Consider the following 57,671-nt stretch of genomic DNA (forward strand, 5'->3'; position numbering starts at 1 on the left):
TCTTTAGGTATCAGCTATCAGCATTTTAGCTTTTAGCTAAATCGATTAATTCTAAACGATCGACGCTGGAATGTCACATTTTACACTTCATCCTTCATACTTGTTGCTATTCGCCGATTGCCGATTGTTTAGCACTGATATCTTGAGACTGAATTCGCTCCAGTACCTGGTTATCAACAGCTTCTTTCGCGATGCGAATCGCGTTGAAAATTGACGGAGCCTGGGAGCTACCGTGGCTAATAATGCAAATGCCTCCTACCCCTAACAACAAGCAACCGCCATGTTCCGCGTGGTCTACCCGCTGCTTTATTCGCCGCAAGTTTGGTTTCAACAGAGCCGTGCCGACTTGCCCGCGCAGTCCTTGAGGTAACTCTTCCTGGAGGATTTGCAATACTGCCTCGCCAACGGCTTCAGCAAATTTCAACAGAACATTCCCGGCAAAACCATCGCAAACGACCACATCAAAATTACCCGTCAGGACATCTCGCCCTTCGGCATTGCCAGTAAAGCAAATTTGCGAATTTTCTTGCAGCCTTTGGTAAGTGCGAACCGCTAGATCGTTCCCCTTACATTCTTCTTCACCAATGTTGAGCAACCCGACTTTAGGAACGTCTACACCCAGCACATACTGGCTGTAAATCGATCCCATCAGTGCGAACTGCTCCAAAAATTTAGGACGACAATCGACATTTGCGCCGACATCGAGAATTAGCACTGATTTACTAGCTACCATCGTTGGCAAAACTGCTCCGATGGCGGGGCGGTCGATCCCCCGAAGGCGTCCCAGTCGCAGCAGAGCAGATGCCATAGCGGCTCCTGAATGACCCGCTGACACTACTGCTTGGGCTTGTTTTTGTTTTACCAAATCCATTGCTACGTTGATCGAAGCCTTGGGCTTGCGTTTTAAACCACTTAGAGGCTCCTCGTGCATTTCAATTGTGCCCTCAGAAGGCACAATTTGAGGAAGATGAGAACTGGTGTGTTGCCCTAGGGAAGCTTCAATCTGATGAGGATCGCCCACCAGCAAAACCTCTACGTCTAATTCTTCCTGTGCCCTAAGCGCTCCAGCAACGATTTCGGCGGGGGCGTGGTCGCCACCCATAGCGTCAATTGCGATCCGTGCGCGAGTCGATCCCATTGATCAAAGTGATATAAACCTTAAAAATTCTACCAGTACCCGATGACTCGTGGAGAAACCGGGGCCAATCCGGGAGGATGAAACAGGACGCAGGAAGGATAAATAAAAGAATGCTGAAAAAAATGGTACTCCTAAATAGGTAAAGATAGAGAACTAGTTGTCCCACGGGAGAGTTTATCCATTTTCGCTTGCTCACCGATTACTCATTCCTTGTCCCTGCTTGTGCTTTACCTATACGCGAACTCCCGAAAAAATATCTTCATTCTGGCGGAAGCAATTTCCGCCTTGGGCTTTTTTTGTAGCTTGCACATCCGGCAGGCTCTTTGTTTAGTGAATAAAGGAAAGTGAGGAATGTTGCAATTATTTGGCTCTGGATTGGTAGCGCTGTGGATGAATATGGCTGGGGTAAAAACAACAGAGATAGATACTACCCAACTGGCTGCGTGGCGGGGAGTTCCTTTGTTTTCCCTCTCGATGGCGACCGATCCGGTAGCTGAAAACACCATGCGGCAATATTTGAAGGGCTGGAGCGCTAAAGGCATGGGGGAGGCGGCCCAAGGGGTGTGGATTCAGTCGGGTTCTATGCCCTTGGCAACTCATCAGGGAAATATTCCCTTACCGGCAGCTTCTTTGACCAAGATTGCGACTTCTGCTGCTGCGTTGGAGACTTGGGGTCCAGGCCATCAGTTTGAAACCTCAATTGGCACGACCGGACCTGTGAGAAATGGAGTTTTGCAGGGAGATTTGGTGATTAATGGCAGTGGCGATCCCTTTTTTGTGTGGGAAGAAGCGATCGCTCTGGGGAATGCTTTAAATAAACGGGGCATCCGCCGCATCAACGGCAATTTGGTGATTGTGGGCGATTTTTACATGAATTACCAATCCCACCCTTATATGGCGGGTCAGATGCTCAAACAAGCATTTAACCCCACCTCGTGGCCCAGAGATGCCCAATATCTATACAACTTAATGCCCCCAGGAACGCCAAAACCACAAATTGCGATCGCGGGTTCGGTCAAAGTTTCATCAATTGCAATTCCCAAGCAAATTTTGTTGTTGCGTCATCGCTCAATGTCCTTGGCACAAATCCTCAAGGAAATGAACATTTACAGCAACAACGACATGGCGGAGATGCTGGCAAAAGCCCTTGGGGGGGCATCCGCTGTCGCTCAGTTGGGGGCTACGTCTGCCGGTGTCCCCCAACAGGAAGTTCAGCTGGTAAATGGCTCTGGTTTGGGGGTGGAAAATCGCATCTCGCCCCGCGCTGTTTGCGGAATGCTGACGGCGATTGAAAGTTATTTACAACCCCATCAGCTAACGGTAGCCGACCTCTTCCCGGTAGCAGGACACGATCGCCGGGGAACGATGGTATCTCGCCACATCCCCACAGGCACGATTATCAAAACTGGCACCCTGCGCGATGTCAGCGCCCTTGCTGGGGTAATGCCGACACGCGATCGCGGTCTAGTTTGCTTTGCGATCATCAACCGGGGTGGTGATGTCGATGGTTTTAGAAAACAGCAAGACCAAATACTTCAAAAACTGGTGCAACGATGGGGCATTCCCCCCACTCTACCAGCAGCGATTCTTCCTAGCACTGGGCGAGCTGATATTGCTGGATTTCTCGGTGACGCCAGTCGCAATGAAATTCTCTCAGATTTTCAAGCGCGACGATAATATCGCCCAGCACTCCCCATGATTCGTGAAGGCAAGATCCCCGACTTTCCAAGAAGGCGGGGATCTCAACCACTGGCATCTCACAACTCAAATAGGATTGCTATACCATTTTGGTTTTTATGACCATCGCTTCTCGATTCAAGGAATAATTTCCGTCACCACTCTGCTACTACCACCGTTAGCACCACCGCCACCTGTGACAACAACCGTTTGACCTTGAAACTTACCGACTGCTCTGGAACCCGTCAAGTGCAGCGGCGGGTCAACTTGTTGATGATAAATTACATTGCCTTGAGCATCAAATTCTTCAGTCGGAATATTCCAAGTCACCTGATTGGCGTAAAGTTGGGATTTATTCCGACTGCCAACGCCTTGGACGCCACCAACCAGACGAGCCACTTTTCCCTTCAGATCTACCTGACCCCGGTTCCCCGTCAGCGTCACTTGCTGCTGCTGATGCACCACTTTCACGGGTTGGTCTGACGTAACCATTTGTGTGTCTAAGTTCCAGGTGACAGAATTTCCAGCGATTTGCACCGGCGGCTCTAAAGAAGTCATCTGAACATTCTTTGTCAGCGTTGCCATCTTCGTTTTCAGGTTTACCTGACCAGAATCTCCTGCTGCTTGCTCTGTCACGCGATTGCCTGTGTAGCGGTCAATCTGGATGCGGCGATCGCCAACTACCATCTGCTGGGGAATTTGCCACACTAAATGCTCGGTTCTCATTTGTACCGCTGGGTCTTTCGATGTTGCGACAATTTGACCCAATAATTCCATATGCTGCGACCGACTAAAATATCGTCCTTCCTTCGCTGTTGCCACCATCTTTTGATGGGTGCCGACGAGATTTTGACGCACGATCACAACGTCTTCCTTTGGTCGCCACTCTAATTCATTCCCTTTTAAAACTGCCCCATTCCGAGGGTCTGTGGCAACAATCTGACCCTTCAGAAAGATTTTTTTACCATCCTCTTGAACTTCGCCACTATCTGCGGTGATTTGCATAATCATTTTTCCATCTTGGAACAAATCCCCGCTAGGATTTTGGATGCGAGCAGCTTTCTTATCTTTGGTATAAACTGCCTGCTTTGCCTTCACTTTCCACAAAGGTTGTCCCTTCTCATCTGCCTGATCCAGAGTCACATTTTGGAATACTAAACTCCCCTCAAAATCTGTCACGGAAGCAGTATCTTTCTGCAATTTTTTTTCCGTGCGTTTTTCAGTATTACAAGCACTAACTAAAAAAGTGAATAATAAAAAATAAATAGGCAAAAGAAATAATTTTTTGCGAGGAGCTACTTTTTTCATTTCTATTGCCTATTTATGTCTTTATTTCTTAGGTTGCGTTATCTATCTTCTTGGTCATCCATAAAGCCAATGCCCGACAGTGGACGGTAAGTATAATTTTGTCTGGGCGTCTTTTGGATATCTTCTTTGATGCTATCCAGGTCAATGTATCGATCTGATACATTGATTAAACTATCGCTGGTCATGGAGCGCAAACTGACCACTTCCACGCGGACACCCCGATAGCTAACGGCATCGACAGCGTAAGCTAAATCCCCATCCCCACTGACGAGAACAGCGGTATCGTAAGACCCCACTAAAGCCATCATATCGACAGCAATTTCCACATCCAAGTTGGCTTTTTTCGAGCCATCCGGCAGCTGTACCAAGTCTTTGGCAATGACTCGGTATCCATTGCGCCGCATCCACAACAGGAAACCCTGTTGTTTTTCATTCGTGCGATCGACGCCGGTGTAAAAGAAAGAGCGTAACAAGCGAGACCCAGCGGTTAAGCGACATAGCAACTTGGTGTAGTCAATTTCTATACCGAGCTGTAGTGCTGCATAAAATAGATTTGATCCATCGATAAAAATGGCTACACGACCGCGATTTTCTAAAACCTGTTCTGGCGTGAATACAGAGTCGTTACTGCTGAAATTATTCAACATGATTGTTATGCCTCGATTTTTTTATGAAAAAAGCAATTAGCGATTTTGATGAACTTTTAGCTTTTGAGAGAGCGGTCTGTACCAGAGTTTTTACTTTTGTATGTATCAGCACCCGATGGTCAATCCGCCAACAGCCAACAGCTATTAGCTACTAAGACGAAACTCTTCAGGGGAGTTCCAGCCTTGGAAAAACAGGTCTGGCTTCACCTAAAGCTTGTCTTGCAGTTAGTGTTCCCCAAGTGGCATGAGCGGAAAACGCAGCCGAAACATCTATTAACGTTTTGTTATTAAAGTCAATTGAAAAACCTAGCTGTTGGTAAATGTCACTACTGATGGTAGGAATAATCGGTGATAGCAGATAAGCTGCTAGTCTAACAGATTCTAGAACCGCATACAGGACTTGTTCGACGGCTTGTTGTTGCCCTTGCTTATATAAAGTCCAAGGAGCTTGATCGTCTATAAATTTGTTGCTGGCTCGAATTAGAGTGAAAATATCTGCGATCGCATCACTAAACGCCAGAGATTCATAAGCTTGAGCAACGCGATCGCCTAAACTAAGGCCAATTGCTTTAATTGTGTTATCTGCGGGGATGTTTTCAGCTAAGCAGTCAGGCACGATGCCATTGCAATATTTCTTTGCCATGTTCATCGTCCGATTGAGTAAATTGCCCAGATCGTTTGCTAAGTCAGCATTGAGGATATTGATAAACCGAGTTTCGTTGAAATCTCCGTCTTGCCCAAATTCAATCTCCTTGAGAAAATAGTAACGAATAGCCTCAGCTCCGTAACGTTCGACTAAAGCGATGGGATCGATCGTATTACCAACCGTTTTACTGATCTTTCGCCCGTCTTTTGTCAGGAAGCCATGTCCAAATATTCGAGCGGGTAGCGGCAGATCCGCTGACATTAACATGGCAGGCCAATAGACCGCGTGAAACCGCAGAATGTCTTTACCAATCAGGTGCATATTAATCGGCCACCACTTGGATAAAGCATTCTCTAGCGTCGGTTCGCTATCTGGTTCGAGCAACGCCGTGACATAGCCCAGCAAGGCATCAAACCAGACATAGATGGTGTGGCTGGGATCGACGGGTATAGGGAAGCCCCAGTCTAAATTCACTCGCGAAATGGAGAAATCTTGAAGCCCCTGACTGACAAAGCTCAAAACTTCATTGCGGCGAATTTCTGGCTGGATAAAATCTGGTTGCTGGCGATATAAGTCTTCCAGCTGGCTTTGGTACTTAGAGAGGCGAAAAAAGTAGTTTTGTTCATCCCGCCACTCGACTTCTTTGTTGGGGTGGAGGGGGCAGTGGTGTCCTTCTAGAAGGTCGCGTTCCTCTTTGAATTCCTCGCAGGAGACGCAATACCAGCCCTTTTGTTGCCCCAAATAAATGTCGTTTTTTTCCCAGACGCGCAGGAAAAACTCTTTAACAATAGCTTGATGGCGAGAGTTCGTCGTGCGGATAAACCGATCGTACTGGATATTGAGTTTTTGCCAAAGGACATCGAATCCAGCCGCAATTTCATCCGAGTGAGCTTGCGGTGAAAGCCCTTTGGTTTCTGCTGTGCGCTGAATTTTCTGCCCATGCTCATCCGTGCCGGTAATCAACAGCACAGACTTTCCCCGGAGCCGTTCAAACCGAGCCACCACATCCGCCGCCATTGTTGTATAAGCGCTGCCAATGTGGGGTACGTCGTTCACATAATACAGTGGTGTAGTAATTGCAAATGAATTTTTACTTGTATGATTAGCACTCATAAATATAAAAAACAACCCCTTTCTTGCTTTTGATCATATACTTCGGGCTGCAATTTTGTATCTTTTCGTTATCTTGTCTTGAGAGTTTCACTTAGCTCCGGGAAATATAAGTATAAAATGTTACTTTTTCTTGACAAAATTAAAATCGTAAAAAATCTTTACCAGCGATTTCTACCCTGAGAGATTCGTATAGGTGAGGAAGTTACGTTAATAATTGTATTAAGAAAAGTTAAGTTATGGGGCGATTGATCGCATCTGCTCAACGAATAAAGTCCAGGCTTGGTAAAAAGTGGAGAATGAACTCAAGAGTCAAGATTCAGTCTACCTCTAGACTCTAGCCATTTATAATCAAGCCGATTGCCTGTTGACTGTAGCGATCGCGCTTCCAGAAAGAAAGCCTATAGAAAGCATGTCTTCAGATAACCCATTACAGATTTCTCGCTTGCTGATGAAGGCATTGGGAACGCAGATGTATATATACCATCAGGATCGCGTTCCTCAAGAAGGTGGCGTTTTAGTGGTGAGCAATCATCGCAGCGTCATGGATGCGCCAATCCTGATGGCAGCTTTAAATCGTCCGATTCGCTTTGCCTGTCATCACTACATGGGACAAGTGCCCGTGATGCGGGAGATTGTCAATCAGCTGGGTTGTTTCCCTTTGGAGACGCCAGAACACCGCCAGCAAGATTTCTTTAACAAGGCAATCAGCCTGTTGCAGTCCCAGCAGGTGGTTGGGATATTTCCCGAAGGTGCCCAACCAATGGTAAGCCTAACCCAGCCGAATGAAATGAAAACCTTTCATCGGGGATTTGCTCATTTAGCTTTGCGAGCGCCGGTGCAAAATTTGGCAATTTTACCCGTGGCGATCGCGTCCCAGGAAGAAACCAATAACTCGGCAATCCCTCTGCGACTATTAAGTTTATTTGACCCTTCTGAACCCCTATTTAAACAGGCAGGCTGGCATCCGATGGTCATTTACCGTCGATCTAGCATCCTAATTGGGCGTCCCTGTTGGATTACGTCTCAAGTGCGGGAACAATATCAAGGAAAACAAGCCAAAACTGCTGTTGCCAGTCTTATCAATTACTGTCAGGAAGAAATTGCTGGTTTACTTCGTCAAGTTTGGTATTAGTTCGCAAGGATGGGAGTCTGCCATAGAATAAGAATTAATACCTACGTCTACAGGTAGATGGCTTAAGGGTAGGCAAATGGGCAAAGTCCGCTCTCAGTAACCGTCGCCTTCAAGAATTTAGACTTGCCTAGTTTTTCACCGAAGTGTCTTGAGTCCTCGAATCGTTCGCATCCGCCCCAAAGAAAGCAATAAATTTTTGACCTGTTGTTTTTAAATGGACATTACGAAATGCCAGACGTAAAAAGCCATCCTTGTTTTCTCACCCCCAGGCTGTTTAATCCAGACTGCCCGCTGTTCGTGTTCCTCCCAGGCATGGATGGCACGGGTCAATTGTTGCGAGCGCAGACCGAGGGGTTAGAAGCAGCCTTTGATATCCGTTGTTTGGTCATCCCAGCCGATGACTTGACCAGCTGGGACGATCTAACCGATCAAGTGGTAGCGCTGATTGAAGCAGAAGTAGAAAAACAACCTAATCGGTCAGTTTATCTGTGCGGCGAGTCATTTGGGGGCTGTTTGGCGATGAAAGTAGCGTTGCGATCGCCCGAACTATTTGACCGAATTATTTTGATCAACCCCGCTTCTTCCTTTAATCAGCGACCTCTGCTAGCTTGGGGATCGCTGGTGAGCGGTTGGATACCGGAAGTCCTCTACCGAGTGGGATCGGTGTGGTTATTGCCGTTTTTAGCTCATTTAGAACGGGTTGCACCGCGCGATCGCCGCGCCCTTCTAGACGCTATCCACTCCGTACCCCCAAAAACTGTCCTTTGGCGACTGTCCCTCATCAGAGATTTTGATGTTGATGCTTCTCAATTACGTCGCATCACCCAACCTACCCTGGTGATTGCCGGAGGTACAGACCGACTACTGCCCTCTGTAAGTGAAGCTCAGCGCTTAGCTTCTTGCCTACCCGACGCGGAAATGGTCATACTGCCGAAGAGCGGTCATGCTTGTCTTTTAGAAGCTGATGTCAACCTCTACGCAATTATGAAAGCTGAAAATTTTTTAGAAAGTCGGGATAAAGTTTCCCTATTGGCGGTTTCTTAGCGAGCCGTCATTCAGCAGGAGATATGAATTGAATAAAAGCTTGTCATTTTGTACGCTGGGAACCGACCTCGTGTCTATTTGTTCTGCACATTAAGAGCCTGCTGTTTGAAGTCCAAAACTGAATACTCAAGCGGGTGTGATGGGTAGAGCGGCAGGAAAACTTATCCTAAAAACAATTCAGTTTCTCTACTTTGTGATGAGTCGTTTGCTTTTACCAAGGATTGCCAATCATTGTAAAAGCAGACCAGTAATAAGGATGGGAGAGGACTTGATTTCCGATTCCTAGCAATTGGGGTGGCAAAGAGATATCCCCATTGCGAGTCCGTAACTTTCCTCCCTCCAGTCTCACCTGCCCCTTGAGCATCGCCAACTGAGCTTGACGTAGCGCCTCTGCCTTAATCGGAGCTGTTTTTAGTTCCTCGTAGAATTCTGCCATTAGTCCTAGAGTTCCCTCATCGCTGACGTACCACAAACTTGCCAACGCCGATTTCACCCCTGCTTGCACCGCTAATCCCGCAAACCCCAACTCTGCCTGCTCGTTCCCCACTGCTGTGCGACAGGCACTCAGCACTAATAGCTCTACTGGTGGGTTGTCCCAACCCAGTTCCCGCCACTGATCGAGTCGCAACTTGGTGTCCCATAACTGAATGTAGGAGTTGCTAGGAGAACCTGAATTAAACTCTCCGTGAGTTGCTAGGTGTACAATCTCAAACGGCTGTTGTTGACGCTGCGCCTTCAGATTCTTTAGCGTAAAATCCTCATTGAGAAAGGACTTGCCTTTCCACAGATAGGGGACGATTGCTGATAATTCCCTTGGTACTGCTGGTAAAGGATTTTTATCCGTAAATTTTGAGATGCCCATTGCCAAAACTTGAGCATTTTTCAAACTCTGGTAGTAAGTATCGGTGAGGCTAAGGCTGGGCATCAAACCAACGCTGTAGCGCTCAAGGATAAACCCTTTACCATCGTGGAGGGCAGCGATGGGGATCGTGCGTAGACCCTCGTCCATGAGGAAGACAAGATTTTGAATATCGAGTCTTTGCAGATCTTTCTCTAGCGGTGCTAGCAGCCATTGATACATCTGCTGAGAGGATGCTAGGTAGCCACGAGCGCTTTTAAGGTTGGTCACTTGCGTCTGGAATTGGTTAGCAAGTTTGAGAACTTTTTGGCGGGTTGCGCCTGTGACTCTTTTCCGAATCGGTTGTCTATCTGCCGTCACTAGTACGAGTTCCAGCTGATCTTGATAATTTTCCGTTTTTTGCGGTTCTAGGCTGTCAGGATTAATGGAATGATCAATTGAGGAAGATGGGCTTTTTGCCTCATTTGCTACCGCAGTTGTGGGAGTAAAAACAGCGTAAATGAGTGCCGCTTTGATACCGCTAGATGCTTCAATGCTTTGCAGGGTACTACGGGCATCGGAAAGGCTCCTTGTGGGGGTATCGCTTACGCCTAGATATTGTTCATATTCCTGGGTGAAGGGTTCGTCAATTTGAGCCAACGCAGAATCAACTTCAACCAAGGACTGACTGGTATTGGCCGGAGGGGAAAGCGAAGTAGTCTCCTGCGGTTGTGATGCTTCTTGCTGTGGGATTTCGACGGGCAGTGAGGGGGTTTGAGCAGGGATAAAATCGGGAGTAGGGCTGAAGGTGATGATTTTAATGTTGCCCTGGATGTAAGTGTCCGGCGGTACGGGTACTGAAAAGATTGTGGCAATCGTATTAGTTGCCCCACTGGTTATCGATCCAGCTGTCCCGTTGATGGTGGCATTCCCAACGACGAAGGGAGTGGTCGTGCTGCCACTGTGACGGATGGTGATGTCACCGCCGTTGGTTCCACCAGCGGTCGAAATACTGGAATTTAGGCTATTGCGGTCTGTAAACGTGCCTGTAGCCCGAAAGAATTTACCAGCAGTGATATTAACAGTTCCGCCAGTGCCACTTCCCAGACTTTGGGCATTGATGGTACGGGTAGTAATGTTGCCGTTGTTAGCAGTTAAGGCGATCGCTCCCCCATTCCCAGTCTGCGAGTAAGAAGACAACTTTTCGGTATCGATCGATCCCGTAGTGCTGTTGAGCGCGATCGCTCCCCCATTCCCACTCTGCGAGTAAGATTCTAGATTGCCGGTGGTGATGTCCCCGGTGGCAGAAAAGGTTATGGCACCCCCCGTAAAGGTTGTCGAGGCGTTAATGACCGATCCAGTGCTGATGCCTCCCGTTCCTGATATCAGCGTGATGTCGCCGCCTTTGCCAAAACCACTATAAGATCTTGCATTCAAATTGCTGGTGGTAATGTCGCCCTTGGCAGAAAAGTTGAGCGCCCCTGCATCGCCATACTGAGAGTCAGAATACACCTCTAAAAGTGAAATTTTTCCAGTATTACTCGTGAGGGTGATGCCACCCCCCGTGCCGAAACCATAAGTGCCAGAATCTAAAGTGCCAGTCGTGATGTCACCGCTGGTAGAAACAGCGATCGCTCCTCCATCGTTATCAACTGACGAAGATTCCACGTTACCTGTCGTAATATTGCCATTAGCTTCTAGGGTGACAAATCCCCCGTAGCCTTCAGAGGAGGTTGTATCTAACAACCCGGTATTAATGGCTCCCTGGGCACTGTAGATAGAGATATCACCGCCATCACCCTTCACTGACCAAGATTCCACCTTACTGGTGGTAATGTTGCCTTTTGCATCAAACGCGATCGCGCCCCCAAAACCTTCCAAGGAAGTTGCATCTAATGCCCCAGTTTGGATAGTTCCCTGGTCACTGTAAAGATAAATATCACCAGCATCCCCACTGTTTGAGAAAGCGTTCAAGTCAGCGGTAGTAATGTTGCCTTTTGCATCAAATGCGATCGCGCCCCCATCACCACCCTTTGAATTTGATCGTACTTGTTGGGTGTCGATCGTTCCTGTATAGCTTGTCAGAGAAATTTTTCCCCCATTGCCATACCCATTTGAAAAAGCATGAATGTAGCTGGTGTTAATGTTGCTACCAGCGGTAAGGGTGATGTTTCCCGTAATGCCTGCACTCAGACCATAAGAGCCTGTGTTGAGGATACCAGTGGTAATGTTGCCCTGAGGGGCAAATAAGTTAATCGAACCCGCATCATTAGTCTGGGAGTGGGAGAATAAGTCTCCACTTGTGATGCTTCCCCCACTGCTAATAACGGTGATGTCACCCCCAATCCCAGAATCATAGGAGCGAGAATCTAGACTGCCCGTGGTAATGTTTCCATTGGCAAACAGGGCAATCTCTCCAGAAAAACCATAATCTGACCAAGATTGCAAGGTTTTTGTTGTAATTTCTCCAAAAGCCGTCAGCGCGATCGCACCGCCATTGCCGTCAAAAGTGGTTGCGTCTAAGATGCCAGTGTTAATGCTTCCTGCCTTACTAGAGAGGAAAATATCCCCGCCATCGCCTTCAACCGACCAAGATTTCAAGTCACCAGTGGTAATATTGCCGAAAGCATTCAAGGCGATCGCGCCGCCGTTATTGCTATAAGCGCTAGTATCAAGCTTGCCTGCACTGGTATTGATACTGCCGAGGAAGCTGGTTAGCGTAATCTGACGACCGGAATTGATAATATTGCCAGTTGCGATATTTTGGTTGGCTAACAGGGTAAGCGTCGCGTTATCATCTCCGGCGAGAGTATAACCTGTCGTGGTTATAGAACCAGAACCTACGGGCGATCGCACGGTGACTGGATCGAAGAAGGTGGTGTTGCCAGCCAAAGTGATTGCACCGCTGCTATCTGCCCGTCCGATGATGATTTGAGAAAACCCATTTTCTAAAAAATTGAGTTCGCTGGTGTTGAGATTTAAGCGGTTGTCGTTGACTGTCCCGCCAATGGTAATACCCAAACTGGAAGTCAGAGGCTGCAATTGAAGCGTACCGCTGCCCTTAATTTGCGGGGTGCCAGGATTCGTGGAGTCAATAAAATTAATTTCATTAGCGGTAAGAGTGATATTACCGCTACCCCCAATTCCAGTCGGATTAATGCTGCTGTCTTGTAAGAGAATGCCTGCTGCATCAATCGCACCAGTGCCATTGAGGGTAATCGCCCCTGTCCCAACAGATTCCACGACGCTTTCAGAGACAATAATAATCTCGTAGCTGTCGCTGCCCGTTCCCTTGACAGTGCCAGACAGATTAATATTTCCAGCTTGCGATCGCACTCTGCCGCCTGCATAAACAGCGATTCCATCCTGACTCCCCACCCCAGTACCGCTGGTGCCATTTAGGGTAAGATTCCCGCTGTTGGATTGGACAATGGTGCCAGTAGTGCCAATCGAAATACCGTCATTGTTGAAACCCGTTCCGTTACTGGTACCGATTAGGGTAACGTTCCCCGTCCCAGTGGATGCTACATTGCTACCTGTAGATACCTGAATTCCATGATTGGCAGCACCAGTTCCGTTACCAGTACCCTGAATATTAATATTTCCATTCACCGAACTCACTTTAGAGTTTTGGATGATTTCTACGCCGTCATTTGCATTTGTCCCACCTCCCGCCGAACCAGTTAGGGTAATCGTTCCGGTTCCGGTTGATTGCACTGCACTGTTGTTTTGAAGCGAAATTCCGTTGCTGGTAGTACCAGCACCACTAAGAAATCCTGTGCCCGTCAGGTTAATATTGCCGCCTTGGACATTAATAATGCTGTTGTTGAGCAGAATGCGATTCGTGTAGGTGGCATTTCCTCGACCAACTCCTGTAAGATTGCCGCCGTTTGTACTAATCGTGGCATTGGTGAGGGCGATCGCGCCGCTTCCGTTGGTGTCATTATCAGCAAAAAGATTGACATTCAACTTGCCGCTACTGGAAGCGATCGCTCCATTCAGAATAATGTTGTTGTTAGCTTGTAGAGTAAGCGCGGCATCTCCCCCAGATGTCTTGCTAATAAAAGCATTGCTATTTTGAGTAATATTCCCGGCACCTGGAGAACCAGCAGCAGTTGCCGTGTCGAGGATGACGCTAGTGCCAGTATTCAAGGCAGCATTAATATTGGCAACATCCACCGTATTCGTGCCAATCGCACCACCGCCACTATTCACAATCGTGATATCGGTCGGGTCAATCAGCCAAGTACCACCGAGTCCCTGAGGCGCACTTGCATCTGGCGTACTGGTGAGATTCAGAAACTGTTTGCTAGAAGTTTCAATCAACCCACCATTTCCAGAAAAAACGCCTCCCCGTGCCGTCAGTGTCCCGTAAATGCTGGCTGTATCATCTGCAAAAACAATAACTTTTCCACCATTGCCATATTGCAGTGCGTCGGCAGAAATCACTGAGTCGCTGCTAACCAATGTTTGTAAGGCATTTGGAACTTTGCCTTGACCTTGATAATCACCGCCAATCAGTACCGCACCGCCGCCATTGGTGCCAGCAGCGTTGATATTGGCACTAATGACACTCGCTTGGTTGCCCAAGACATAGACGATGCCGCCGGTTTGACCCGATACATTCAAGGTACCAGAAGCAATGGCAGTACCCGGTTGTGTGCCAACCTCAGCACCAGAAGCGGTCAATCGTACCGTGCCATCGCTATTGACAGTTAATCCCGTGGCATTCGCGAGATTTCCGCCTGTTAGCAGCGAAGGGAGGGATAAAGGAGTAAAGGGTAGCGTGGCTGTATTTGAGGTAGGTAGCGGTTGAACTTCTAAACTTAGCGGACTGCCAGGTAGACTCAGCCGCACTAATTTCTCACCCGGTACACCGACTACAGCAATTTGCCCCCCAGTCGCCCTCATCTGCCCCGTAGTAACTGCCGTGCCACCTAACAGGGTTAAATTCTCCGATACTGCCAAATTCCCCGCATTGATAATGCTTCCAGGTTGAGGAGTGTTAAAAATAAACTGGTTGGGCGTTCCGACCAATGTAGCGTAGTCATTCGCCCCCATTGCATTAAACCAATTGCTGCCAAAACCAATACCTGTGGCAGTGGTGGCGGTAAATGAAGCAGGAACGTTTAGGCTGGCATGAGAACCAAAAATAATGCCTGATGGATTCATCAAGAACAGGTTGGAGTTTCCCCCTGTGACTTGGATTAATCCATTGATATAAGAAGCATTCCCACCTGTAACGCGCCCTAAGATATTTTGAATATTAGGGTTAGAAAGAAAGTTTGCAATTTCCCCAGAATTTAACTCTAGCTGCTCAAAGCTATGAAAAAGATTTGCTTTATCCTTTGAAAGCGTGCCGCCGCTAATGTTAAAACGGTTCCCCTCTGGAGTAACAATTGTGCCGGTGCCGTCAGCCGCTGGGGTAATCGGCTGTGCTTGTACTGGTTGAAGCGAGTTAGCGATCGCTGTTAGTGAAAACACTACCAGTAACAGCCTTATATTTCTAACGGCTGACATAGTTATGCACTTACCCTGGTGTCAATATCCCTAAAGTAACATTGACAGATTCAACGTGTTAGGAATGCTTTTATTTGTTTTAGCCCATAAGAGCGATCGCCATCTATAAATAAATAAAATTGTCTGGCTTCCAGACGGCGCAATATTGGGAAGCCAAACAATTTTGTATCTTCTCTATTCTATTGATTGTGCTGATTATGCGATCGCGGGTTTGAGTCCCCGCTCGCCTATCAACAATTTTTAACGGAAGTTGCCTGGATTCAGTCGAGGATTGGCTCGATTCGAGCGCATAGGCACTCCGCCTTTCAACTGGGTGCCGGTGCCACCATCAGCTCGATCTAAGAAAGGTCGCAGGTTAACGCTTTGTGACTTACGGCTGGAGCGATTCGTGGTCCCGCCAAGGGAAGATAAGCCCAAGTTTAAGAGATCGTTGAGCATCTGAGCATCCCGACCCCCAACAAAGGTATTGACGCCCTCTGTCACCTGTCCGCTGTCAGCAGTGCTGATATTTTGGAAAACGCGATCGCGGATTAACTGCGGATTTTCACCGGGAGGTACAGTCAGGACAATCCGACAGTCTGGATTTTTCTGAGTCGTGATGCAAACAACGTTGTAGTTATTTTCCACCGATGCCCGCATTTCCTGAAGACCATCGGGTCGATAAGATTCTAATCTGCGACTAATTTCGTTACAGCGTCTCTCCGCAGTCCAACCACCGCCTAAAGGACTGGGAGTTGCCCAAGCATAAGCTTGAGCGGGTTGACTTTTCGGGTGATACATCACCATATACTGACTGTTCGTTAGCTGGCAGGTAAACCGTGGCTTGTTAGCAGTTGTACTATTCTCTGATTCCGTTCCTGAGCTAGTGGTGCTATCTGGACTCCCATCGGTGTCTACCACAACATCCCCGTCCGAGGTCTGAGTATTCTCATCTTCTACACCCGGCAGTTGCGCTTGCTGAACAGAACCGGCAAAGGCAATACCGCTATTCAGTAGCATTGCTACACCAGCAGATAAAGCCACACTTTTGACAACTAAGGACTTTGTCTCAGACGCGAACCTAGACAGATATGGTGACATATCAACAATCCTCCTGTATATTTTTTGGCTATCGTTAGCATCATTTGAATTAAATGAGCTAATTTCATAAATCTTTATAAATCGGTCTTCGTAGCGTATACTACGAAAGCACGACTAGAATCCCCCGCTTCCGTGGTAGGAATAAGGGTAAGAAGTCAGGAAAATAGAGCGTGTTTTTTGAAAATTGTCAATCAGTGGGTACTGTTTATCGTGTATCCAATGTTGCACAACATACCCCCCTAGATGCCATAGTGACGGGAAAACCGAAGCAAAGTTCCCGCAGAACCCTTAAATCATTCAAAAGGAGAAAACAATGTTGTTGGAGGCACAAAAGCCGCTGACAGTTCCCAGACATTTCCTGGAACCGCCTGCGTCCCTAAGCCCAACGCTACTCATGTTTCTAGCCGCCGTAGCGATGGTTGTGCTATCAAACTTTGGTTACTGGCTCTGGGAGTGGCCTCACTGGTGTTGCTTTATCACAAACACGATCGCCTTGCACATTTGTGGAACGGTGATTCATGATGCTTGTCATAATTCTGCCCATCGTAACCGAGTCATCAATGCCATCCTGGGACATGGCAGTGCGCTGATGTTAGTCTTTGCCTTCCCAGTATTTACTAGGGTTCATTTGCAGCATCATGCCCATGTCAATGACCCGGAAAACGATCCAGATCATTACGTTTCTACTGGCGGACCCCTGTGGTTAATTCCGGTGCGGTTTTTATACCACGAAGTATTTTTCTTTAAACGGCAGCTGTGGCGAAAATATGAACTTTTAGAATGGTTCTTAAGCCGCTTGTTTGTCGGGACGATTTTCTATATTTCAATTCAGTACCACTTCTTAGGCTACATTCTCAATTTTTGGTTTATCCCTTCTGCCCTGGTAGGATTGGCGCTGGGATTGTTTTTTGATTATTTGCCGCATCGCCCTCATCAAGAACGCGATCGCTGGAAAAATGCCAGAGTTTACCCCAACCCCATCCTCAATTTGCTGATCATGGGGCAAAATTACCACCTCATTCATCATTTGTGGCCTTCCATCCCCTGGTATCACTACCAGAATGCTTATTACGCCACCAAGCCCCTCTTAGATGAAAAAGGCTGTTATCAAACTCTGGGAATCTGGCAAGGAAAAAATTTCTGGAGCTTTTTATATGACGTTTTTTTAGGCATCCATTTTCACAACAAATCACCTAAAAACCTAGAAAATAGCTAATAAATGTCATTAGTGATTCGTCAATGACGAGGGACGAATCACTAATGACAAAAAACCTCAGCGATGAAACGACTGAATCGTTGACTGCGAGGATAAGCTAACCTGAGACAAACTCCAATCCGGTCTTAGGCTTTTAGCTCCCCGCAGATAAGGATGGTAAATCGGTGGATGGGAAGCTGGCAAATTGACGTGAATTAAGAAGCGGATGCAACGCTCCAGCCCTCCCTCCACGTGCATTTGCTGGACATCTAGCAGAGGAACATTGTCCCAGTGGGGACGAGAGCGAGCGATCGCAGCGGGAAAGATCGCATCCAGATCCCGCGTTACCGAGAACGTGGCACTAATAATTAGATCGGGATGTAGTTGATTGTGTACTTCTAATTCATCGAGTAGTTCCGCTACCACTTCTCGAATTGCCTCAGCCGTGTTTTGTGAGGCAGTTGTTGCCCCGCGAATCGCTCGAACTCGCCACTCCACGCAAGCATCCTCCATTTTATAATTGAGATTTTGAATTTTAGATTTTGGATTTCAGAATCATCTAAATCATCTATAATCTAAAATCTAAACTTCATACTAGGGTCGGTAAAGCCACAACGGCTGACCACTGGTAGAAAGTTCAAATTCTAACCAGTCTATCCCAGCTGATAGACTAGATGCCCCTTGAACTCTGCTCGATACCACACGATTCCAGAAAGGTTTGCGTTCTTCCAGGGTGTAACACTTCGTTTTTTCGGGATCGAGACCGACCAGTTCCGCAGCCCAACGGCGGGCATCTTCCTCAGTGCCAAGCCGGTCAACAATTCCCAGTTCTAACGCTTGTTGACCTGTGAAAATGCGACCATCGGCAAAACTTTTAACGGTTTCGGTTGTCAGCTTCCGAGCCTCAGCAACCGTTTGCACAAATTGCTGATAACTGACGTCAATCAGGTCTTGGAGAATATTCTTTTCCGGCTCGGTGAGTTCCCGGTCAAAAGCCAGAATATCTTTATAAGGACCCGATTTGATCACCTTGAAAGAAACGCCAATCTTTTCTAGCAAGCGCTCCAGGTTGTTTCCCCGGAGAATTACACCGATACTGCCGGTAATTGTGCCTGGGTTGGAAACAATGTGTTCGGCTCCCATCCCGATATAGACTCCTCCAGATGCGGAGATATTGCCAAAGCTGGCAACAATTTTCACCTTTTTTTGCAGGCGAGTCAGGGCTTCATAGATTTCTTGCGAATCCCCGACCGTACCACCAGGACTATCAATGCGTAGCAGTAATGCTGGAAACTTTCGTTCTTCAACCGTTTTCAGGCTTTCTAGAACTTGTTTTCGGGTAGTACTGCCAATCGCACCAGTCACTTCAATCCGAGCAATTTGTTTACGAAACTTAGGCTGAAAAGGCCAGATCATGAGCAGGCAAGCGATGAATCGTGAATGAATGAGCGAATTAGAGAAGGAAGCAAATCCTGCAAAACAGTAAATGTTTCCCTAGTAATGCTGGCTCTTTCTCTAGTTTGCACGATCTGCATCGGTTTCGTTGGCTTGCGGGTGAAGCCTGAAAGCTTATCAGAAAAAAGGTTTTCCCTAGCTCCCCGAATTTAACGGGTACTTACAGGTAAAAACTTCCCCTTTTGTCGGCATCCCAACAATTTGCTAAAGCGCCTTAACAGAACTACATATTAAGTACAATTAAGTAAATAAACGCGCAACCAGCCAGAAAAAGAGCAAGAAACTGGAAAAATTTTTAATAAATTCAGTTGCGACTTCTGGAAGGGCAGCTCGTGATGACCTGCTTCAAGAGTGCTGATTTGGCTCTGTTATGTACGCCCACAAAGAACTTTTATGCAGCTAAAACTCACAGAATCCAAAATTCCGTTGGCACCCTTGCTGCTGATTGCCCCCTTTTTCTTGTGGGGAACGGCGATGGTGGCAATGAAGGGTGTTATCCCAAACACGACGCCCCTGTTTATGGCTGGTGTCCGGTTGGTGCCTGCCGGGGTATTGGTATTAGTTGCTGCCTTTTTGATGGGGAAACCTCAACCGAAAGGCGTTCGGGCGTGGCTGTGGATTAGTTTGTTTGCTTTGGTTGATGGCGCTTTGTTTCAAGGCTTTTTAGCCTTTGGATTAGTGCGAACGGGTGCCGGGTTAGGTTCGGTGATGATTGACTCTCAACCCCTGGCAGTGGCTTTGCTGTCCTGTTGGTTGTTTGGAGAAACCATCGGGCTGTGGGGCTGGCTGGGGTTGGCATTGGGAGTGCTGGGGATTAGTTTGATTGGCTTGCCGGATGATTGGATTATCAATCTTTTCCACGGCAACGCGATCGCTGGCTCGTTTAGCTTCACGCACTTGTTTGAGAGCGGGGAATGGCTGATGCTGCTGGCGGCGCTGTCGATGGCTGTCGGAACAGTGCTGATTCGTTTCGTTTGCCAGTATGCCGATCCGGTGGTGGCGACTGGCTGGCACATGATTTTGGGCGGATTGCCTTTGTTTGCACTCTCCCAAGTGTGGGAATCTGACCAGTGGGTGCATCTAAATACGTCTGGCTGGATAGCATTGAGCTACGCAGCCGTATTTGGGAGCGCGATCGCCTATGGTTTATTCTTCTACTTTGCCTCTAGCGGCAATCTCACCAGTCTTAGTTCCCTCACCTTTTTGACACCCGTGTTTGCCCTCTTTTTTGGCAATCTACTTTTGGCTGAAGTTCTCAGCCCTCTTCAATGGCTGGGAGTGAGTCTAACCCTTGCCAGTATCTATCTAATTAATCAGCGCGAGAAGATAGCCGAACAAGTGCGTTTGCAAAGCCTGCGCTTCGGGCAACCCTCTACATCTGTTGAAACCAGGGTGACACAAGAAGAAAGCAAAACCGAGCAAATTTCTCTCTTAGAGCCATCCGAGCCATTACCCTATCAATCACTGCCAATACAAGCGAAAGAATCCGAAACCGAGATTTGGCAAAATCGGTAGAAATGAATAGGATGACAGACAAGTTAGCCGCTAAGATTTGAGAGCGAGTTGAAACTTTCTGTTATGATCAGCCCAATATTCACACTTGCTCCCAGAGCCGCTCGCCCAAAACATAGGGATGAATTGCTCGCTAACTATTTAGAACGAATAACTTCATGCTGGTACTAGAAGCTAAGCAGAAAATTATCAGCAAAGGATCTTGTCTGGTTGTATTCACTTAGACAGGTTTCCCAAAACTATGTTCTACCGCTCCACATGGCTTCTAGTTACCTGGATTATCTGTCTGGGCTTTATCCCCAGTTCGGGTGAGAATTCCACAGGATTGCCGTCAGCGATCGCCACTTCCCCCCCCAGTTTACCCGTCTCCCTAGAACTGGCTCAGGCGAGTTCCCCAAACCCTAAAAACGATTTGCCTATCCTCCAAGTAGGCTCTCAAGGCTTTGAAGTCGCAGAACTGCAAAAGTCACTAAAGCGTTTGGGACACTACAACGGGCCAGTAGATGGCGTTTATGGGCGAACGACAGCAGTTGCTATTTCTAAATTTCAAACATCTGTCAGGTTAACGCCTGACGGAGTTGCTGGTTCCACGACTCAAGAGCGCCTTCAGGCAGCGGAAGCCGCAAAATCTTCACCGGCTCCCACCCCAAAACCCAAGGCGGCTAAACCGAGTTCTGGAGGGAATCGCCTCTGGTGGTTATTAGGTTTAGCGGCAGCATCTGCTGGGGTCGGGTTAGGAGTTTACTTCTTGCTGAAATGGTTAGGCAACCTCAATAGAGAGGAAGAGCCGGAGTCTGGAGCTGACGAATCAGATGAAAGCCGCTACGAAGACCCTAAAGATGCCAATCATCCCGCAGATATCCATTCTCACCCGATAGAAAATGACAATGGTAATAACGGCTATCATGCGTCTGCTTTGACCCTTTCAGAAACAAGCAATTTAGAAAAAAGCAATTTAGACAGGAGAACAACCGCACAAAAGCCAACAGAAGCAGTTAGCGAAACGAAGCCGTTAGCACGGCTGCGAAGCAACGAGGCAAAAGCGATAGGAGAAACCACTCGCCTCCCCAAAATTGATATTGTTAATGAATTAATTAAAGATTTACAGGGAGCCGATCCGACAAAACGACGCAAGGCGATCTGGGAACTGGCACAATGCGGCGACTCCAGAGCAATTCAGCCCTTGGTGGATTTGATGATCGACTCAGATTCTCAGCAGCGCGGCTTAATCTTAGAGGCGCTGTCGCAAATTGGCACCCGCACCCTCAAACCGATGAACCGGGCACTCGCGATCTCGTTGCAAGATGAAAACCCTGATGTTCGCAAAAATGCAATTCGGGATTTGACGAGAATTTATGACACGATCGGTCAAGTCAGCAATTTATTGCGTCACGCTGCTGAAGATCGGGATTCTGAGGTTCAGGAAACAGCGCGGTGGGCGATGGGGCAGTTAAATCGGCTTCGCTTGAATCCTGGCACGGATAATAATTTGCCAGCTTTGCCAAATTCCCAAAATTCTTCTAATCATCCGCCAGAGGAATCAGAAAACCGCTAAATTGGCGTCTTGACAAGAGTTTAAATTTATTGTTTATCGTTTAGAGTCCAAAAGTTGTCCATCTTGCATCGTCCATTGAACCTGTTGTTGCTCTCAACCTCGGTGGGCGCTCTCGGTACGGGGTTGGGGGGTGGCGTAGAACTAACCCTGCTCAACGTTGCCCAAGAGCTGCTCCGGCGGGGACATACCCTAAAAATTGTGGCTCCCCAAGGCTCTGTGCTGGGAGATATTCCAATTGTCGAAATTGCTGGAGAACTCCAGACAACTGCTCAGACCCAAGGACGGAGTGCCCCGATTGTCATCCCGGAGAATTCTGTGTTGGGCAATATGTGGGATTATGCGCGGCAAGTCCAAGCTGAGTACGATCTGATTTTCAACATTGCCTATGATTGGCTACCGTTCTATCTAACGCCATTTTTTAATCGAGCGATCGCCCATTTCGTGAGTATGGGTTCTCTCTCGACCGCGATGGATCGCATCGTGGAACAGATTGCCGGTCAGTTTCCCGGTACGGTTGGCGTCTACACATTGACACAGGCAGAAACGTTTCCCAGTCCGTCGCACTATCGGATTCTCGGAAGTGGTCTAGATTTATCGCTTTATCAATTTTGCTCAGAACCTTCCTCCGCCTTGGCTTGGGTGGGTCGGATTGCTCCAGAAAAAGGTCTAGAGGATGCCGTTGCCGCTGCCAAAATTACCGGCATTCCCCTAAAAATTCTTGGCAAAATGCAAGACGATGCATATTGGAAGCAGATTTGTCAAGATTATCCCGATGCTCCTGTAGAATATGCAGGATTTTTCTCCACATCCGAACTGCAACAGCATTTAGGCAACTGTCGGGCGTTGTTGATGACACCTCGCTGGGTGGAAGCGTTTGGCAATGTGGTGATTGAGGCGCTTGCGTGTGGAGTGCCGGTGATTTCTTATTCCAGAGGTGGCCCGACTGAAATTATTCAGGATGGGAAGACGGGCTTTTTGGTGGAGCCGGATAGCGTGGCGGGGTTGGTCGAGGCCATCGGACGCATCGATCAACTTGACCGCTATACTTGCCGCCAACAAGCCGAAGCGGAATATTCCCTGGAAGCACTGGGCGATCGCATGGAAGAATGGTTTCGGGATATCTTGCAAAATTAAAACTTAAACCAGAAGAATTTTGGATTTTTCCGCGTACCAACTACCCCCGCCTCTACAAACTGGCGACTTGCTGCGAGTCATTGCTCCCAGCGGTGCCTTGCGAGAACAGGAAGCGTTCCACAAAGGTGTGGAAATATGGCGATCGCGCGGCTACCGAGTCGAAATTAGCAGCGGCGTAGAGGAACGGTGGGGCTACCTTGCTGGTCGCGATGACAGCCGCCGCCAACACCTCGCAGACGCTTGGAAAAACCCTGAATGTAAAGGCATTCTCTGTGCCAGAGGCGGTTATGGTAGCGCCCGCTTACTAGAAGATTGGTCTTGGCAGGGTGCGGAACAAAAAATAGTAGATTTTTTACACCGGACTCCCAAATGGCTAATCGGCTTTTCTGATGCCACTGGCTTGCTGTGGAGCCTCGGTAAAGTTGGCATTGCAGGGGTTCATGGCCCGTTGCTAACTACCCTTGCGGCAGAGCCAGAGTGGTCGATTCAGCGGCTGTTCGATTGCGTAGAAGGTCGCCCCCTAGAACCCTTAAAAGGAGTCGGCTGGGGCGGCGGTAAGGTCAGCGGCATCTTAATACCGGGTAATCTGACTGTAGCCACGCATTTTCTGAACACGCCCGTACAGCCCCAGCTAGCGGGCGTGATTCTCGCCTTGGAAGATGTGACTGAGGCTCCCTACCGCATTGACCGAATGTTAACGCAGTGGCGGATGACAGGGGCTTTTCGGAAAGTCAAAGGGATTGCCTTGGGGCGCTTTAGCCGCTGCGAAGCTCCGCCGAACATTTCTAGCTTGACGGTGGAAGAAGTATTGCGCGATCGCTTGGGAAATCTTGGCATTCCCATTGTCTCCGATCTCCCCTTTGGTCACGATGGCCCTAATGCAGCTTTACCCTTGGGAATCCCCGCTCAGTTAGATGCAGATCGCGGCAGTTTGAGTTTTTCCTCTACCGAGCAATAATACTTAGGTGCTTCTAGATTGCATCAGTTGAGCAGGCATTTCAAACCGGCTTTACAAGTTTGAGGTGCCTGGACTCTGGGAACTATGGATGGATATCATCTGTCCAAACAGAAGGAAGCAGTTCTTGTTTATAGGAAAACGGGTCTACCATGATGGGTCGTAAGTTTATTAATAGGGTTGCGGCAAGTGTCGCGATCGCCGGGATGATGTTTACGGGGATCTCCGATATCGCTGGAGCAGCAACCGCACTAAAAAATGGTGAAAACGTTAACGGGTTCATCCGTACTAACTCTCCCACCTTTACCTTTAAAAACCAATCTCTAAGGGGTACTCCTGTCCAGAAAGCCTATGGTGAGGAATTCCTGATTAATGCTAAGCAAGGTGATGCAATCGTTGCCGCTGTTGATGTAGAAGACGGTAGTACTCTTTTGCCTATTCTAGTTCTAGTTTCCTCACAGAGTGGGGCGCAGGTTGCCTACGATGACCGATCGGGTTTGGTGAGGTATCGAGTGCCAACGACTGGAGAATATAAACTTCGCGTGTTGGGTAAGAACAACACTAGGGGGAGATACACGCTTTCAATTTCTGGGATTAGCCAGACAACAACTTCCCAAAATCCACCGGCTCAAACTCCCGCGGGTCAAAAAGATGCGCGACAAAAATTTCTAGAAGATGAATATGGATTGAGAGTCCTAGAAAATTGTCCGGCGGTAAGGAGTAATGTTGTTGTTGTCACCTTCCCCGAATACGGTCAAAACTATACCTACTGCGCTAATCCTAACCGCAATATCAAGGCAGGCGAATATCGTTACGACGTTAGCAGCAATGATATCAAGCCAGGGGGTGCTGTTACCCAAAATCCACCGGCTCAAACCCCAGCTCAAAATGACCCCCGGAAACAAGCTCTGCTCAATGAGTATGGGTTGAGGGTTCTGGATACCTGTCCGGAAGTAAAAACTTCTTTGGTTGTTGTCACGTTTACCGAATACGGTCAAACGTACAATTACTGCGCCAATCCTAACCGCCTTGTCAAAGCAGGAGCGTACACCTTTGACATTAGCAGTGGTGACTTAAAGCCGAAAACAACGACTTCCCAAAATCCGACTCAACCTACAGCTAACGATCAAAGAAGCCAACTGCTGCGAAATGAGTATGGCTTGACGGTTTTGGATAGTTGTCCTCCGGCAAAGAATTCTTTGGTGGTCGTGAACTTTACCGAAGCGGGTCAAACCTACACTTACTGCGCCAATCCCAACCGCGTTTTCAAGGCGGGGGAATACACCTATAACCCCACCACCCGCAACTTAGATACGGCTAAGAAACCGACGCGATGCACCGTTGAAATTAGTGGCATCTGCATTGTCAAATAACGTCAATAGGTAGTTAAAAAAGCACGCAACAGAAAAACCCGGTTGATTCAAGAAGCCGGGTTTTTCGCGTGTCGGAGAGTCACTCAGGCTCGCTGACTACTACTAGGGAAATGCACATTCCATGTCTCTAGGAGTTGATACCCTATCTAGAAGGGTTTAGCGTGGATTGCCTCTCTCATGGCGGGCAAACTCAAGAGAAGCGATCGCAAAACTAAACTTGGGGAATCCGACAATGATAAGCTAAACAAATGCCTTTAAATAAGTCTTTAGGTGAAGTGTAAATGACCGTTGCAACCCAAGTTCCGTATCTGCTGAGGGCAGCCCGTGGTGAAGTTTTAGACCGTCCGCCAGTGTGGATGATGCGGCAAGCGGGTAGATATATGAAAGCTTATCGAGATTTAAGAGATAAGTATCCTGCGTTTCGCGATCGCTCGGAAAAAGTAGAACTGGCAATCGAAATCTCCTTACAGCCGTTTCGCGCCTTTGAGCCAGATGGGGTAATTTTATTTTCTGATATTTTAACTCCGTTGCCGGGACTTGGCATTCCCTTTGATATCATCGAAAGCCGAGGACCAGTCATCGATCCGCCCATCCGCAGCCAAGAGCAAATTGATAAACTGCATCCTCTAGAACCTGGGGAATCGCTGCCTTTTATCGGGGAAATTTTGCAAACATTACGCCAAGAAGTCGGCAACAAAGCAACTGTCTTGGGTTTTGTGGGTGCCCCTTGGACGCTGGCAGCGTATGCGATTGAGGGCAAAAGCTCGAAAGACTACGCAATTATTAAAAGTATGGCTTTTTCAGAGCCAACGATGCTGCATCAATTTTTGGGTAAATTGGCAGATGCGATCGCAACTTACGTCCGCTACCAAATTGATAGCGGTGCCCAAGTCATTCAAATGTTCGATTCTTGGGCAGGACAACTGAGTCCGCAAGATTACGAGACATTTGCTCTACCGTATCAGCAGCGAGTTTTCAACCAGGTAAAACAGACGCATCCGGATACTCCCCTGATTCTCTACATCAATGGTAGTGCAGGCATTCTGGAGAGGATGGCACAATCCGGCGCGGATATCGTCAGCGTAGATTGGACGGTAGACATGGCAGAGGCAAGGACAAGACTTGGCTCAAACATCGGTGTACAGGGAAATATGGACCCCTGTGCCTTATTTGGCTCAAAAGAGTTCATCCGCGATCGCATTTATGACACGATCCGCAAAGCCGGAAACAAAGGTCATATCATGAATCTCGGTCATGGTGTTTTACCCAGTACCCCCGAAGAAAACGTAGCTTTCTTCTTTGAAACTGCCAAATCAGTCAAAAATCATTAGTCATTAGTCATTGAACTAAAGACGAATCATTCTTGACTAAGGACGAATGACCAACCCTTATGAACCCCAAGCGGATTTTGGTAACTGGTGCGAGTGGCTGCATTGGTCACTACATTAGCGAAAGCCTGATTCAAGAAACCGAACACGAGCTGTATCTGTTAGTCAGAAATCCAGACAAACTGCAAATTGACTACCAATCTCGACCGGGAATCACCGTTGTAAAAGCTGATTTGCGAGACATTGAACGAGTGGGAAATCTACTCAAGACAATCGATGTCGCGATCTTAGCTGCAACCGCTTGGGGCGGCTCCCAAGCGGTATTTGACGTGAATGTGATTAAAACCATCCGGTTGCTAAACTTGCTCGACCCCGCAGTTTGCGAACAAGTCATTTACTTTTCTACTGCTAGCATCCTCGGACGCGACAACGAATTATTGAAAGAAGCGGGAGAACTAGGGACAGACTACATCCGTTCTAAGTATGACTGTTTGCAGCGCTTATCGAAATTAGCGATCGCACCCCGCATCACTACCCTCTTTCCGACCTTGGTTCTCGGAGGAGATGCCAACAAACCCTACTCCCATCTTTCTTCAGGATTGCCAGGGGTGGCAAAGTTGATTGACCTGATTCGCTTTTTTAAAGCCGACGGCAGTTTCCACTATATGCACGGGCGAGATATTGCCCAAGTGGTACGATTCCTGATCGAACATCCTCCTCGCCCCTCGGAACCTCGACAGCTGGTTTTGGGTCAAGCACCCATAACGGTCAACGAAGCCGTAGAAGAAGTTTGTGCTTATTTAGACAAGAAAATTTATTTTCGCGTGCCCCTGTCTCCCTGGCTAGCTGATTTCTTCATCCTCTTGTTCCGAATTCAGATGGCACCTTGGGATCGGTTCTGCTTGCGCTACCGTCATTTTACCTACCAAGATCCCGTCAACCCGGCTACCCTGGGTCTGCCGAATTACTGTGCCACATTCAGCGATGTGCTGAAAATAAGCGGAGTTCAAAAAAAGCAGCTGACAGCTAAGAACGAGTAGAAATTAGATTTAAAAGGTTGTTTTAACGCAAAGGTACGCAGAGGTTAGTGCAAAGGTACGCCAAGGAGGTTAGAGGCTGTCTTCAGAAGAGTTTCTTAGACATATCAAGACCTCTTACTGATTTTCTACGTACCTTTACGTCACCCTTGGCGTACCTTTGCGTTAAAAAAGCTATCAGACTTAACCTAAGCTTGCCAGATTCAGCTAGGCTCGTGTGCTATGTATTAGCTAATAGCTGAAATTTAAAAAGGTGTGAGGTTTTAAATTCAATGAAAGTTTTATTAGTTTATCCCCTGTTTCCTAAAACTTTTTGGTCTTACGAAAAAATTCTGGAATTAGTCAATCGCAAGGTTTTATTGCCGCCGCTGGGTTTAGTCACCGTGGCGGCAATTTTGCCTCAAGAGTGGGAATTCAAGCTGGTCGATCGAAATATCCGCACCGTTACAGAACAAGAGTGGGAATGGGCAGATGTTGTCATTCTCTCGGCAATGATTGTTCAGAAAGAGGATTTACTTGATCAAATCAAGGAAGCCAAGCGGCGCGGCAAACTGGTAGCGTGTGGTGGCCCTTACCCAACTTCTGTCCCGGAGGAAGCTCAAAAAGCGGGTGTAGATTATCTGATTTTAGATGAAGGGGAAATCACCCTGCCGATGTTTGTTGAGGCAGTTCAGCGGGGCGAAAAACAGGGGATTTTCCGTTCTAATGGGGAAAAACCCGATGTGACGACAACCCCGGTTCCTCGTTTTGATTTGCTGGAGTTTGATGCTTACGATTCAATGTCGGTGCAGTTTTCGCGGGGCTGTCCCTTCCAGTGCGAATTTTGCGACATTATTGTTTTGTATGGTCGCAAACCCCGGACGAAGGCACCGGAACAGCTATTAGCAGAGTTGGAGTATCTCTACCAATTGGGGTGGCGTCGTAGCGTTTTCATGGTGGATGATAACTTCATCGGCAATAAGCGCAACGTTAAGTTATTTCTCAAAGAGTTAAAAACCTGGCAAGCAGAACACCAGTATCCCTTCCGGTTTAATACAGAAGCTTCGATTGATTTGGCGCAAGACCAAGAACTGATGGATTTAATGGTGGAGTGCTATTTTGATGCGGTGTTTCTGGGAATTGAAACGCCAGATGAAGAGAGTTTGTCACTAACGAAAAAGTTCCAAAATACGCGCAGTTCTCTGGGTGAAGCGGTGGAGGCAATTACGCGAACCGGATTGCGCCCAATGGCTGGGTTTATTATTGGCTTTGATGGGGAGAAAGCTGGCGCAGGCGATCGCATTGTCCGCTTTGCCGAACAAACTGCCATTCCCACCACTACCTTCGCCATGCTGCAAGCCTTACCCAATACAGCGCTGTGGCATCGATTAGACAAGGAGGGTCGCCTACGGGGGAAAGATGGCAACATCAATCAAACTACCTTGATGAATTTTGTCCCTACAAGGCCCCTGCAAGAGATTGCTAGAGAATACGTCGAGGCTTTCTGGACACTATACGATGCCGAAAAGTTTTTGGATCGGACTTATCGCTGTTTCTTGATGCTGGGTGCGCCCAAATGCAAGGCTCCTGCTAAATTACCAAATTTAGTGGATCTGCGAGCGCTGTTGATTGTGATGTGGCGTCAGGGTGTCAAACGCACCACTCGCTGGAAGTTCTGGCACCACTTATTGAGCATCCTCAAGCGCAATCCTGGTGTTTTTGAGCATTACATCGCAGTCTGCGCTCATAATGAGCATTTTCTGGAATACCGCCAGATTGTGCGGGACGAAATAGACGCCCAGTTAGCTGAGTTTCAGGCAGAAGAAGCAAAACTGCAACAGATGGAAGATATTTCATCGGCATCTGTAAAAGAAAAAAATCCTGTCAGTGTATAAGACAAAGTTCTTTCGCGATTGCTAACAGACGCGGGGGAAGAGAGCGATCGCTCTGAAATGAAAAGGCTCGTTAACCGGCAGGAATCAAAATTACTGGTAGTGTCTGGGAGTAGGGAGGCAGAAAGTCCAGAGTCAGTAGGTGGATATCAGGTTCCCACTCCCCCCTAACCAACGGTTAACTACATTCGGCTACTGAGTTAGTTAGCATGGAATATCCATTCATCATTAGCGAAAACCTAGCGGCATATTGTATTCAGTCAATTTAATGACTCCTTCATGAGCGATCGCACGTCGAAAGTGATAGAACAATTTGCCCCTGCTACGAATCACTAAAATTAGTCCGAGGTTGCCAATTCAATGCGAGTTTTACTGCTTTATCCTTTATTTCCTAAAACTTTTTGGTCTTTTGAGAAAGTCCTAGAATTAGTGAATCGCAAGGTTTTATTGCCGCCGCTGGGTTTAGTGACGGTTGCCGCAATTTTGCCTCAAGAATGGGAATTCAAGCTGGTCGATCGAAACGTTCGCAACGTCACAGAAGACGAGTGGGAGTGGGCGGATTTGGTCATTCTCTCGGCAATGATTGTCCAGAAAGAGGATTTACTCGCTCAAATTCGAGAAGCCAAACGGCGCGGTAAAGCGGTTGCGGTAGGTGGCCCTTATCCGACTTCTGTGCCTGATGAAGCCACTAATGCGGGTGCAGATTATCTAATTTTGGATGAAGGGGAAATCACCCTGCCGATGTTTATGGAAGCGATCGCGCGAGGTGACAAAGGTGGAATTTTCCGATCCGACGGAGAAAAACCGGATGTGACGACAACGCCTGTGCCTCGTTTCGATTTGCTGGAGTTTGATGCTTACGATACGATGTCGGTGCAGTTTTCGCGGGGTTGTCCTTTCCAGTGCGAATTTTGCGACATTATTGTTTTGTATGGTCGCAAACCCCGGACGAAGGCACCAGAACAGCTATTAGCGGAGTTAGAGTATCTCTACCAATTAGGGTGGCGTCGTAGCGTTTTCATGGTGGATGATAACTTCATCGGTAATAAGCGCAACGTCAAGTTATTTCTCAAAGAGTTAAAAACCTGGCAAGCGGAACACCAGTATCCCTTTAGCTTTAATACTGAAGCATCAGTTGACTTGGCGCAAGACCAAGAACTGATGGATTTAATGGTGGAGTGCAATTTCAATGCGGTGTTCCTGGGAATTGAAACGCCGGATGAAGCCAGTTTGCAGATGACGAAGAAGTTTCAAAATAACCGAACTTCGCTTGCTGACTCGGTAGAAACCATCACGCGGGCGGGGTTGCGGGTGATGGCTGGTTTTATCATTGGCTTTGATGGAGAAAAATCAGGCGCAGGCGATCGCATTGTCCGCTTTGCCGAACAAACGGCGATTCCGACGACTATTTTCGGAATGCTACAAGCTTTACCCCACACTGCCCTCTGGTTCCGCCTAGAAAAAGAGGGGCGATTGCTGGATAGCGCATCGGGCAACCAGTTCAATGTGATGAATTTTATCCCGACCCGACCCGTAGAAGAGATTACCAGGGAATACATCAACGCCTTCTGGGATTTATACGATGCTGAAAAGTTTTTAGATCGGGCTTATCGCCATTTTCTGATGCTGGGCGCACCCAAAGTAAAAGTTCCTTTTAAAATGCCGGGTCTGATGGAGTTAAGGGCTCTGGCAATTGTGGCGTGGAGACAAGGCATTAAGCGTCACACTCGCTGGAAGTTCTGGCACCATCTGTTTAGTATCATCAAACACAACCCTGGTGTTTGGGATCATTACCTCACCGTCTGTGCCCACAACGAGCATTTTCTCGAATATCGCCAGATTGTTAAAGACCAAATTGAGGTGCAGTTAGCTGAGTATCTAGCACAACAATCGAAACAGGAAGCTAAAGTTTCTTCTGTGAAAAACAGTGTCGGTGCGAGTGCGTGATATCAAGTGAAAAATGGGGAATTGGAAATTTTTTACCCATTTTTCATTCCTTCTCATCAATGACCAATTAAGCGTGAGGATTGTCAATTAATGCGAGTTTTACTTTTATATCCACTATTTCCGAAAAGTTTTTGGTCTTTTGAAAAAACTTTAGCTTTACTAAATCGTAAGGCAATGTTGCCGCCTTTAGGTTTAGTGACCGTTGCTGCAATTTTGCCCCAAGAATGGGAGTTTAAGTTAGTAGATCGAAATGTTACCCAAATAACTGAAGCTGAATGGGCATGGGCAGATTTAGTAATTCTGTCGGCAATGATTGTCCAAAAAGAAGATTTGCTAGATCAAATCAAAGAAGCAAAGCAAAGGGGTAAGTTAGTCGCAGTCGGCGGCCCTTATCCCACTGCTTTACCTCAAGAAGTAGAATCAGTAGGCGCAGATTATTTGATTTTGGATGAAGGGGAAATCACCCTGCCGATGTTTGTGGAGGCAGTGCAACGTGGCGAAACTTCAGGAACTTTTCGGGCGGGAGGAGAGAAGCCGGATGTCAGTTCCACACCCGTTCCCCGCTTTGATTTACTAGATTTTGACGCTTATTCAGAAATGTCTGTGCAGTTTTCGCGGGGATGCCCATTTCAATGCGAATTCTGCGACATTATTGTCCTTTACGGACGCAAACCCCGCACGAAAACGCCAGCCCAATTACTGGCAGAATTAGAACGCCTTTATGAGTTGGGTTGGCGACGCAGCATCTTTATGGTGGATGACAATTTTATCGGGAATAAGCGGAATGTCAAGTTATTCCTGAAAGAGTTGCAACCGTGGATGGTGGAACACCAATATCCTTTCTCTTTTGCGACGGAAGCCTCCGTAGATTTGGCAAAAGATCAAGAATTGATGGATATGATGGTTCAGTGCAATTTTGGGGCAGTGTTTTTAGGAATTGAAACACCCGATGAGGAGAGTTTAGCACTAACTCAGAAGTTCCAAAATACGCGAGATTCATTAAGTGATTCCGTTCAAGCGATCGCGCGATCGGGATTGCGGGTGATGGCTGGGTTTATCGTAGGCTTTGATGGAGAAAAACCCGGTGCAGGCGATCGCATTGTCAACTTTGTCGAGAAAACGGCAATTCCCACCGCTTTATTTAGTATGTTGCAAGCTTTACCCGATACCGCCCTTTGGCATCGGTTAAAGAAAGAAGGGCGGCTGCGAGGCGAATCTGCCAACATAAATCAAACGACATTGATGAACTTTGTGCCCACACGTCCTCTAGAAGACATTGCCCGCGAATACATCGATGCATTTTGGACATTGTACGATCCGGAGCGTTTTCTAGACCGCACTTATCGTCACTTTCGCATATTAGGAGAAGCGACGTATCCGAATAAGGGCAAACGTGCGAAGAAGAAAATAGATTGGGTTGTAATTCGAGCCTTATTAATCATTTGTTGGCGACAAGGCGTACTTCGTAAAACTCGTTGGCAGTTCTGGCGCAACTTGTTTAGTATGTATCGACACAATCGAGGTGGAATCAGCAGTTATTTAGCAGTTTGCGCTCAAATTGAGCATTTCGTAGAGTATCGCCAGATTGTCAAAGAGCAAATTGAGGCGCAGTTGGCAGAGTTTATGGCAGAAGACGCGGTTCAACAGCCGCAAGAGGTGAAAACCCCAGTGAATGCGTAGGGTAGACGACACCTCAGATCCTCCAAACCCCTATTATTTAAGAGACTGACTTAATAATGGGGTTTGGAGAATCGCAGAATAGCGCCCATAAAGTGACTGAGGATGAGCAATTCCTTTATTTAAAACTGCTATATAGCAATCCTGTTTTAGTTGCGAGATGCCAGTGGTTTAAATCCCCAACTTATCCAAGAAGTCGGGAATCTTGCTTTCAGAAATCATTTAGGACTGGTATAGGTAGACAAACGTTTTTGCCGTCTGCGTCTTGTCCAAAAGTTGTTGGCAAAGTTGAGTATGTTTGTGTCGCGATGATCTCCTGAACCTGCAACAGTCCGCCTGTTGCCAAGCCAGCGATCGATGGAGTAAATATTGAAGCTGCTACCAGCTAGCAATATAAATAGCACAATCCCGTAGATAAGCATCGTTTGTGCTGCACCCCAGTTTTGTATGGATGTGACACCCATCATCAAGACGATCATCAGGATAAATGTTGCGATTAGGGCGCTGCGCGTTGCTAATCCAATGGAGATCAATACTCCCACGATTAATTCAACCGGGGGTACTAAGTAAGAATTGATCCTCACCAAAAATTCCGGGAAATAAGAATTTGCAAGTTGGTTGACAGTATTTTCAGCAAAACCGGGAATATTGCCGATGCGAGTAAAGCCGTGATTAAAGTAATTCACGCCGATCAGAATTCGCAGCAACAAATAGGCGATCGCAATATCCCTAGTTTTTAGACCAATATAGGGTCTATTTTCAGTCATTGCTATAACTCCAACTGTGTTACATCAACTTTAATTGATTTTAACTGTAGAGATTTGAATTAATTAAAGTTTAATGAGAAATGAATTAGCCAAGCTAAACCTACCAACCCAAATAAGTCTGTTTTTTCCCTTTTTGAATAGCAGTCAACAAGCGCTATTCTCCGAGTGTTGAAGTTATAAGGTAAAATCCTGAGTTTTGTTATTTGTCAAGAGTAAGAATCGGCTTTATTCAATACAAGGCTCATCTATAATCGGGGCGGGTAGTGGAAATTCTTCTCCTCGTAGGTAGGCATCAAATTGTTCGTCAAAACGGCTCCAACTGGTAGCAATCGAACGCTGAATTCTACAGGTTGGAGCTTCGCGGAATAAAGGCAGCCGATGTTCGATTTGTTCTTTAATGGCTACAGGGATATCTTCAAATACATCAGTTTTATTGCCAGTGTAATTTAAGACTAAAAAGCCGGGTTTTCCCTTCATTTTCATCCACGGTTCCCACGGCCCCATGCGGTAATAAGAAAGTGTAACAGCGCGATTGTCGCTAGCACTGATGGGTTCGTCAGATAGTATTTTTGTCGGAAAAATAAATTTGTAGGAATCCGACGATTGGACATACTTCTCTGGCGAATAATCTGCAAACTTGGGGTTCGTTGATAACGGGTTGGGCAGTTTCATATTGAAATCTAATGAAACTGAGGATATTTCTGAAGTTATGTGAGCATCTATCTGTTGTGGAATCTGGAACTCCTGGTAGTCATAAGAACGGTGCATAATATTCAGTGTTTCACCTGACCAGGGGTTTTTCCAACTTTTTAGAATTTCTCCAGTTTTGGGATCGAGATAAAGTGTAATTTTACGACTTACAAGCGTCCAGCGGGATGTTGAATTATCTTGAATACAGCGCGAGATATCAACGCCTAAGAAATCAAACAGATGAACAGGTTGATCGTTATCTATCGGATGGGCATACATAGCACCTGTAGCCGGGAAATAGTGAGTTTTACTGTCACTGCTACAGCGTAGTTTGACAAACTGCTCATCGGTAATTGTTGATTTCGTTAAGGTCATAGTTTGCGCTTCCCCAAAGTATAGATTGAGCTAAGGATGAATACTTAACTAGTAATTTCTCGCCCTCCTACTGATATCTTGATTCGGTCTTGCTGACGCTGCTGAATCTGTTCTAGACTGCCGGTAGGAATAGCGGCAATTAATTGGCGCGTGTATTCTTGCTTCGGTTCGCGGTAGAGATTTTCGGCGGAGCCAATTTCTTCGATTTTGCCCCGATTCATGACCATAATGCGATCGCTCATAAATTTCACCACGCTCAAGTCATGAGAAATAAAGATGTAAGTTAAGCCAAATTCACTTTGGACTTCTTTGAGCAAATTCAGCACTTGCGCTTGTACGGAAACATCTAGCGCCGAGACGGATTCGTCGCAGATGATGAATTTGGGATTGAGTGCCAAAGCACGAGCAATACAAACCCGCTGGCGCTGTCCGCCAGAAAACTCGTGGGGATAGCGATTCATCCAGCCAGGATTTAAACCTACACGCTCTAAGAGATAGGCTGCGCGATCGCGTCTTTCCTTAGAATTCTTCCCATAGTGATGGATTTGTAGCGGTTCCATCACCGCATCTCCAATTTTTAGACGCGGATCGAGAGAACTAAAGGGATTTTGGAAGACAATTTGCATCTCGCGTCGCAATTGCCGCAGCCGCCGATTACTGACTTTTGTAATATCTTCCCCTTCAAACTCGATCTGCCCGCTTGTTGGTTCGATCAAGCGCAGGATGGTACGCGCTAAGGTACTTTTGCCACAGCCGGATTCTCCCACCAATCCCAGCGTTTCACCGGGATAAACATCAAATGAGATGCCATTCACTGCCATCAAATAGCGTTTGGTTTGACCAAACATCCCCTGGATTGGAAAGCCAACTTGGAGGTCTCGGACAGAGAGTAGAGCTTTTTCAGTGGTAGAGATGCGATCTATCGCTTCTGGGTTTTGAGTGGAACCCAGAATTTCTTCTGACTCCTGACTCTTAACGCCTATTTTTTCTCGAATCTCGATTTCGCCGCTAGGTGTCTTCACCACTTCCATAAAGTCAGCGACGGTCGGCAGGTATTTCAACCGGCGGTTAAGGCTGGGGCGACAGGCTAACAAACCTTTGGTATAAGGATGTTGAGGGTTAGAAAAGATTTGCTCAACTGAGCCGTATTCAACTATTTTGCCTTGATACATCACGGCGACAACGTCGGCAATTTCAGCAATTACCCCCAAGTCGTGACCGATAAACATCATCGACATCCCACGGGCGTCGCGTAACTCCCGCAATAGATCCAGAATCGTCGCTTGAACCGTTACATCCAAGGCGGTTGTCGGTTCGTCAGCAATCAATACCGCTGGATTGCAGGAAATAGCCATTGCAATCATCATCCGCTGCAATTGCCCGCCGGAGAGTTCGTGGGGGTAGCGATCCAGCATTGCCAATTTTTGCTGATTGACCTGCTGATTAATTTCCGCTTCGCTTTCTCTTCTGGCTTCTGGTCTTTCTTCTAGATAGCGTTGCCGCATCTCTTCATCGCTAGCGAGGAGTTTGACTTCTTGGAGACGCGCGATCGCTTGCCGCCTCGCCTCGGCAGGCGTTACATTTTGATGCTGACGGATTGCCTCGACTAACTGAAACCCACACGTAAAAACTGGGTTTAAGGAACTCATCGGTTCCTGGAAAATCATCGAAATCTGACCACCCCGATACTTCCGCAACTCCTCTGCACTCAGATCCCGCAGATTCACTACAGATCCGCCTCGTTCCTGGGAGTTTTGAAACCAAATTTCACCGCCGCTAATCTTCCCCGGAGTTGGCACCAGACCCATGACGGCGAGGGAAGTCACCGATTTACCCGATCCCGACTCTCCCACAATGCCCAAAGTCTGCCCGCGACTCAGTTTGAAGGAAATACCATCAACTGCCAGAATTTGCTTTTCATCAGTTAAAAATTGAACTTGCAGATTGCGGATGTCTAAAACGGTGTCACTCATGGCAGTCAAGGCGAAAAATTTAACTGGATTTTAACAATCTATGCGATCGCGAGAGAATCAATCGGGTTGTTGATAGCGACGGCAGCCGATTACTGTAACAGACGCGAACCCGATGGACATTGAACTGCTGATGAGCCACTCTGCGGCGGTTTCGGCATCGCTGGAGCCGAGGTTGAGGGGCGCTGGGTTTCGCAAACCGCTACGAGGGTGGTGGCTTCACCGTTCTTTTTGGTGGCAAATACCGCACCTGTGTAGCTATGAATTTCAGCATTCTTGGCTTGGGCGGCGATCATCACGCTTTGGGCGTCCTTTCCGGGTGATACCAACCGATAGTTGTAATACACGCTGGCTGGCTCGCCGCCTAAACCTAAATCTTCAGTGTTTGTGGCAAATTTGCCTTTTTGCTGATAATAAGCCTGTTGCGCTTTGTTTACCATCGCGATATACAGTTTGGCTTCCGTTTGCGGTTTTGGAAGCTGCGAATCTTCGGGCACTTGACTCTGTGCATTTTCCAGCTCAATTACTTTGGCGTCTTTGGGTAATATCGCGCTATCGGAAATTTTCTCAAATATCGTTGCCTTGGCAGTAAAAGCATTGGGTCTGGGTTGTCCAGCTTGCCGTCCCTCTAATTCCAGACGTAGTTTACCGCGATCGATAAATTCAAAAATGCTCAGGATGCTCTCTTTTTTGCTAAAAACCAGGTCAAGTTGTCCCGGTTTAGCCTGGGAATTAACCTTGTACTTAATTCCGACGGCAACCGGAGGTCCATCAGACGTTGGAAATACAATGAATAATTTTCCCTCTGGCGCAAATATAAATGTGACCAACTCCCCGGTTTGCGGATCTTCGGCTTGCCATTGCCCTACAAATTGCTGGGTGGCGGTCGTTGCTGGTGTGGTTTTGGTTGGAGTCGCTGCGGGTGCGGGTTTGGCTGGGGTATTTGCCGATGTCCCTAGGATACCTGTCACCAGGATGCCGTTGATTGCGATTAATAAGCTGGATACAATCAACTTGTTGTTAACTGGGAGTTTCACTAGTTTGGCAAAGTTGATGATAAAGTGATTCATTATTTTTTGGTGTTTGCTTGATATTTTTTATCCAAATTTTGATGATTTTCCCGTGAAATGTCGGAGATTAAATTAGTAAGACATGAAATTGCAAATATAGTTTCCTTCAAGTTATAACATAGCCAAGCTATAGCAATTCTAATTGAGTGATGAGCTGGTTCTTCATATCCCGATTTTTAGAGAAGTCGGGGTTCTGTTCTTCATGAATCATTTAGAGCCGCTATATAGCCTTTTACAGGCTTCGATGTCACAGAAAAAATAGCGATCGCGTTCTTTTGGTGCAGTGTTGATGGGAAATCTAGCGCAGGGGCTTTAAAAGACAAAAGTATGGTTAAGTTCTTAATTAACCATACTTTTGTAACAAGGCAACCTTATGTACTAATCATTTTTACATTAGTTGCCCAATTTTGGGGTATTCAATCATTTCAACCGGAGAATCTAAATATCTAGATCGTTGAGATTGAGACGAGGGCCATAGGTTTCGATAAATTCGCGGCGGGGTGCAACGCGATCGCCCATTAGAACGGTAAAGATGCGATCGGCTTCCGCCGCATCTTCAATTTCCACCCGTTTGAGAGTGCGAGTTTCCGGGTTCATGGTAGTATCCCACAACTGTTGCGGCATCATTTCACCCAAACCTTTGAATCGCTGGATGGTGTAGTTGGCATTAGCGGGAAACTCATGCTGAATCAGGTTTGCCATTTCGCGATCGCTATAGCAATAGTAATGATTGCGTCCGCGTTCTACCTTATAGAGTGGAGGACAAGCGATATAGATGTAACCCTGCTCGATTAGCGCCCGTTGATAGCGATAGAAGAACGTTAATAACAGCGTCCGAATGTGCGCCCCATCTACATCGGCGTCAGTCATAATCACGATGCAGTGATAGCGCAGCTGAGAAGCATCGAACTCCTCACCCTTAACACCCAATCCCAGTGCGGTGATTAGCGCCTGGATCTCCGTGTTTTTATAGATTTTGGCATCGTCGGTTTTCTCAATGTTGAGAATTTTACCGCGCAATGGGAGGATGGCTTGGTTGCGTCTGTCGCGTCCTTGTTTGGCACTTCCTCCGGCTGAGTCGCCTTCCACGATATAAATCTCAGATTCCGAGGGATCTCGCGTACTGCAATCGGCTAATTTACCCGGTAAAGGAGAAGATTCCAAAACCGATTTGCGGCGCACTAACTCTCGTGCGTGACGCGCTGCCTCGGCGGCTTTGAAAGCTTGAATTGCTTTCTCCAGAATCGAATCGGCAACGTTTGGGCGGAACTCTAAATATTCTGTGAGAACTTCGCCAACTAGGGAATCAACAATTCCTCGGACTTCGGTGTTACCGAGTTTGGTTTTAGTTTGTCCTTCAAATTCCGGATCGGGTACTTTGACGGAGATAACCCCCGTTAAACCTTCGCGGACATTCTCTCCGCCGAGGTTCGGTTCATTTTCTTTGATTTTATTGCGCTTGCGAGCGATCGTATTCAGCGTCCGCGTCAGCACCGCCTTCAACCCTTCCAGGTGAGTACCGCCGTCAACTGTACGAATATTATTTGCGAACCCCAGCAGAGTATCTGTATAGGCATCGACGCACCACTGCAACGCCACCTCTACTTGTACATTGTTGCGTTCGCCGGATACATAGATAATTTCTTCGTGGAGAGCCTGTTTATCGCTATTCATATAGGCGATATACTCTTTAATACCTCCTTCATAACAATAGGTTTCTACTCTTGGCTCTCCACCCTTAATTAATTCCAGGCGGTTGTCAGTAAACGTAATTTTGACACCCGCATTTAAGTAAGCCAGTTCCCGCAAACGACTTGCCAAGGTGGTGTAATCAAACTCAATGCCAGTCGTCACAAAAATCTGTAAATCTGGCTTGAAACTAATCGAGGTGCCTGTCCTCGCTTCTTTAATTGGCGTTGCCTTGAGTTCGGTGACAGGAATACCCCGCTCAAAGCGCATGATATGCTCCCGCTTCTCCCGCCAAACGGTTACTTCTACCCACTCAGACAAGGCATTGACTACGGAGATCCCGACACCGTGCAAACCACCAGAAACCTTGTAACCGCCGCCGCCAAACTTCCCTCCGGCGTGCAGCACCGTCATTACCGTTTCCAAAGCTGATTTGCCTGTAGTGGGATGAGTATCTGTGGGAATCCCTCGCCCATCGTCTGTCACCGTCACCGAACCATCGGCGTTTATGTCTATCTCCACATGGGTGCAATAGCCAGCCAGAGCCTCATCAATAGAGTTGTCCACCACCTCGTAAACTAGATGGTGGAGTCCCCTAGGGCCAGTCGAACCGATGTACATCCCCGGTCTTTTCCGGACTGGTTCAAGACCTTCTAGAACTTGAATCTGATCGGCACTGTAACTGCTCGTCATGAATAAGGATTCTCCAATAATGGCTTGGAAGCCCACCGGGACTTCAAAAATGTAAAAACACTCCAAAATTATAACACAAAAGGTTTCGGGGCGACCGTAGGGCAATTTCAAGAGATATTTGTTTAGGGGCTGTACCCAGTGAAAGGTAACAAAGTAGGAAAGCACGGTGGCACAAGGGAACGGGAGGCGAGAGAAACAGACATAGGGAGTAGCGGAAAATTACCTGTTCGCTCAGCCCTCTTCACTCAGTCCTCAGTCCTCAGCCCTCAGTCCTCAGCCCTCAGTCCTCAGCCCTCAGTCCTCAGTCCTCAGCCCTCAGCGCTGATTGTTATTTGTGGTGCTACCGCGACGGGAAAATCAGGGCTGGCATTAGCATTAGCACAGCGCTTGGGTTCTGTAATTCTTAGCGCTGATTCGCGTCAAGTGTACCGCGAATTTGATATCGGCACAGCTAAGCCAACAGATGCTGAGCGCAAGTTGGTACCGCACTACTTAATTGATATCTGCGATCCCACAGAAACTTTGACGGTGGCAGATTACCAGCAGCAGACGCAAGCTTTAATTGCTGCTTTGGGCAAGGAAACTCCGCCTTTACTGGTGGGAGGAACGGGTTTATACATCCGTTCTATTGTGCAGGGGTTAAAAATTCCTAGAGTAGCGCCCCAAGAAGAATTGCGATCGCAACTGCAATCTCTCGGTCAAATCCAACTTTACGCTTTTCTACAACAAGTCGATCCCGTTGCCGCTCAGAAAATTCATCCTAACGATCCCGTGCGGACATTGCGAGCTTTAGAAGTCTTTTATGTGACGGGTCGCCCTATTTCAGAGCAGCAAGGAGAGAATCCACCCGATTATCCTATTCTCCAAATTGGCTTAGATTGCCCGGACTCTAGCCACCTTACGCAACGCATTGAACAGCGAACCGAACAGATGTTAGCAGCAGGGTGGGAAGCGGAGGTAAAAACTCTCTGTGAGAAATACGGTTGCGATCTGCCGCTGTTGGATACGCTAGGTTATAGGGAAATGAAGCAATATTTAGCTGGAGAGATTTCTCTATCGGACGCCAAAGAGTTAACCGTTTTGCACACTCGTCAATTTGCCAAGCGACAACGCACTTGGTTTCGTGCTTATCCCCAAATTGAGTGGTTTGAGGCAAATCAACCCGATTTATTGGAGCGCGTGTGGCAACGAGTGCTAGAGTTCATTGCCGCAAGTTGTCAGGATGTGCCTCCTCAAGCTAGATGCTAACTTCCTGTCCAATTTTATACTCTTGTAACTAAACTTAACTTCGTACATTTTCGAGTTGTATGGAAGTGATTTCTTTGCTTTCTGCTACAAGGAGTTGAAGGATTCGTGTATAGCAGATTACCCAGGAAATGCAATGATAAACTTTTCTGCTATATTAAACCGCCATCAACCTTTAGAGAGATTTTATAGAATTTATATATGAATAGGAAAACCATTTAATAGACTATGAAAACAGCAAAACCGCCTTTTTTAATTCCTACGGGTACAAATAACCCTTAGCAGTTGCGATCGCATTTCCGGCACTGCGGTAAAAGGCTGGAGACCTTTAGTTTGAGCGAAAATGTGTAGAATTTAGCGATTTTCATGTAGATTTTCCTGGAAGTGTTAGTCCATTGAAGTGCCAGGGAACAATCTAGCTAGGGTTATCGGACGGAAAAGTTGATCGCTGAGACTTTCTCCTGCTTTTTCAGCATTGAGACATTTAGCGCGACAAGGCAGAACAAGCATTTTCAGATGATGGCTACCGAAATCCGGTCCAAGTAGGAATAAGTACTGATGAAAATTTTAGAGTCTAGTAAGGAAGCGGCGAGGCTAGAAGCTCTGCGCCGATATCGGATTCTTGATACAGAACCCGAAGAGGCATTCGACGATCTTGCCCATTTAGCGGCGCACGTTTGTGGAACCCCGATTGCGTTAATAAATTTTTTGGATAAAAACCGTCAGTGGTTTAAGTCAAAGGTGGGTTTAGAAGTATCAGAATTCCCCCGTGATAGCGGGTTCTGCCCCCTACTTGAGCAACACGAAATTTTAATGATTCCTGATACATTGGCTGATAAGAAGTTTGCCACTAATCCGGTCGTCATTGCTTGCCCCAGCGTCCGATTTTATGCGGGCGCACCGCTGATAACGCCTGAGGGACAGATAATCGGGACGATCTGTGTTGTTGATTATGTACCGCGAAACCTCAGTCCAGAACAAGTAGAGGCACTTAAAGCTTTAAGCCGCCAGGTAATTAGCCAACTAGAGCTACGGCGCAATTTAGCTGAAAAGGAACGCAGCATCGCTGCACGCGAACGAGCCGAGGAGGCGCTACAGCGAGCTGCTACCGAGAACCGGCACCTGGCACGGGCGATTACTTCAGCTTCTGAGGGAGTGATTATTACCGATCCGAACCAGCCAGACAACCCGATCGTTTACGCAAACCCAGCTTTTTCGCGGATCTCTGGGTATAAGCCAGAAGAAATTATGGGTCGCAACTGCCGTTTTCTGAAAGGTTCTGGCACAGATCCGCAAGCGATCGCTCAAATTCGCCAAGCGATCGCCGAACAAAAAGAGATTCAAACGACGCTGCTGAACTATCGAAAAGATGGTCAGCCATTCTGGAATGAATTAAGAATTTCGCCAGTATTTTCAGATGAGGGGAACTTACTCTACTTCGTAGGCTTGCAAACGGACATCTCCGCTCGTAAGCGGGCAGAGGAAGAGCGCGATCGCTTATTCACCCTCTCGTTGGATATGCTGTGTATTGCTAGTTTGGATGGCTATTTTAAGCGCGTAAACCCAGCTTTTGAGAAAACACTTGGGCTTTCTCAAGAAGAACTTTGCTGTACGCTACTGTTTAACTTTGTTCATCCTGAAGACCAAGGAAAAACCCGTGACGAATTCCAGAAACTTGCCACGGGCGAACCAACCATCGACTTTGAGAACCGCTACATCTGTCAGGATGGTTCGTATAAATGGCTATCCTGGACAGCCTCTCCAGTCGTTGAAGAAGGCTTGATGTATGCGATCGCCCGCGACATTACCGAGCGCAAAGCTAACGAGGAGGCATGGCGTCAAAGCGAAGAGCGGTTTCGCAATTTAGTCGAAACCACTAGCGATTGGGTCTGGGAGGTGGATGAAAACGTTGTTTACACGTATGTCAGTCCGAAGCTCCGCGACATTTTGGGTTATGAACCAGAAGAAGTTCTGGGCAAAACTCCCTTCGATCTCATGCCTCCGGAAGAAGCTTTTCGAGTTGCTAATATTTTTGGGCAAATGGCTGCCCTTGCACAACCCATTACGTGTCTTGAGAATACGACTGTTCACAAAGACGGTCATCTGGTTGTCCTAGAAACTAGTGCAGTTCCAGTTTGGAATTGTGATGGAAAATTCCAAGGTTATCGCGGCATGGATCGGGACATCACCGAGCGAAAGGAGGCAGAACAAAAAATCCGCAGACAAGCTGCCTTGCTAGATGTAACAACAGATGCAATTCTTGTGCGAAATCTAAAAGACAAAATCGTACTTTGGAGTAAAGGAGCTGAGTTACTGTACGGTTGGAAGGCGGAGGAAGTTCTGGGGAAAAATGTCTCGGAGATTTTGTACAACGATCCTTCGCCTCAACTCCTAGAAGCGCACAAGACTGTTAACAACAAAGGTGAATGGCAAGGTGAATTGTATAAAGTCACCAAAGAAGGCAAACAAATTGTCGTTGCCAGTCGTTGGAGTTTGGTGCGCGATGATGAAAACAACCCCAAATCAATCCTCTCTGTAGACACCGATATTACAGAGAAAAAACAACTTGAAGCACAGTTCCGCCGCGCCCAACGGATGGAGAGTATCGGTACTCTGGCTGGCGGCATTGCCCACGATCTAAACAATGTACTGACGCCAATTCTTGCCGCCATTCAAATCTTACAAATGGTAATTCCCGATCCGCGCAGTCAGCGGCTTTTGGATTTACTAGAAACAAATACTAAACGCGGTGCTGAGCTAATTAAGCAAGTCTTGTCATTTGCTCGAGGAGTTGAAGGTGAGCGAATGACCCTTCAAGTAGGGCACTTAATTGGGGAAATTCAGAAAATTGCCAAAGAGACCTTTCCTAAATCAATCGAAATCTATACAGATGTACGAATGATGGAACTCTGGCCTGTCTCTGGAGATGCCACTCAAGTACATCAGGTGTTGATGAATCTCTGCGTTAATGCCCGCGATGCGATGCCAGATGGTGGAGTCTTGAGTATCTCTGCCGAAAATCTTATCATCGATGAAAACTATGCCCGGATGAATATTGAGGCCAAAATGGGGCCTTATATCGTTATTACTATCTCGGATACTGGAAGTGGTATTCCTCCAGAAAGTTTAGAAAGAATTTTTGAACCATTTTTCACAACAAAAGAACTCGGTAAAGGCACAGGGCTAGGTCTGTCCACTGTGTTGGCAATCATTAAAGGTCATGACGGTTTTATCAATGTCTATAGCGAAGTAGGAAGAGGAACCCAATTTAAAGTTTATTTTCCAGCAACTAACACAACTACAACAGATCCAGAAGCTACGGAGCGTTATGAACTGCCCAGAGGTCACGGAGAATGGATTCTTGTGGTTGATGATGAACCAGCCATTCGAGAAGTGACTAAAACATCCCTAGAAGCCTATGACTATCGGGTACTCACTGCCAACGATGGGATTGAAGCGATCGCACTCTATGCCCAGCATCGCGCGGAAATCAATGTCGTGTTAATTGATATGATGATGCCTACGATGGATGGTCCAACCACCATCCGCGCCCTACAAAAAATGAACCCGCAGGTCAAAGTTGTTGCTGTGAGCGGACTGGTTTCCAACCATAAGCTCCCAGCGATCGCAGGTGGCGTAGTTAAAAGATTTTTGTCGAAGCCCTACACCGCAGAAGATTTGTTGAAATCTATTCACGAGCTTCTAAGTTAGCGCTGTGATTCCAGCAGTCGATGCAATACACGCTACGAGGTCAAGTATGCACGATTGGCACTCCCTCCCCTTTCTAGCACTAACTTTTGCCCTGTTTATCATCTTCCTCAAGATTTTAACGAACCAAAACTTTGTGCCTAATTTTTTCTTTAGATAAACTAAAAGTAAGCATACAAGGTGTTAGCGATGGATTACCAAAAGTTTGTTGAGCAACTGCCCAGCCTTTATGAAAATTGGGGACGCGAATCGGTTGTACCTAAATCAAAGCGGTTTCAGCAAGCACTTGACCAAGTTCAAGGGATGACTACTGCCAACGTAATGCAGTTGCTCAATTTTGCTGTGGAGTGCATGGAACCAGATGAAATATATTGCGAGATTGGCTGTTATCAAGGTTCTACTTTAATTGGCGCACTGCTCGATCATCCAGAACGAATGGCATACGCTGTAGATAACTTTTCTGAATTCGACCAATCCGGTGAGAATCTGGATAAATTAATTAATAATTTATCAAGTTTTGATATTCAAGATCGAGTTTATTTTTGCAATCAAGACTTTGAAGAATTTTTATTAGAGCTTCGAGAAATTAATCCAGATGACAAAATCGGGGTTTATTTATATGATGGTGCTCACGACTATCGGTCGCAATTATTAGGATTACTCCTAATCAAACCGTTTCTAGCAGAGAAGGCATTGATTATTATCGATGATAGCAATTGGGAAGCGGTGCGCCAAGCTAATTGGGATTTTATGGCTGCTAACCCAGAGTGCGAATTATTGCTGGAGTTGCTGACGCCAGGAGATGGCTATCACACTTTTTGGAATGGGATTCAGGTACTCAGTTGGGATGCAAATAAAAAAGCCAACTATTCCTGGAATACTTTTAGTAAGATGCGCCGGAAGTCAGTTATTCAAGCTATCTATGAATTACAGTTTATTGGAAAAAACGAAAGGGAGTTAGACAATCTGTATCAAGAAGCCTTATCGCTGCATGAAAAAGGACAGTTTTTAGCTGCTGAAAAAAAATATTGTGACTTTATACGAGCGAAAAACTGGGATACTAAAGCGTGGCTAAGCTTAGGAATTCTATATTACGAGGCAGAACAGTATCAAAAGTCCGTTGAAACAATTTTTAATTTACTAAAAATAGATTCATCTGTAGCTCAAGCATATTATATCCTTGGGTTGGCTTTCGAGAAAATCAATCAAAATCCTCAAGCGATTTCCGCTTACACAGAAGCGATCGCTCTTGAACCAAAACTAATTGAAGCTTACAACAATTTAGGAAATCTCCTCAGTCAGGCGGGTGAAAGCGAGCAGGCTGAAGCAGTCTACCGTCAAGCGATCGCAGCTAACCCCAGCCACTTTGGTAGCTACCTCAATTTGGGGAATTTGTTAATGGAACAGAATCAAATTGAGCAAGCAATTGAGGTGTATAAAACAGCTCTGACGCTAATTCCAGATAATCCTGATATATTAAATAACCTAGCGATGGCATTAGAAGCCCAAAAGAATCCTACTCAGGCTCTTCTAAATTTTGCTAACAAACTTTACCAGCAAGAGAAGTATGAAGCAGCAATTAAGCAATATCAAAAATTGCTAGAAATTCAAACAGGAGATGCAGAGGTTTATTTTAACCTGAGTGATTGCTTTACACATCTAAATCGAGTAGAAGAAGCTATCAATACGCTTAAAGAAGGCATCTTCTTTTACCCAACAAGTGGTAAACTGCATTTTTATTTTATAAAATTATTGCAGGAAAACGGACGGATTAAAGAAGCAATATCAAGTGCAGAAAAGGCATCTCAAATCCTGCCTAATGAATATGTATTTAAAATTTTTAAAAATTTAATATTACCCACTAATTATAATAGCGCCAATGAAATTAGCTTTTATCGTCAGCGATTTATCCAAGGCATACAAAGTTTAATTCTGGGGACATTCTTAGAAGAGCCTGAAGATAAAAAGAATGCTCTTGCCGGTATTAGTTGTGTAACAAACTTTTTTTTAGCGTATCAGGCTCATAACGATTTGGAATTGCAACGCCAGTATGGAAATTTAGTCCATCAAATTATGGCAGCCAACTATCCACAATGGGTTCAAGCTATATCCATGCCTCCGCTTAAGGAGAACAAAAAAATTCGTGTTGGTTATGTCTCAGCATTCTTACACGGTTGGAGTGGAACATTTTTATCACTAGGTTATCTGCGTTACTGCAATCAGCAAGATTTTGAATTTCACTGTTACTACACAGGGAATCAGCCAGATAATATCACTGAGTTGTTTCGTAATTATAGTGATGCATTTCATCATATTCCTAATAATCTCGAAGCAGTATGCGAACAAATTGTTGCCGATAAACTACATATACTTGTTTTCCCAGAAATTGGTATGGATGCAGCGACGATGCAACTTGCCGGTTTGCGTCTGGCTCCTGCTCAGTGCGTAGTATGGGGACACCCAGTAACTACTGGTTTACCGACCATTGATTACTTTTTATCCAGCGAGTTAATGGAGCCAGAAAATGCACAAGCACATTACTCTGAAACTCTGATCCGTCTGCCGAATGTTGGAGTTGCTTATCCTTCATTAGAGATTCCTCCGCTAACAAAGACACGAGCAGATTTTCAGCTAAGGGATGATGCTGTAGTTTACCTATCTTCTCAAGCTCCTTACAAGTATTTACCGCAACATGACTATATTTTTGCTGAAATCGCCCGTCGCGTGCCTCAAGCTCAGTTTATGTTTCTTCGTGCAGGTGTGCCCCAAGAACGCTTGGAACGCGCTTTTTCGGCAGTTGGTTTGAACAGTAAAGACTATTGTGTTTTTTCACCTGTTCTACCTCGCGCTGAGTATCTCATGCTTAATTTAGTTTCAGATATTTATCTAGATACTTTAAGCTGGTCTGGCGGTAACACGACACTAGATGCGATCGCTTGTAGTTTACCCGTTGTTACCTGTCCTGGCGAATTTATGCGAGGTCGTCACTCTTATGGATTTCTAAAAAGGCTTGAGGTGACAGACACAATTGCTCAAACCGAAACAGAATATATTGATATTGCTGTAAAGTTGGGTTTAGACCCGATTTGGCGGCGCGACGTTTCAGAAAGAATCAAGGCTCGCCATGACTATCTTTATGATGACAAAAGTTGTGTAGCAGCTCTTGAAGATTTTTATAAACAGGTTGTTCAAAAGGGACTTACGCAGACATAGAGTTACCGATGATTACCCAAGACAAACAACAGCACAACTGGCAACCGATTATTAAGCAATTTGAGGCAGTTATCGGGAAAAACGGCGTCGTGCAGCGTCGTGAGGAGTTAATAACCTACGAGTGCGATGGTTTAACTAGCTACCGACAAAAACCTGCCCTTGTCGTGCTGCCGCGCACCACAGAAGAAGTCGCAGCGGCAGTGAAGATATGCGACCAAAATCAAATTCCCTGGGTTGCACGCGGTGCTGGCACTGGACTTTCTGGTGGAGCATTGCCTGTAGAAGATTGCGTGCTAATTGTTACTGCATTGATGCGAAAAATCTTGAGCATTGACATAGAAAATCAACGGGTTGTGGTGCAGCCAGGAGTAATTAATAACTGGGTAACGCAAGCCGTTAGCGGTGCCGGATTTTACTATGCGCCTGACCCTTCCAGCCAGATTGTATGCTCGATTGGCGGTAACGTTGCAGAAAATTCTGGAGGTGTCCACTGTCTCAAATATGGCGTCACCACCAACCACGTTTTAGGTTTAAAACTAGTTCTCCCCGATAGCTCTATTGTAGACGTGGGAGGACAAATTCCCGAAATGCCTGGTTACGATTTAACGGGTTTATTTGTTGGTTCTGAAGGCACGCTAGGTATCGCTACAGAAATTACTTTGAGAATTCTTAAGACCCCGGAATCTATTTGCGTTCTTTTAGCAGATTTTACCAGTGTCGAAGATGCTGGAGCCGCTGTATCAGATATTATCAGCGCTGGGATAATTCCAGGCGGTATGGAAATCATGGATAATATCAGCATCAACGCTGTCGAAGATGTTGTAGCTACAGGTTGTTATCCCAGAGATGCTGCCGCTATCTTGTTAGTCGAAATAGACGGCTTAGAAGTGGAAGTGGCGGCAAATAAACAGCGTATTGCAGAAATTTGCACTACAAATGGAGCGCGTAGCATTACCACTGCAAACGAGCCAGAAACCCGTCTAAAGCTCTGGAAAGGACGGAAAGCAGCCTTCGCAGCAGCAGGCAAGCTCAGTCCTGATTATTATGTCCAAGATGGGGTAATTCCCCGGACTCAAATGCGATTTGTACTGCAAGAAATTGAAGCATTGAGCCAAAAATACGGCTATCGTATTGCTAACGTCTTTCATGCTGGAGACGGGAATCTTCACCCACTCATTCTTTATGATAATTCGATTCCTGGGGCATTGGAACAGGTGGAAGAATTAGGGGGAGAAATTCTTAAACTTTGCGTAGAAGTAGGCGGAAGCCTTTCTGGGGAACACGGGATTGGTGCGGATAAAAAATGCTATATGCCGCAAATGTTTACCGAAACGGATCTAGAAACAATGCAATGGGTGCGCCAAGTATTTAATCCCAAAGGTTTGGCTAATCCGGGTAAAATATTTCCTACTCCCCGCACCTGTGGCGAAGCTGCACACGCTCAGTCTCAAAAGCAGTTTGAGTCAGTTGATGTATTTTAATTTCATTAACCAAGAGCAAATGATTCGCTAAGAATTTTGGGGAAATATGCGATCACGCTACAATCTAGATACAGAAAGATGCTTTACTTTGCAATCTAGATGGGAGTCTTTACTACAACCATTTCAGGTTGAGCAAGAAATTGGTCAAAAAGTGTTGCTTGACTTATTCAACGCTTACTCTAGTCAGGGGAGATATTATCATACTCTGGAGCATATAGAACAAGTTTTAGAAACACTTAACAATTTGCGATTGCTATCCCAAAATTATGCAGAAATTGAATTTGCGGCTTGGTTTCACGATGCAGTTTATAACCCAAAAGCTAACGATAATGAGGAAAAAAGTGCAGAATATGCAGCGATGATTTTGAAAGGGTTAGACATTCCCTCATCAACTATAGAGGTTGTATATTCTTTAATTATAAAAACCAAATACCATCAAAATATAGACGGTATTGATAGCAAAATTTTTCTAGATGCAGACCTTTCTATATTAGGAGCATCGGCTACTAAATACAGAATATATGCTCAAGCAATTAGAAAAGAGTATTTATGGGTCTCTGCCACAAAATACGGAACAGGTAGAAAACAAGTATTGCAGAGCTTTTTAAACCGAGAACGAATATATTTTACTGAAAAAATGTTTTTTGCGTTAGAACAACAAGCCAGAAAAAATATTAAAGAAGAAATGGAAATTTTATGAAAAACTGCAAGAGCGATCGTTTGATCCGGTGAAGTTCTTCTAGAGGCAACGATGCTGGTGCTATTCAGAAGAATAGATAGGTAAAGAAAAAACTAAAAATAGATTTCAGGCAAAATGCGAATTTGCTTTATTGGTGACTCCTTTGTAAACGGAACTGGCGATCCAGAGTGTCTTGGTTGGACGGGAAGAATTTGTGCAGCAGCACGAAAGCAAGGTTATGACATTACTTATTACAATCTTGGGGTACGGCGGGAAACCAGCGCGGATATTAGATCCCGTTGGCTAGGTGAGGTTGCTTGTCGCTTGCCTAAAGAATATGATGGCAGGATTGTTTTCTCGTTTGGTGTCAATGACACCACCCTGGAAAATGGGAAGACTCGTGTGAAGTTAGCGGATTCCCTAGAAAATTACTGTGCAATTCTTGAAGTTGCAAGGCAAATATTTCCAGTCTTGATGGTGGGATCGCCACCCGTTGCAGAGATTGAGCAAAATTTTAGGATCGCTGGTTTGTCTGAGCAGTTAGCTCGTTTATGTAGCGATCGCAATGTGCCTTATTTAGATGTTTTTACTCCTTTACAGGCGTCATCGGTGTGGATCGGTGAGGCAACAGCGAATGACGGCGCTCACCCTGGTGCTGCCGGTTATGCGGAATTTGCTCACTTAGTGCAAAGTTGGTCTGCGTGGTTATCGTGGTTAAAATAGCTCAACTCACATCTTGCGCCAAGCTCTCCGAATGGAAAGGCGATCGCATTCTAGCTAGGAAAGCGCGAACCAACTGAAAATAAAGGGTTTTGTAACCTGCTCCTGGCAGGTTTTGTTGATGTAACTGTGTTTCAACAGCCTAGAGCAAGATGTAACTTTACGGCGAAAAGTTCAATATCCCTTAGAAAACCCAGAAATAGAGATAGCTGAGCCAATAAATCAAGTTCACTGCAATGAGTAGTCCTTTGCCGATGTAGGAGTGAACCATCCCGAACACGTAAACGGTCGCTACCAGCACCAGCAACCGCTCAACAAAAGAAACAATCGTGCCGTATTTGTTAGTATCCCAATAGGAGATAGGGCTGATAAAACGATAATCGCTGAAGGGTAAAAAATGTCGATGTGCATCATCGCTGTGGACAGGTAAATCTCCGAGGGAATGCAGCACCATGCTCAGAAAGACGATTTCAAGGGGTTTCCACCCGTAGTAGCGAGCGATCACTACCCCAATTAAAGCCAATGGAATTGAATGAAAGAGGTGGATAATATTTTGCCAAAAAGGTTGATAGTAAGCGGTTGACCAGATTTGGCGTTCCGGTAGGCGTTGAATATATTTCGCCACAAGGTAGAAAACAAAAATTGGAATATCGGGTAATATAGCGCCCAACACGATTAGGAGATTGAAGTGCGATTGTTGCGGTTTAGCGAGAATGCCGAGATTGAGAATGGCATGGCTGGGCGTATTCACGATTATTGTTGGAATTGGTTTGATTGGTTTTGTCTTTGGTATCCCCCAGGCTGGCTGATTTTATTCAACCGCCACTGGCAACACTATCACGCCGATCCCGATGGTTGGAATTGGCTGGAGTATGGATTGTTTCTCATTCCTGGGGGATTTTATTTGGCGTTGCTGATTCGTTGGATACGTCTCGGCTTTCGTTCACCCCGCCGGGGAGAAGGGGAGTTCGATCCAAATTATCAGCAGGCTTTCCGAGATGAAGTGCTGGCTCCGATTGTGAAATATTATTTTCAAGGAGAGCTACAACAACTCGAAAATTTGCCTCAAACTGGGCCATTGATTGTATCAATGAACCATGCGGGAATGTGTTTCCCTTGGGATATTTTGGGATTAGGAACGCTCTTAAGCCAGACACGGGAATGGGTTGTGCAACCGCTGGCCGGTGTTTCGTTGTTTGAACATCCCTGGGTGATTTGGTGGCTACCTCCAGGATGGTCGCAAGTTCTAGGTGGCGTTAGGGCAGAAGCTGATGAATTTGAAGCGGCGGTGGCTCAAAAAACCATCTTACTATACGCTCCGGAGGGCATACGCGGGCCGGGAAAAGGGTGGAAAAGGCGTTATCAGTTAGACACTTTTCATCCAAGTTTTATCCAGTTAAGCGATCGCTATCACATTCCGATTCTGCCTGTTGCTTGCATCGGCAATGAATCTTTGCATCCTTGGGCAATCAATCTTAAGAAATTTGCAAGAGCCATCTACTTGCCTTTCTTGCCTGTCTCTTTTTTGATGTTTTTCTTCATTCTCTTCCCATCTATGGGTGTTTGGGCAATGCGAAGTCGGGTGCGTTATTTTATTCAGCCTCTCTATCAAACTTGGTCAACCGAAGTTGTTGAAGACGAGCAACTTCCAGAACCAAAAACTTCTACTCGGCAAGACCGAAACGCTGCTTACCGACACGCACAACTATTACAAGAAAAGCTGCAAAGTCAAATTAACCAACTTCTGAGGAAGAAGTAATCTAGGTTTGATTTGCATTCAATCAGTTTTTATAAGAAGTTAGTTAGCATTCAACTTCTTGGCTTGTAAAATAATTGGAGATAAGACCGCTTTATCTTGTTCCGCAGGCACGGCTTTCCGCCATGCAGTAATACCGCCTGATAAGACTGCCATCTTCAACCCCGTTCCCTCTAACATCCAGTAGGCTTTAGTTGAACGGGTTCCTTTGGTGCAATATAGCACTACCGTTGGTTCGGGTTGATTGGGTTGAACGCTCTTTTTCACCAATGCCTTAATACGCTCAATCCCTATACCCGTTTCAATCTGAGTCAGAGGTACCAGTAGAGTTTGGGCAATATGATCTTCAGCGTACTCCTCTGGCGATCGCACATCAATAAGGAACACTGGCTTTAGTTTTCCCTGCTGCAACTGCGCTACCGTCACTTTGTTTGCATATTTGCCAGTTGCGATCGCTTGGATATCGATGTCTGCGAACGCGATCGCCGCACCTATTGCACCAACACTAACAGCGACAACCCCTAAAATTACAGGTAAAGGACGTAAACGACTGGTTATTTTAGTCAGTATTTTCATAAAATTTTCCGATGAATCGCACCTCAACCTCACTACCATAGCAACCGTAATACCGAGATGTCATTAGGCACAATTAGAAATAAAAATCCTGAAGCATAATTTTTTTTATTATATATTTTCTATTTTTCTAGCTTGGCTCATAAACTTTTTTCGTTTAAAAAACGGGTAGAGTATTTGTCCAAAATACCCAGAAGGTACAGGATCGGATATCCCATACTTCTCCGGCATTTTCCCCCTAGGCATATAGAGGGTGCCAAAGACTAAATCTAAAATTGGAAGCTGTGCCGCAAAATTTTTATCATATAACTTTCGCTCGGCAGTGTGATGCCAGTGATGAAATTCTGGGGTGGCAATTATCCACCGAAGCCATCCAAATCTAATTTTGATATTGGCATGAATAAAGAAGGCTTCAAAAGCACCAAAAAGAAAAAATACAGCGAAGGTTTCTTTCGTAAAGCCTAATATGTATAGCGGGACTATCTGAAAAGTTTTTGTAAATATTTGGTCAAGGGGATGCAGACGCACTGTTGCCAACCAGTCCATATCTTCTACGCTATGGTGAATTGCATGGAATTTCCACAGCCAAGGAACCTTATGAGTGAGTTTATGGGCAATGTAATATCCAGTATCAGCGATAAAAATTGCTTCTAGAAACTGCAACCATACAGGTTGAGAAGCAACCTTCATCTGAATTTCTGAATTGATTAAGCTGCTGAGAAAATGTCCAATTAATATTCCACTAATTGCTAATACTGCTGTTCTACCGACAAAGTAACCAATAAAATAATGAATTGCATCTGTTACCCATCCTTTACGAAATATCTTCTGTTTGTGTAAAAAAAATATCTTTTCTATGGGGACTAATATAAACAGCAGTAAAAAAAAGCCTTTAACAACATCAGGAAGCATAATTTTTAGGCATTATTTATCAATTATGGTGGGCATTGCCTACCATATACCTTTTGAGGATTTAGCGAGGCTGGATAGTGTCTTCCGATTGCATCTCTCCACAAGGATCGGAAATCAACGTATCAAAATTGTCGGAGATACTGAGAGCAAACAAAGCTCCAAGACTCATCAGACCTATCAAGTCCACCGGACCAAAAAAGACAAGTAAGACAAGGAGTACCTTAATTTCGGGACTAAGTCTATTTAGGAATAGCTGAGATTTAGTACTCGAATTTGTTGTCTTATTTTCAGTCTTTTTTTCAGCTTGAATGGCTAGGTTTAACTGTGAGGATATATTGACTGAATTTTGTTCTTCTTTATCCTTAAGCTGCATGATTACCTTCGGTGAATCACTTGACTTAGAAAATTGCCACTTCGAGCAATCGCTATATTTTTTAGGTGTGGCACTATGGTATCGAATATGGTATCGAATGAGTATTAGAACCGCAAGCGAGGACACCCTTTTGGTAAGTTGGCTCGGCGGGGATTTGGCTAGTAGGAGTATTTGTCTCGCATACTATTGCTAACACTTCCTTGTTATTCTTAGCTGCCTTTTTGCCTACCTTAGATGTAGGTACTATGAATACAGCCCCAACATAGCTCTTCAGTGGGTCTGAGGCAGTTTTCTGAGCGATCGCGTAGTTAAAGAGTTCCGTTTTTGTTCTGCGAACAGAATATTCATAATTGGTTGTTTCGCCTGTTATATCTGTAACACCCATACCCAATTTCGACATAGTAGGAGCAAAAAAAATACCACTTTCTAAATAGAAAGCTTGCTGTCCTTTAATCTTTGAGAGAATGTTAAGTTTTCCTTCGTCCCTTCGCCTTCGTTTCTCTTCCTCGATTCTCATAAATTCAGGTACTTCAAGTGCTTGAGTATTAGAACCACAAGCGAGGACACCCTTTTGGTAAGTTGGCTCCGCGGGGATTTGGCTAGTAGGAGTATCTGTCACGCATATTATTGCTAACGTTTCCTTGTTATTTTTAGCTGCCTTTTTGCCTACTTTAGATGTAGGTACTATGAAGACAGCCCCAACATAGCTCTTCAGTGGGTCTGAGGCAGTTTTTTGAGCGATCGCGTAGTGAAAAACTGCTGTTTTTGTCGCACGAGCGAAATATTCATAATTTTTGTTTTCAGTTTTAATACCTGTCCCTAGTTTCGGAATTGAATCCACAAAAGCACCATTTTCTAGATAGTAATATTGCTGTGCTTTATTCATTACGCCGATATAGATTTGCCCATAGAGTCTGCCTTTGCCTCCACAAATCCTCTCTTCAGGAAATACCATAGGTAAAGCTATAACTGCCAAAACACCAAAAATTACCATAAGAACCAAAAGTCTAAGGTAGAAAGCTATACCTTCAATTTTGTGCTTTTTAAATAAAAATTGTAACCACTTAGCTCGGAAATAGATGCTCATTTCAGCCTCTTTGAATAAATAAACCCTAGATACTTTTTTATACTTTGCGTGCGTGCAAACTATAAAAAGCTTTAAGAAATATTCACTTGGAAAATAAGGGATTCCTGAAAAGTTTAGATTTTGGCTTGCTTAGTTAGATGCAAAGCCAAAATCTAAATTTTCTTCCGGGTTAACCTTAAGGTGAATAACGATAGATTTCGGTGGTGTTAGAACCGCAAGTGAGGGCACCCTTTTGGTAAGTTGGATCGGCGGGAGGTTTGTTACTGGGAGTCTCTGTTTCGCATACTATTGATAACGATGACCCTTTCTCGTGATTTTCAGCCGCTTTCTCGTCGTGATTTTCAGCCGCTTTCTCGTCTACATCAGATGCAGTTACTATGAAGACAGCCCCAACATAGCTTTTCAAAGGTTTGGAAGCAGATTTTTGAGCGATCGCGTAGTTGAAGACTGCCGTTTTTATGGCTCGAACGGAATATTCGTAATTTTTTGTTTTAGATTGAACACCTAACCCTAGTTTCGGAATTGAAGCCACAAAAGCACCATTGTCTAGATAGTAGGCTTGCTGTGCTCTATTCATTGAGCCGATATATTGTTTCCCTTCTGATTGACCAGCTTTACCTCCACAGCTCACAGCGCTAGGAAGTGCTATAGCTACCAATATACCAACAATGCTAATGACAACGACAACCAAAAGCGCAATCAAGACATTACCCTGGTTCTCATTTCTATTTGACAAATATTGTAACCACTTAGCTCTAAAATAGATATTCATATTCCATCTTTTTAAGTAAACAAACCCTGGATATTTTTTTGTGTTTTGCGTAGGTGCAAAGTCCAAAATGCTTGAATAAGTATTCACTGGCAAGATGAGAAATTCCTGAAAAGTTTAGATTTTGGCCGGCTTAGATACCAATCCATAATCTAACCTTTCTTCCGAGTTAGCCTTAAGACTAATAACGGGAGATTTTTGTGGTGTTAGAACCGCAAGCGACTTCGCCATTTTGATAAGCTGGCTCTACAGGCTTGATTGCACCGGGAGCATTCGCTTGACACAGAATCCTTACTGTAGTTAAGTCTCGGGAATGATTGTCCGGTACGATGAATACAGCCCCAACATAGCTCTTCAGGGGTTTTGAAGCAGTTTCTTGAGCGATCGCGTAGTTAAATACCGCTGTTTTTGTTGCACGAATAGAATATTCATAATCTTTTGTTTTACTTGGAATACTTAGACCGAGTTTCGGCAGAGAAGCAACAAAAGTATTATTTTCTAAATAGTAAGCTTCTTGTCCTCTGTTTATAGAGACGATATAGATTTCTCCTTGCGATCTCTTGTTATTGGCAGTATTGGCACAATTCAAAAAAATAGGCAAAGCCATAACTGCCAAAACACCAAAAATTATTATAAGAATCAGAATTCCAATGTAGAAGGCTATACCTTCATTTTTATGTTTTTTAAATAAAAAGTGTAACCACTTAGCTCGGAAATAG

Annotated in this window: 41 protein-coding genes (1 of these 41 running past the window's edge); 21 read left to right on the plus strand and 20 right to left on the minus strand. The window is 45.8% G+C overall.

Features of this window, described 5'->3' with window-relative positions; genetic code table 11:
• Positions 1–106 precede the first annotated feature (106 nt).
• Entirely contained in the window at positions 107–1,138 is a 1,032-nt protein-coding gene (gene plsX / locus NDA06_RS13735; RefSeq protein ID WP_190415645.1) for a phosphate acyltransferase PlsX, read from the minus strand.
• Between the two features lie 351 nt (positions 1,139–1,489).
• Between plsX and NDA06_RS13740 the strand changes: the two genes are divergently transcribed.
• Complete coding sequence (locus NDA06_RS13740; protein WP_190986212.1) at positions 1,490–2,815, plus strand: D-alanyl-D-alanine carboxypeptidase; 1,326 nt, start codon at positions 1,490–1,492, stop codon at positions 2,813–2,815.
• 138 nt (positions 2,816–2,953) lie between these two features.
• Here the strand turns inward: NDA06_RS13740 and lptC are convergent, their stop codons facing one another.
• The 3 genes from lptC to metG all read right to left on the minus strand — a co-directional run bounded on the left by lptC (position 2,954) and on the right by metG (position 6,529).
• Positions 2,954–4,123, minus strand: a complete 1,170-nt coding sequence (gene lptC / locus NDA06_RS13745) for an LPS export ABC transporter periplasmic protein LptC (RefSeq protein ID WP_190524667.1) — start codon at positions 4,121–4,123, stop codon at positions 2,954–2,956.
• A gap of 38 nt (positions 4,124–4,161) precedes the next feature.
• Entirely contained in the window at positions 4,162–4,770 is a 609-nt protein-coding gene (locus tag NDA06_RS13750; RefSeq protein ID WP_190415651.1) for an NYN domain-containing protein, read from the minus strand.
• Positions 4,771–4,936: 166 nt separating this feature from the next.
• Positions 4,937–6,529 (minus strand): methionine--tRNA ligase, encoded by a 1,593-nt coding sequence (gene metG, locus NDA06_RS13755; RefSeq protein WP_190440769.1) that lies wholly within the window; start codon positions 6,527–6,529, stop codon positions 4,937–4,939.
• A gap of 409 nt (positions 6,530–6,938) precedes the next feature.
• Between metG and NDA06_RS13760 the strand changes: the two genes are divergently transcribed.
• Both NDA06_RS13760 and NDA06_RS13765 read left to right on the plus strand, forming a co-directional pair.
• Positions 6,939–7,661 (plus strand): lysophospholipid acyltransferase family protein, encoded by a 723-nt coding sequence (locus NDA06_RS13760; RefSeq protein ID WP_190986211.1) that lies wholly within the window; start codon positions 6,939–6,941, stop codon positions 7,659–7,661.
• A 228-nt stretch (positions 7,662–7,889) separates the two neighbouring features.
• On the plus strand, positions 7,890–8,705 hold the full coding sequence (locus NDA06_RS13765) for an alpha/beta hydrolase (RefSeq protein ID WP_190440765.1): 816 nt from the start codon (positions 7,890–7,892) through the stop codon (positions 8,703–8,705).
• A 211-nt stretch (positions 8,706–8,916) separates the two neighbouring features.
• Here NDA06_RS13765 and NDA06_RS13770 read toward each other — a convergent pair whose 3' ends face one another.
• Positions 8,917–15,063 carry a CHAT domain-containing protein gene (locus NDA06_RS13770; protein ID WP_242047487.1) on the minus strand — a complete coding sequence of 2,049 codons (6,147 nt, stop codon included), beginning with the start codon at positions 15,061–15,063 and terminating at the stop codon, positions 8,917–8,919.
• A gap of 240 nt (positions 15,064–15,303) precedes the next feature.
• Complete coding sequence (locus NDA06_RS13775) at positions 15,304–16,143, minus strand: COP23 domain-containing protein (RefSeq protein WP_199324126.1); 840 nt, start codon at positions 16,141–16,143, stop codon at positions 15,304–15,306.
• 313 nt (positions 16,144–16,456) lie between these two features.
• Between NDA06_RS13775 and crtR the strand changes: the two genes are divergently transcribed.
• Positions 16,457–17,359, plus strand: coding sequence for a beta-carotene hydroxylase (gene crtR, locus NDA06_RS13780; protein ID WP_190415660.1), 903 nt, complete (start codon positions 16,457–16,459; stop codon positions 17,357–17,359).
• Positions 17,360–17,416: 57 nt separating this feature from the next.
• On the opposite strand, the gene aroH is transcribed toward crtR, so the two are convergent.
• Both aroH and sppA read right to left on the minus strand, forming a co-directional pair.
• The gene (gene aroH / locus NDA06_RS13785) at positions 17,417–17,851 is read right to left on the minus strand and encodes a chorismate mutase (RefSeq protein ID WP_199291973.1); all 435 of its coding nucleotides are present in this window, start codon (positions 17,849–17,851) and stop codon (positions 17,417–17,419) included.
• 81 nt (positions 17,852–17,932) lie between these two features.
• Complete coding sequence (sppA, locus tag NDA06_RS13790; RefSeq protein WP_190440760.1) at positions 17,933–18,754, minus strand: signal peptide peptidase SppA; 822 nt, start codon at positions 18,752–18,754, stop codon at positions 17,933–17,935.
• 432 nt (positions 18,755–19,186) lie between these two features.
• Between sppA and NDA06_RS13795 the strand changes: the two genes are divergently transcribed.
• The 10 genes from NDA06_RS13795 (at position 19,187) to NDA06_RS13840 (ending at position 33,185) form a co-directional block, all read left to right on the plus strand.
• Positions 19,187–20,308, plus strand: coding sequence for a DMT family transporter (locus NDA06_RS13795; RefSeq protein WP_190986210.1), 1,122 nt, complete (start codon positions 19,187–19,189; stop codon positions 20,306–20,308).
• 238 nt (positions 20,309–20,546) lie between these two features.
• Positions 20,547–21,860 (plus strand): HEAT repeat domain-containing protein, encoded by a 1,314-nt coding sequence (locus NDA06_RS13800; protein ID WP_190986209.1) that lies wholly within the window; start codon positions 20,547–20,549, stop codon positions 21,858–21,860.
• A gap of 60 nt (positions 21,861–21,920) precedes the next feature.
• The gene (locus NDA06_RS13805) at positions 21,921–22,994 is read left to right on the plus strand and encodes a glycosyltransferase (protein ID WP_190986217.1); all 1,074 of its coding nucleotides are present in this window, start codon (positions 21,921–21,923) and stop codon (positions 22,992–22,994) included.
• 16 nt (positions 22,995–23,010) lie between these two features.
• On the plus strand, positions 23,011–23,952 hold the full coding sequence (locus NDA06_RS13810) for an LD-carboxypeptidase (RefSeq protein WP_190986216.1): 942 nt from the start codon (positions 23,011–23,013) through the stop codon (positions 23,950–23,952).
• A gap of 149 nt (positions 23,953–24,101) precedes the next feature.
• Complete coding sequence (locus NDA06_RS13815) at positions 24,102–25,322, plus strand: hypothetical protein (protein ID WP_190440753.1); 1,221 nt, start codon at positions 24,102–24,104, stop codon at positions 25,320–25,322.
• A gap of 281 nt (positions 25,323–25,603) precedes the next feature.
• On the plus strand, positions 25,604–26,653 hold the full coding sequence (gene hemE / locus NDA06_RS13820) for a uroporphyrinogen decarboxylase (protein WP_190411105.1): 1,050 nt from the start codon (positions 25,604–25,606) through the stop codon (positions 26,651–26,653).
• 59 nt (positions 26,654–26,712) lie between these two features.
• The gene (locus tag NDA06_RS13825; RefSeq protein WP_190411106.1) at positions 26,713–27,690 is read left to right on the plus strand and encodes an NAD(P)-dependent oxidoreductase; all 978 of its coding nucleotides are present in this window, start codon (positions 26,713–26,715) and stop codon (positions 27,688–27,690) included.
• 269 nt (positions 27,691–27,959) lie between these two features.
• Positions 27,960–29,561: a B12-binding domain-containing radical SAM protein gene (locus NDA06_RS13830; protein WP_190986208.1), complete on the plus strand. Its 1,602-nt coding sequence runs from the start codon at positions 27,960–27,962 to the stop codon at positions 29,559–29,561.
• A 357-nt stretch (positions 29,562–29,918) separates the two neighbouring features.
• Positions 29,919–31,505 carry a B12-binding domain-containing radical SAM protein gene (locus tag NDA06_RS13835; RefSeq protein WP_190986207.1) on the plus strand — a complete coding sequence of 529 codons (1,587 nt, stop codon included), beginning with the start codon at positions 29,919–29,921 and terminating at the stop codon, positions 31,503–31,505.
• 90 nt (positions 31,506–31,595) lie between these two features.
• The gene (locus NDA06_RS13840; protein ID WP_190430938.1) at positions 31,596–33,185 is read left to right on the plus strand and encodes a B12-binding domain-containing radical SAM protein; all 1,590 of its coding nucleotides are present in this window, start codon (positions 31,596–31,598) and stop codon (positions 33,183–33,185) included.
• 215 nt (positions 33,186–33,400) lie between these two features.
• On the opposite strand, the gene NDA06_RS13845 is transcribed toward NDA06_RS13840, so the two are convergent.
• The 5 genes from NDA06_RS13845 to gyrB all read right to left on the minus strand — a co-directional run bounded on the left by NDA06_RS13845 (position 33,401) and on the right by gyrB (position 40,436).
• Positions 33,401–33,949 (minus strand): DoxX family protein, encoded by a 549-nt coding sequence (locus NDA06_RS13845; protein ID WP_190986712.1) that lies wholly within the window; start codon positions 33,947–33,949, stop codon positions 33,401–33,403.
• Between the two features lie 225 nt (positions 33,950–34,174).
• On the minus strand, positions 34,175–35,014 hold the full coding sequence (locus tag NDA06_RS13850) for a DUF1838 family protein (RefSeq protein ID WP_190411111.1): 840 nt from the start codon (positions 35,012–35,014) through the stop codon (positions 34,175–34,177).
• Between the two features lie 44 nt (positions 35,015–35,058).
• The gene (locus NDA06_RS13855; RefSeq protein ID WP_190986713.1) at positions 35,059–36,987 is read right to left on the minus strand and encodes an ABC transporter ATP-binding protein; all 1,929 of its coding nucleotides are present in this window, start codon (positions 36,985–36,987) and stop codon (positions 35,059–35,061) included.
• 89 nt (positions 36,988–37,076) lie between these two features.
• Entirely contained in the window at positions 37,077–38,054 is a 978-nt protein-coding gene (locus tag NDA06_RS13860) for a type IV pilin-like G/H family protein (protein WP_190532520.1), read from the minus strand.
• 438 nt (positions 38,055–38,492) lie between these two features.
• Positions 38,493–40,436 carry a DNA topoisomerase (ATP-hydrolyzing) subunit B gene (gyrB, locus tag NDA06_RS13865; protein ID WP_190684632.1) on the minus strand — a complete coding sequence of 648 codons (1,944 nt, stop codon included), beginning with the start codon at positions 40,434–40,436 and terminating at the stop codon, positions 38,493–38,495.
• Positions 40,437–40,757: 321 nt separating this feature from the next.
• Between gyrB and miaA the strand changes: the two genes are divergently transcribed.
• The 6 genes from miaA (at position 40,758) to NDA06_RS13895 (ending at position 51,485) form a co-directional block, all read left to right on the plus strand.
• The gene (miaA, locus tag NDA06_RS13870) at positions 40,758–41,684 is read left to right on the plus strand and encodes a tRNA (adenosine(37)-N6)-dimethylallyltransferase MiaA (RefSeq protein ID WP_190684718.1); all 927 of its coding nucleotides are present in this window, start codon (positions 40,758–40,760) and stop codon (positions 41,682–41,684) included.
• Positions 41,685–42,239: 555 nt separating this feature from the next.
• Entirely contained in the window at positions 42,240–45,392 is a 3,153-nt protein-coding gene (locus tag NDA06_RS13875) for a PAS domain S-box protein (protein WP_190411115.1), read from the plus strand.
• A gap of 186 nt (positions 45,393–45,578) precedes the next feature.
• Positions 45,579–48,602, plus strand: a complete 3,024-nt coding sequence (locus tag NDA06_RS13880) for a tetratricopeptide repeat protein (RefSeq protein WP_190986714.1) — start codon at positions 45,579–45,581, stop codon at positions 48,600–48,602.
• Between the two features lie 8 nt (positions 48,603–48,610).
• Positions 48,611–50,083 (plus strand): glycolate oxidase subunit GlcD, encoded by a 1,473-nt coding sequence (gene glcD, locus NDA06_RS13885; RefSeq protein WP_190986715.1) that lies wholly within the window; start codon positions 48,611–48,613, stop codon positions 50,081–50,083.
• Positions 50,084–50,129: 46 nt separating this feature from the next.
• On the plus strand, positions 50,130–50,783 hold the full coding sequence (locus NDA06_RS13890; RefSeq protein WP_242047533.1) for a hypothetical protein: 654 nt from the start codon (positions 50,130–50,132) through the stop codon (positions 50,781–50,783).
• A gap of 114 nt (positions 50,784–50,897) precedes the next feature.
• Complete coding sequence (locus NDA06_RS13895; RefSeq protein ID WP_190986716.1) at positions 50,898–51,485, plus strand: GDSL-type esterase/lipase family protein; 588 nt, start codon at positions 50,898–50,900, stop codon at positions 51,483–51,485.
• A 181-nt stretch (positions 51,486–51,666) separates the two neighbouring features.
• Here NDA06_RS13895 and NDA06_RS13900 read toward each other — a convergent pair whose 3' ends face one another.
• Complete coding sequence (locus NDA06_RS13900; RefSeq protein WP_190986717.1) at positions 51,667–52,233, minus strand: hypothetical protein; 567 nt, start codon at positions 52,231–52,233, stop codon at positions 51,667–51,669.
• On the opposite strand from NDA06_RS13900, the gene NDA06_RS13905 reads away from it, so the two are divergent.
• Positions 52,216–53,241, plus strand: coding sequence for a 1-acyl-sn-glycerol-3-phosphate acyltransferase (locus tag NDA06_RS13905; RefSeq protein WP_190986718.1), 1,026 nt, complete (start codon positions 52,216–52,218; stop codon positions 53,239–53,241). The two genes, NDA06_RS13900 and NDA06_RS13905, sit on opposite strands and share 18 nt — an antisense overlap.
• 39 nt (positions 53,242–53,280) lie before the next feature.
• Here NDA06_RS13905 and NDA06_RS13910 read toward each other — a convergent pair whose 3' ends face one another.
• From NDA06_RS13910 to NDA06_RS13935, 6 genes are all read right to left on the minus strand, one after another.
• Positions 53,281–53,814, minus strand: coding sequence for a rhodanese-like domain-containing protein (locus tag NDA06_RS13910; protein ID WP_190986719.1), 534 nt, complete (start codon positions 53,812–53,814; stop codon positions 53,281–53,283).
• A gap of 108 nt (positions 53,815–53,922) precedes the next feature.
• Positions 53,923–54,723, minus strand: a complete 801-nt coding sequence (locus NDA06_RS13915; protein ID WP_190986720.1) for a sterol desaturase family protein — start codon at positions 54,721–54,723, stop codon at positions 53,923–53,925.
• Between the two features lie 61 nt (positions 54,724–54,784).
• Positions 54,785–55,096: a hypothetical protein gene (locus NDA06_RS13920; protein WP_190524628.1), complete on the minus strand. Its 312-nt coding sequence runs from the start codon at positions 55,094–55,096 to the stop codon at positions 54,785–54,787.
• A gap of 73 nt (positions 55,097–55,169) precedes the next feature.
• The gene (locus NDA06_RS13925) at positions 55,170–56,183 is read right to left on the minus strand and encodes a type IV pilin-like G/H family protein (RefSeq protein ID WP_190524626.1); all 1,014 of its coding nucleotides are present in this window, start codon (positions 56,181–56,183) and stop codon (positions 55,170–55,172) included.
• A gap of 175 nt (positions 56,184–56,358) precedes the next feature.
• Entirely contained in the window at positions 56,359–57,042 is a 684-nt protein-coding gene (locus NDA06_RS13930) for a type IV pilin-like G/H family protein (RefSeq protein WP_348251750.1), read from the minus strand.
• Positions 57,043–57,133: 91 nt separating this feature from the next.
• Positions 57,134–57,671, minus strand: partial view of a type IV pilin-like G/H family protein gene (locus NDA06_RS13935; protein WP_190411125.1) — the 3' portion only. Its footprint extends 11 nt past the window's final position; only the last 538 of its 549 coding nucleotides appear in the window; the start codon falls outside the window, past its right edge; it ends in the stop codon at positions 57,134–57,136.

The organism is Trichocoleus sp. ST-U1 (genome assembly GCF_039961835.1).
Taxonomy (GTDB): domain Bacteria; phylum Cyanobacteriota; class Cyanobacteriia; order Cyanobacteriales; family FACHB-T130; genus FACHB-T130.

Excerpts from the sequence above, each read along its gene's own strand:
- plsX (WP_190415645.1), bottom strand. The coding sequence starts at position 1,138 with ATGGGATCGACTCGCGCACGGATCGCAATTGACGCTATGGGTGGCGAC.
- NDA06_RS13740 (WP_190986212.1), top strand. The coding sequence starts at position 1,490 with ATGTTGCAATTATTTGGCTCTGGATTGGTAGCGCTGTGGATGAATATG.
- lptC (WP_190524667.1), bottom strand. The coding sequence starts at position 4,123 with ATGAAAAAAGTAGCTCCTCGCAAAAAATTATTTCTTTTGCCTATTTAT.
- NDA06_RS13750 (WP_190415651.1), bottom strand. The coding sequence starts at position 4,770 with ATGTTGAATAATTTCAGCAGTAACGACTCTGTATTCACGCCAGAACAG.
- metG (WP_190440769.1), bottom strand. The coding sequence starts at position 6,529 with ATGAGTGCTAATCATACAAGTAAAAATTCATTTGCAATTACTACACCA.
- NDA06_RS13760 (WP_190986211.1), top strand. The coding sequence starts at position 6,939 with ATGTCTTCAGATAACCCATTACAGATTTCTCGCTTGCTGATGAAGGCA.
- NDA06_RS13765 (WP_190440765.1), top strand. The coding sequence starts at position 7,890 with ATGCCAGACGTAAAAAGCCATCCTTGTTTTCTCACCCCCAGGCTGTTT.
- NDA06_RS13770 (WP_242047487.1), bottom strand. The coding sequence starts at position 15,063 with ATGTCAGCCGTTAGAAATATAAGGCTGTTACTGGTAGTGTTTTCACTA.
- NDA06_RS13775 (WP_199324126.1), bottom strand. The coding sequence starts at position 16,143 with ATGTCACCATATCTGTCTAGGTTCGCGTCTGAGACAAAGTCCTTAGTT.
- crtR (WP_190415660.1), top strand. The coding sequence starts at position 16,457 with ATGTTGTTGGAGGCACAAAAGCCGCTGACAGTTCCCAGACATTTCCTG.
- aroH (WP_199291973.1), bottom strand. The coding sequence starts at position 17,851 with ATGGAGGATGCTTGCGTGGAGTGGCGAGTTCGAGCGATTCGCGGGGCA.
- sppA (WP_190440760.1), bottom strand. The coding sequence starts at position 18,754 with ATGATCTGGCCTTTTCAGCCTAAGTTTCGTAAACAAATTGCTCGGATT.
- NDA06_RS13795 (WP_190986210.1), top strand. The coding sequence starts at position 19,187 with ATGCAGCTAAAACTCACAGAATCCAAAATTCCGTTGGCACCCTTGCTG.
- NDA06_RS13800 (WP_190986209.1), top strand. The coding sequence starts at position 20,547 with ATGTTCTACCGCTCCACATGGCTTCTAGTTACCTGGATTATCTGTCTG.
- NDA06_RS13815 (WP_190440753.1), top strand. The coding sequence starts at position 24,102 with ATGATGGGTCGTAAGTTTATTAATAGGGTTGCGGCAAGTGTCGCGATC.
- hemE (WP_190411105.1), top strand. The coding sequence starts at position 25,604 with ATGACCGTTGCAACCCAAGTTCCGTATCTGCTGAGGGCAGCCCGTGGT.
- NDA06_RS13825 (WP_190411106.1), top strand. The coding sequence starts at position 26,713 with ATGAACCCCAAGCGGATTTTGGTAACTGGTGCGAGTGGCTGCATTGGT.
- NDA06_RS13830 (WP_190986208.1), top strand. The coding sequence starts at position 27,960 with ATGAAAGTTTTATTAGTTTATCCCCTGTTTCCTAAAACTTTTTGGTCT.
- NDA06_RS13835 (WP_190986207.1), top strand. The coding sequence starts at position 29,919 with ATGCGAGTTTTACTGCTTTATCCTTTATTTCCTAAAACTTTTTGGTCT.
- NDA06_RS13840 (WP_190430938.1), top strand. The coding sequence starts at position 31,596 with ATGCGAGTTTTACTTTTATATCCACTATTTCCGAAAAGTTTTTGGTCT.
- NDA06_RS13845 (WP_190986712.1), bottom strand. The coding sequence starts at position 33,949 with ATGACTGAAAATAGACCCTATATTGGTCTAAAAACTAGGGATATTGCG.
- NDA06_RS13850 (WP_190411111.1), bottom strand. The coding sequence starts at position 35,014 with ATGACCTTAACGAAATCAACAATTACCGATGAGCAGTTTGTCAAACTA.
- NDA06_RS13855 (WP_190986713.1), bottom strand. The coding sequence starts at position 36,987 with ATGAGTGACACCGTTTTAGACATCCGCAATCTGCAAGTTCAATTTTTA.
- NDA06_RS13860 (WP_190532520.1), bottom strand. The coding sequence starts at position 38,054 with ATGAATCACTTTATCATCAACTTTGCCAAACTAGTGAAACTCCCAGTT.
- gyrB (WP_190684632.1), bottom strand. The coding sequence starts at position 40,436 with ATGACGAGCAGTTACAGTGCCGATCAGATTCAAGTTCTAGAAGGTCTT.
- NDA06_RS13875 (WP_190411115.1), top strand. The coding sequence starts at position 42,240 with ATGAAAATTTTAGAGTCTAGTAAGGAAGCGGCGAGGCTAGAAGCTCTG.
- NDA06_RS13880 (WP_190986714.1), top strand. The coding sequence starts at position 45,579 with ATGGATTACCAAAAGTTTGTTGAGCAACTGCCCAGCCTTTATGAAAAT.
- glcD (WP_190986715.1), top strand. The coding sequence starts at position 48,611 with ATGATTACCCAAGACAAACAACAGCACAACTGGCAACCGATTATTAAG.
- NDA06_RS13890 (WP_242047533.1), top strand. The coding sequence starts at position 50,130 with ATGCGATCACGCTACAATCTAGATACAGAAAGATGCTTTACTTTGCAA.
- NDA06_RS13895 (WP_190986716.1), top strand. The coding sequence starts at position 50,898 with ATGCGAATTTGCTTTATTGGTGACTCCTTTGTAAACGGAACTGGCGAT.
- NDA06_RS13905 (WP_190986718.1), top strand. The coding sequence starts at position 52,216 with ATGGCTGGGCGTATTCACGATTATTGTTGGAATTGGTTTGATTGGTTT.
- NDA06_RS13910 (WP_190986719.1), bottom strand. The coding sequence starts at position 53,814 with ATGAAAATACTGACTAAAATAACCAGTCGTTTACGTCCTTTACCTGTA.
- NDA06_RS13915 (WP_190986720.1), bottom strand. The coding sequence starts at position 54,723 with ATGCTTCCTGATGTTGTTAAAGGCTTTTTTTTACTGCTGTTTATATTA.
- NDA06_RS13920 (WP_190524628.1), bottom strand. The coding sequence starts at position 55,096 with ATGCAGCTTAAGGATAAAGAAGAACAAAATTCAGTCAATATATCCTCA.
- NDA06_RS13925 (WP_190524626.1), bottom strand. The coding sequence starts at position 56,183 with ATGAGCATCTATTTCCGAGCTAAGTGGTTACAATTTTTATTTAAAAAG.